A 45,618-nucleotide genomic window follows, 5' to 3' on the forward strand; every position below is an offset into this window, starting at 1 on the left:
CGTCCACGACCAGGATCTCGTCGGCCCCCGCGTCCGCCACGTACAGGCGCCCGCCGTCCGGCGACACGCACACGTCGGAGGCCGATGTGGCGACCGCGGCCGGAGAACCGGCGGCCGCCGTCCCGGTGGCGGTGTCGATCATCGACAGGGTGCCGTCCGAGGAGTCGGCCACGTACACGCGGCTACCGTCGGGCGCCACGGCGAGCGCTGTCGGCGTGCCGCTCACCTGCACGGGCGGACGATCGGCCGGCGTGAAACCGACCGTGTCGACGGCGCGTACGGTCCCGGAGGCGGCATCGGCGACGTACAGCCGGCTCTCGTCGGGTGTCAGCGCCAGGGCGCGCGGTCGCTCGCCGATCGCCAGGGGCTCGCCCACGGGCGTGCGGGTGGTGACGTCGACGGCCGAGACCGTGCCGGCGCCGGACGCCGCCACGTAGAGCCGCCCGAGCGCCGGGGAGAAGGCCAGCGCCGTCGGCCGGTCACCCACCGGGATTCTCGTGGTGTGCGTGTCGACCACCGACACGCCGCCGTCGACATTGGCCAGGTGGGACGGAGACGGCACGTAGGCGTACCGCCCGTCCGGGGTGAGGGCGACCGCTGTGGCGTCCCCGCCCACGGGGAACCTCTCCACCACGGCGCCGGTCCGCGCGTCGAGGGTGACGAGGGTGCCCGATCCGTGGCAGACCACGTACAGACGTTCCGCCTTCTCGTCCAGGGCCGCGCCGAAGGGCACCGGGCCGACCGGGAACGCCTCCCCGACGGTGGTCAGCGCGTTGGCGTCGATGACCGTCACGGCTTCCGCCTCGCGGCGCGTGACGTAGACCAGCCGGCCGTCCCGGGGCGCGACGACGCCGCTGGGGGTCCCGTCGACCGGCAGCGTCGTCTCCACCTCGAAGGTCGAGGTGTCGAGCACCGCCACCGTGTCGTCACCGGTACTCGACACGAACACGCGACGCCCGTCGGCGGCGACGGCCAGGCCGACGGCGTCCTGTCCCACGGGAACGGGGGGATGCACCTCCTCGAGGGAATGAGCGTCCAGGGTGGTGACCGCGGACGGCTCCGAGGTCAGGACGTACAGACGCGTGCCGTCGGGGGAGACCGCGCCCTGCGTGCCGAATCCGCCGAGGGCGGCGGTGCCCATGACTTTCCGCGTGACGGTGTCGATCATGGTGACGGCCTGTGTGCCGACGACGTACAAACGGCCCTGCGAGGACACGGCCGGGGGCCCCACTCCCTCGTCCGGCGACAGTTCCTCGATCACCTGGTCCGTCGCCGTGTCGACACACGACAGCGTGCCGGCCACGCTGTTGCTCACAAAGGCGACCCGGCCGTCGGGCTCGACGGCCACCTCGTCCGCGCCCCGGCCGGTGGGAACGCGCCGGTCCCTGGTGTCGACGACGGAGACCGTGTCCCCCTCGGAGTCGGCGACATACACGCACGCGCCGTCAGGCGTCACCGCCACCCCCTCGGGCGACGGGCCGACCGGCACGGCCTGGGTCCGGGTGAGGAACGGCAGCACCGCCGACGCGTCGGGATCGAGTGCGTAGCCGCGGTGCCCGTTGCCCAGGACGGCGACCTGGAACGGTGATCCCCCGACGCCCAGGGTGCGGATCATCGCCCGCCGCGCCGTGTCGACCACGCCCACCGATCCGCGTGGGCCGAACGGGAGGTAGACGCGTGCCCCGTCGGCGGACATCGTCAACCCGGAGGCGACGCCCGGCGTGCCGAGCGTGGCCACCGTGTCGTGGGACACGGTGTCGACGACGAGGACACCCTCCTGGCCGGAGGTGGCGAACAGACTCCTGCCGTCCGGCGTGACGGCCACGTTCTCGACGGTGAAGTCGAGAGGAACGGGCGCGCGCAGGGTGTCGGTCGCGGTGTCGATCACCTGGAGAACGGCCGATTCCATGTCGGAGACGTACACGGACTTCCCGTCGGGGGAGACGGCGAGTCCGGCGGGCATGCCGCCCACGGTGACGGTGCGGATGACCTTGGCGAGGCCGGTGTCGACCACCGCCACCGTCCCGTTGTCGAAGAGCGTGAGGTAGATGCGCTGACCTTGCAGGGCGAGGACGAGCCCGAGGGGCTGGCCGTCGAGCGCCACGGCCCGCGTCACCGTCCGGGTAACGACGTCCGCCTCGGCCAGCACCTGCTCGCCCTGGTCGTCGGCACCGGCGAGATAGAGGCGGCCGTCGCCGCGGCTGGCGGCGAGGTGCAGTGCCGAGAGCGCGGGGAAGGTGCTCACCACCTGATGGCTTGTCGTGTCGACGACAAAGACCAGGCCCTCCGACCCGCCGACGTAGAGGTGGCGCTCGTCGGGGGCCAGGGCCAGGCAGGAGGGGCTCTGGCCGAGGGAGACGGGAGGGGCGCCGACAATGGCCACCTTTTCAGGATGAAACCGTACCGCCGTCCCCGCAATCCCAGCGGTCGCAGGAGCCCGCGGGAGTCACAGGAGGTCGGCCAGTTCGGCCCTGGCGGTGGCCCAGTCCCCGGCGCTCGCCGCCGCGTGGAGCCGTACGTACCTGCGGGCGTCGACGTTGCCGAGGCCGGGCACCACACCGTGGGCGCCCGCCAGCAGGGCACCGTCCACGCGCCCTTCGCGGGCGCCACCCTCCTTGTCGTGCATGGGGGTGTCCTGCAGCGGGAGATTCGCATTCGTCAGCTCCCGGTAGAGGTCGTAGTCGTACTGGCGGCTCTCGGGGAGCATCGACCACTGCTGCGGCGAGATCGCTGGAGCGGGGACGAGTAGGCCGCAATGGGTGCGGTAGTGCTGCCAGCCGACGTAGGTGTTGGCGCAAGCCTGCGGGCACTTTCCGAACGAGACCGCAGCCCTCAAGCGCCTCTACCTGGCCACCCTCGCCCTGGACCCCACCGGCCGCGGCCGCCAGCGCTGGAACAACCGCTGGAAGTCCGCCCTTACGAGTTCGACGTCCTCTTCGACGGACGCCTTACCGCCGGACGAGTGTAGGCCGAACAGCCCACCAAAAAACCTGTACCAACCAGATGAATCACACCTGAATCCTGATAGACCGTTGGCGGGGGCGCTCCCCTCTGTGCAGCTCGTTTGCCGGTGGAGGGAGCTGGTTGGCGGATCTTGAGGGCGATAGTTGGCGGGCCGGGATCCGTGTTGATCACGGTGTGTGACTGACGGTCGCGATCAGCTGCCTGGCGTGGTCTTCGAGGGCCCTGCAAAGGCTGGCGGAGGGAATGGGTTGTTCTTGCGATTCCCAGCGTCGGAGAAGGGTCAAGTGCGGCAAATCGTCGGTCTGTGTTCGGTCGTGGGGCCGCATTGGTGGCTGGAAGACTGGTGCGAGGGCGAACTCGCTGCCGGTGACGTAGCTCCAGACGAAGGCGGATGCGCACTCTCGGGTGCGTTCCGTCGGCTTGGGACCTCTGCCTTGACGGTGGTGTCGGACGAGCTCGTCCCATGTCCTGTCGTCGATGGACCAGCGGGAGAACTGCATGCGGCGGGCCCGGTAATCGATGTTCTCCTGGCCGATGACGTGCTCGGCCAGGCGTTTCAGCGTGGCCGGTAGGTCTCGATCCTTGAGGTCTTGGTAGGGGGTCAGTGGTTTGATCCGCAGTCGGCCCTGGGTGGTCCAGGACGTGGGGATGCCGAGGAACGCTGCCGCTTCCAGGAAGTTCATGTTGCTGATCGCTTGGACCAGATGGACGGTGAGAACACGCCGGAGTCGCCGGCGGCTGGTGAGGGCCTGCTCGGAGTCCTCCAGGGTGGCGGCAAGCAACCAGGAGCTGGGAAGGGACTGCGGGATGCGCTCAGGAGCGATCCCGAAATCCGTGAGGGTGTGGGTAGGGGCGAAGAGTTTCTGGGTGGTGTTCGCCTTGGAGACCCGCTTCGCCTTGGAGACCCGCAGTGTCGGGGCTCCCTGCCGGATCCATTCGGCGGAGAGTCTGTGCCGGCAGACCTGATCGATCCGGCGCCGGAGCGAGGGAGAAGCCTCCTGAACGAGCATGGGCCAGGTCCTGCCCCAGCGGAGATCGTCGCGCGTGGGAAGAATCCGCAGCAGTTGAGGCAGGGCGCTACGCGGTCCGGATGAATCCTGCGCGAGCAGATGGTAGGCCGCGAAGAGGAGACCGGCGGTCGCGATCGTTTCACCGGGCGGTGTGCTCCAAGCGGCTGCGGGTGGAGAGCCAACGCTTTCGGCCGCTGGGCCAGGGCCGTGACCATTTTGCTGCTGCGGTGCGAGATGTGCTTCCAGAATGGCCCGGGTCTCGGCGGGGGCGAGATCGGCCGCGACGGGCCAGCCCGCCTGGATCAGGGAGATGGCGACCTGGAGATCGGCGAACTGCTGGGAGGCGAGCTCTGCGAGCTCGTCACCGTCCAGGAGGTCCAGTAAGACGGTCTGCAGGTCCGCGAGTTCCGGGGTGAGGGCCGCAGCGGCTGGTTCGGCGCCGTCCAGCCGGTGACCGCAGACTTCACGCTTGCCAGAACCGCCAAGCCAGTTGCGGCACTGCGCGGGGTGGAGCCTCGGCGCGTTGGCGGCGGGCAGCAAGGCCAAGGGGCTCCCTGACCTGCCGCTCAGCGCGGGCAGCCGGCAGCGCGGGCACTCACTGCGAAGGAAGGTCCAGTGATCAAGGTAGGCGAAGACGACAGCCAGCCGCCACGTCGAACTCCACCGACAAATCCAGCCATCCGTGAGATCGAGTTCATCCCGAAATGCGGCATCCCCGCTGTACACCGCGACAAGCTCGTCGAGACGACTCGAGTCCGACCGGATCCCTGCCCTGGCAATCTCGCTCACTCACCCAGAGCATCACCACCCGCACAACTACAGGGGCTCGTCTTCGGAACTGACCACAACACAGCGTTACGGATGCAAGATCCGCCAACTACTGCACTCATCCGCCAGGTAAAAATCTCGGTCGCAGCGCACCCGAGGGCCTCCCTCACGCAGGAAACAGCGGACTCCCCAGCACGACCGAATGACGTGCGTTCGATATAGCAGCCGTGTCGTTGAACCTCACGACTCTGCCGCGCTACCGCCCTGGGGGGAACGATGACCTCGGCCACTGGACAGGATCAGCCGCCGCAACCACCGAAGGGGACCGGGCCGGACGACGAACCGCAGGAGGCCGGTGTTCGAGAGGAGGAGTACCTCTACCGCGACGAGTCAAGGCTTCAGGCCGGCTCGCAGCTGACCTCCCGCACCATGGCGCGGCGCCTGCCCTCGCTCGTGCGGCGCTCGGTGCAGATGGCCTGGCGCGTGGACCGCGGCGCGACCATCGGCCTGCTGGTGTGCCAGATCGGGACCGGCGTCCTGGCGGCCCTGGGCCTCCTGGCCGTCACGGGCACGATCACCGCGCTGATCTCCTCGCGCGACATCACCGAGCGGCTGTGGGACGCCGCCCCGCAGCTGGCCGTCATCGCCGCCGCCACCGGACTGCGCGCGCTGCTGGGCATCACCGTCGTCTGGCTGACCGGCCGTCTGCGCCCGGTACTCGGCCGGGCGGCGGAGCTGACGATGATCGAGGCCGCGCTCGGCGCGGAACTGGCCGCCAACAACAAGCCCGGCTACAACGACGCCTACGACATCGCCGACCGTGGCGCCCAGGTCACCCCCGACCTCGTCGAGGAGGCGCAGGACGTCCTCGCGGCGACCGCCACGCTGGTGGCCGGCGCCACCGTCCTGACCGTCCTGCATCCCCTGCTCCTTCCCCTTCTCTTCCTCGCCTGCCTGCCGCAAGCCGCGGCCTATGTCCGTTCCGCCCGCGTGCTCTACCTCGCCGGGCTGGAGACCTCCGGGCGGCGCCGGATGCTCGGCAAGCTGCGCTGGCACATGGCCTACATGGAATCCAGTGAGGAGATGCGCGCCTGTCTGGCCGGCCCCTTCCTGATCGGCCGGTACCGGCGGCTGGCCGCCTCGGTCAACGCGGCCGAACGCAAGGCCGCGAACACCGGTGCCCGGATGGGGCTGGCCGGAGCAGTGTCCGGCGGTATCGCCTCCACCGCGGTGTGGGCGGCGCTGCTGTGGCTCCTGGCCTCCGGGCGCATGAGCCTGGCGGCCGGCGGCGGCGCCGTCTTCGCTCTCCAGACCGCCACCGGCTCGGTGCGCGGCATCATCAACGGCGGGGCACGCCTGGTGCGCACAGGCTGGTACGTGCAGGACTGGCAGAACTTCCTCGACAACGCACACGGCCAGGCGATGACCGACTCCCGCGGCACCGCGCCCGTGACCACGGCTCCGGAGCGATTCGAGGTCCGCGACGTCACCTACCGCTATGACGGCGCCCCGGACAACAGCCTGAGCAGCGTCTCCCTGCATGTGCGGCGCGGGGAGATCGTGGCACTGGTCGGGGAGAACGGCTCCGGCAAGACGACCCTCTCCCGCCTGCTGTGCGGGCTGCTGCTGCCCACCGAGGGTGAAGTGGCCTGGGACCACGCCTCCACCGCGGACCTGGACCCGTGGGGGTCGTGGGAGCATGTCGCGCTGGTGCCGCAGAAGTTCACCTACCTGCCCCTGACGATGCGCGACAACATCACCTTCGGGCAGGGCGACACCGGCGACGCGGCTCTGCTCGCCGCATGCGAGGCGTCCGGTGCAGCAGAGATGCTGCCGGGCCTGCGCTCAGGTCTGAACACCCTGCTGACGAGCGAATGGTTCGGCGGACAGCAACTCTCCGGCGGGCAATGGCAGCGCCTGGTCCTCACCCGTGCGTTCCACCGGCAAGCGGCGCTGTTGGTGATGGATGAACCCACGGCGGCCCTCGATGCCCGCGCAGAGCACCGGATCTTCGCCGGCCTGCGCGAACTCGCCAAGGACCGTGCCGTCTTGCTGATCACGCACCGGCTCACCAACGTGGCCGTCGCCGACCGCATCGTGGTCCTGGACCAAGGACGGATCGTCCAGGAGGGCACCTACGCCCAGCTCACCCGGGAGCCAGGTCTCTTCCGGACCCTGTGGGAGCTGCAGCGCCGCATGAGCGGCGACACCCTGATCGCCCCTGGCCGTTCCTCGTTTCCCACCCGCTCGTCCACCGTCTCGGAAGGCAGAGATGCGTGACCTCTCCCGTCTCCCCGGGACGCGGTGCGGTGCGGTGCGGCGCGGCTGGGACCCGTGGATGAGCAGATCGTGCTCGCCGGCCACCGCGCCCGGTGCAAACACCACTACCGCCCGCCTCGCCGACGACCGGCGCGTCCTCGATCCGCCGGCGCTGGACCGCCATGACGTGCACGTCCGCTACCGGCCCTTGTGGGTCAGCCCTCTTCACCGCGGCCCCGTCCCCGGGCAGCTGCCCGTGCAGCAAGCCTGGGCCTGTACGTCGTGCCACCGCATCGCGTCGAAGCACCCTGAACTACACGTTCCGGGCAGTACTCGTGTCGACCACCATCGGCGGTCCCCTGAACCGCCTTTCCACGAGCTGGCATGGTGGCTGCACGCATAGCCGACCCTCGAACTATGTTGCCCCGCCACATGTGCGCCTGACCTGCGGATTCCTACGGTGTGGCGACACGCAAACGTCCCCGTCACACCCCAGGAAGTGGTGCCGATGTCGTCGCCCGCAACCGCTCCACCAGCCCCGAACAACCTCAAGCGCATCGTCGCCGCCTCCCTCATCGGCACCACCATCGAGTGGTACGACTTCTTCCTCTACGGCTCCGCCGCCGCGCTCGTCTTCAACAAGCTGTTCTTCCCGGACTCGGACCCGCTGGTCGGCACGCTGCTGTCCTTCCTGACGTACGCCGTCGGGTTCGCCGCGCGGCCGCTGGGCGCGCTGGTCTTCGGGCACTACGGGGACCGGCTCGGGCGCAAGAAGCTGCTGGTGCTGAGTCTGCTGATGATGGGCGGGGCGACGTTCGCCATCGGGCTGCTGCCCACGCACGCCACCATCGGCAGCGCCGCGCCGGTGCTGCTCACCGTGCTGCGGCTGGTCCAGGGCTTCGCACTGGGCGGCGAGTGGGGCGGCGCCGTGCTGCTGGTGTCCGAGCACGGCGACGCGCGGAGGCGGGGATTCTGGGCCTCGTGGCCGCAGACCGGGGCGCCGGCCGGCCAGCTGCTGGCGACCGGTGTGCTGTCGCTGCTGACCGCCGTGCTGTCGGACTCGGCCTTCACCGCATGGGGCTGGCGTATCCCGTTCCTGTTGTCCGGTGTGCTGGTGATCGTCGGTTTGTGGATTCGTCTCTCCGTCGATGAGTCGCCGGTGTTCAAGCAGGCACTGCAGCGGGCCGAGGCCCGCAAGGCGGACGCCGGCGCCGATCGGATGCCGGTCGTGGCGGTCCTGCGGCACCACTGGCGTGATGTGCTGGTCGCGATGGGTGCGCGCATGGCGGAGAACATCAGCTACTACGTGATCACCGCGTTCATCCTCGTGCACGCCACCACCTCGGCCGGGGTGTCGAAGCAGACCGCGCTCAACGCGGTGCTCATCGCCTCGGCGATCCACTTCGCCGTCATCCCCGCCTGGGGTGCGCTGTCCGACCGGCTCGGACGGCGTCCGGTTTATCTGATCGGTGCGGCCGGGGTGGGCGCGTGGATGTTCCCGTTCTTCGCCCTCATCGACACCGGCGGATTCGCGAACCTGCTGCTCGCGGTGACCGTGGGCCTGGTGCTGCACGGAGCGATGTACGCGCCGCAGGCCGCGTTCTTCTCCGAGATGTTCGCGACCCGGATGCGCTACTCCGGTGCCTCGATCGGCGCCCAGTTCGCCTCGGTCGCTGCGGGCGCGCCCGCACCGCTGATCGCCACGGCGCTGCTGTCGGACTACGGCAGCTCCACCCCGATCGCGCTGTACGTCATCGCGGCGAGTCTGCTGACGATCGTCGCCGTGGCGGCCGCCAAGGAGACCCGCCACCGCGACCTGGCCGACGTCACCTCCTCCGGCGAGGAGGAGGGGGCGGCCGAGGCCCCGGCCAAGGAGGACGCGCGCACCGTCTGATCCCGGTCCGCCACCGACCTGACCCCCGCACGCCCCCGCGTACGGGGGTCGTCAGGTCCCTGTGGAGGGCCGTGCGATCCCCGACAGGCGGTGCAGGCGCAGGGCGAGCTGGATCTCCAGGGCGCGGGCCGGGCTCTGCCAGTCGTCGCCCAGGAGGCGGCCGACGCGCTCGAGCCGCTGGGCGACCGTGTTGACGTGAACATGGAGCTCGTCCTTGGTGCGGGCCGGGCTCATCCCGCAGGCGAAATAGGCGTCGAGGGTGCGCAGGAGCTCGGTGCCGCGCCGTTCGTCGTAGGCGACGACCTGGCCGACGGTGCGGTCGACGAAGCCGGCGATGTCCCGCTGCCCCGCCAGCAGCAGGCCCAGGAAGCCGAAGTCCTCGGCGGCGGAGCCGTCACCGGCGCGGCCGAGGAGACGGAGGGCGTCGAGACAGCGGCAGGCCTCGGCGTAGGCCTCCGCCACGGTGTCGGGGCGGGCCGTGAGCCGCTCGACGGGCGCGGACGCGCCGACGGTGACCGGCTCGTGGACGGCCGTTCCCAGCTGGCGGGCGGTGCGGCGGGCCAGGTCGGTGGCCGTGTCCCCGGGGGTGACGGGCAGCAGCAGGACGGTGCCGCCGTCGCGTGCGGCGGCGAGGCCCTGCCGGGTCGCCGCGAGATGGGAGGCCGCGGCCCACAGCCGTCTGCGGGCGTCGGCCTCCTGGTCGGCGTCGGCGGTGCCGCCCTCCAGCCGGGCGGCGAGGACCACATGGGTGAGGTCGAGGTCGGCGTGCAGCCGAACGGCGCGCTCGCGCAGCAGGCGCGGATCCCGGTCGCGGGCGTCGAGCAGGTCGTCGAGCAGTTCGCCGCGGACGCGCTGTTCGGCCTCGGCGGCGGAGCGGCGGGCGAGCAGCAGCAGCGAGGTGACCATGGCCGCGCGCTCCAGGGTGCGCTGGTCGACGGGGTCGAGGTCCGGCTGGCCGCGCAGGACGAGCGCGCCGAGGAGTTCGTCCCCGGCGGTCACGGCGGCGATCCAGTCCTCCCGGTGCCGTACCGCGTGGCCCTCCTCCCGCGAGGACTCCAGGGCGCGGGCCGGGGCCGCGGCGGCCTCGGCGAACTCGACCGTGCCGTCGAGGACCTGGGAGACGGCGGCGGCCACGTCGTGCACCCCGCCGCCGCGCAGGACCAGCTCGGCCAGCCGGTCGTGGACGTCCGAGGCGCGTTCGATGACCGCGCTGCGGTCCTGGATGATCTCGTTGGCGCGCTCCAGGCCGGCCAGGGCCGAACGGGTCTCCGCCAGCAGGTTGGCGGTGTCGATGGCGGCCGCGGCGAGGGCGGCGAAGGACCCGAGCAGGGCGATCTGCTCCCGTTCGAAGACCCTGGCCCGCCGGTCCGCGGCGAACAGGACGCCGATGACGTGGTGCCCGAGCGTCAGGGGCACTCCGAGGATGGCGACGAGACCCTCGTCCCGTACGCCGGTGTCGATGGTGTGGGTGTGCTGGAAGCGGTCGTCGCGGAAGTAGTCGTCCGTGACGTAGGGACGGGCGGTCTGGGCGACCAGGCCGCCGAGGCCTTCGCCCATGCCGAGGCGCAGTTGCTGGAAGCGGGCGGCGACCGAGCCCTCGGTGACCCGCATGTAGGTGTCGCCCCTGGCCGGGTCGTTCAGGCTGAGGTAGGCGACGTCGGTGCCGAGCAGGGAGCGGGCTCGCTGCACGATCGCCTGGAGCACGGCGTCCAGGTCGCGCAGTCCGGCGAGATCGTGGGCGGTCTCGAAGAGTGCGGACAGCTCCGCCTCCCGGCGCCGCCGTCCCTCCAGTTCGGAGCGTACGCGCAGGGCGAGCAGCTTGGCCTGTTCGAGGCCGGAGATGTGTCCGGCCGGGAGTCCCTCGGCCCGGGCGAGCAGGACGGGCTGCTCGTAGGCCTCGGCGGGGGCGCCGCGGGCCAGCAGCTCGAGGAACGGCGCCTCGGCGCTGCCGGAGGCGGGACGGGCCTCGGGGCGGGCCCGGCCCGGCGCTTCGGCGGCGGGGGCGGAACGCTCGGCGGACTGCGGGTGATCGCGGGACATGCTCACAGGATTCCCCATCCCGCGGCCGGCCCGTCAGGCCTGTGGAAAACTCTGCCGGCCGACGGTCGGCCGCTCGCGGCCGATGCCTCAGTGCGCGGTCCAGCCGCCGTCCAGGACCAGTGAGGTGCCGGTGACGAAGGCCGCCCGGGGGCCGCACAGGTAGGCCACCGCCTCGGCGACGTCCTCCGGTTCGATGAGCCGCTTGACCGCGCTGTCCTGCAGCAGCACCTCGGACAGGACCCGCTCCTCGGGGATGCCGTGCGCACGGGCCTGGTCGGCGATCTGCCGCTCGACGAGCGGGGTGCGTACGTAGGCGGGGTTCACACAGTTGGAGGTGACGCCGTGGGGCGCGCCCTCGAGGGCGGTGGTCTTGGACAGGCCCTCCAGACCGTGTTTGGCGGCGACATACGCGGACTTGTAGGCGGAGGCGCGCAGACCGTGCACCGAGGACACGTTGACGACGCGGCCCCAGCCCTGCCCGTACATGTGCGGCAGGGCGCCCCGGATGAGCCGGAAGGGTGCCTCCAGCATCACGGTGAGCACGGTGTGGAAGACGTCGGGCGGGAACTCCTCGATGGGGCGGACCAGCTGCAGACCGGCGTTGTTGACCAGCACGTCGGTGCCGGCGGCGGCGAGCTCCGCGGCGTCCAGGTCGGTCAGGTCCAGGACGTGCGGCTCGACGATGCCTCCGAGGTTTCGGGCCGTCTCGGCGAGCGCTTCCAGGCCGGTGGCGTCCCGGTCCACGGCTCTGACCTTGGCCCCGGCGGCCGCGAGCCGCAGTGCGCAGGCGCGGCCTATGCCGCCGGCGGCACCGGTGACGAGAGCGGTACGGCCGCCGAGGTCGAGGGCGGTGGCGTGGGGGGCCGGGAGGGCACGGGGCGCGGTCATGGATCGACCCTAGGCAGGACCCCCAAGGCGACCCATGTGGTCAGGCCCTACAGTTCAGCCGCTTCCAGTGGGGTCGAACCATGTGGGTGCGTCCGACAGCGCCTGCTTGATCCGGAAGCGCGCGAACTCGTTGAGCTCCGGCAGCGCGTCCACCGCGAACCAGCCGACGTCCAGCGACTCGTCGTCGTTGACCCGCGCCTCGCCCCCGACGGCGCGGCAGCGGAAGGTGATGTCCATGTACTGGCAGATGTCCCCGTTGCCGTACGTCACGGCCTCCAGGGCCTGCACCAGCACGACCCGTTCGACGGCACAGCGCACCGCGGTCTCCTCCTCGACCTCCCGCACCGCACAGGCCGCGGGCTGCTCCCCCGGGTCGGGGATGCCGCCGATCACCGACCACTTGCGGGTGTCCGACCGCCGGTTCAGCAGCACCCGGCCCTCGTCGTCGAAGACGAGCGCGGTGACCCCGGGGAGCCACAGCAGCTGATGACCGGCGGAGGCGCGCAGCGTGCGGATGAAGTCAGGAGTAGCCATGGAACGACCCTAACCGGCGCCGCGCGACGCTCCCCCGCACGTCGGAAGGGGGGTACGCCTAGTACGCCTACGCCTCACGGGCGCGTCGCGCGCGTACCCCCGCGACGGCGGCCCAGGCCGGACCGCCCGCGGCGACGAGGACCAGGGCGATCTCCGGGAGCACGCCGAGCCGGGTGGCGGGCGTCTGCGAGGAGCGCAGCGGCACCTCCTGCACCAGCGAGCCGGCGACGAACATGCCGGTCCGCTGAGTGATCTCCCCGTCGGGCATGATGATCGCGCTGACCCCGCTGGTCACCGGCACGGTGACGGCGCGGCTGTGCTCCACGGCGCGGACCCGGGACATGGCGAGCTGCTGATAGGTCATCTCGCTACGGCCGAAGGTGGCGTTGTTGCTGGGTACCGAGATCAGTTCGGCGCCCGCGGTGACCGTGTCGCGCACCGCCCAGTCGAAGGCGGCCTCGTAGCAGGTCACCAGGCCGACCCCGGCGCCGTTCATGCGGAACACGCCGGGCTCGCTGCCCCGGCTGAAGTCCTGGCGGACCATCGAGGTCCAGTCCTCGTTGATCGCGCCCACCAGGGAGCGCAGCGGAAGGTACTCGCCGAACGGCTGGATCTGCCGTTTGTCGTAGGTGTCGACGGGGCCCTTCACCGGATCCCAGAGGATCTGCTCGTTGAGCAGCTTCCCGTCCCTGGCGACCACGCCGCCGACCGAGATCGGCGCGCCGATGGCCTTGGCCGCCTTGTCGATGACGGCGCGCGCGTCGGGATTGACGAAGGGGTCGATGTCGGAGGAGTTCTCCGGCCAGAGCACGATGTCCGGCTGCTCGGCCTTCCCGGCGGCCACCCGGGCGGCCAGACGCTCCGTCTCGCGCGCGTGGTAGTCGAGGACGGCACGCCGCTGGGAGTTGAAGTCGAGACCCAGACGGGGCACGTTGCCCTGGATCGCGGCGACGGTCACGGTGCCGGTCTCGGCCTTGTCGCCGACCAGCGTCCGGGCCGCGAGTGCCGCGACCACCGGTACGGCGACGCTCAGGACGCCCACGACGGCCGCGGCGCGGCGCAGGTCGCCGCTGCGGCGGGCCCGCACGGCGAGCCGGACGATCTCGTACAGGCCGAAGCCGCACAGCACGACGGCGAAGCCGAGCACCGGGGTGCCGCCGAGTGCGGCGAGCGGCAGGAAGACCCCGTCCGCCTGACCGAACGCGATCTTGCCCCAGGGGAAGCCGCTGAACGGTACGCGCGCGCGTGCCGCCTCGCCGGCGATCCACAGGGCCGCCGCCCACACCGGCCACCCGGGCAGCTTGGACACCGCGGTGACACCCGCGCCGACCAGCGCGACGAAGACCGCCTCGATCACCACCAGGGCGATCCACGGGCCGGGACCGACCTCCACACCGGTCCACACCAGCAGCGGCAGCAGGAAGCCGAGACCGAAGAGGTAGCCGAGACCGAGTCCCGCCCTCCAGCTCCGGCCGCGCAGCACCCAGCCGAAGACGGCGAAGGCGGGCAGGGCCAGCCACCACAGGGTGCGCGGCGGGAAGCTGACGTAGAGGAGCAGGCCCGAGAGCGCGGCTGCGGCGGCCGGGAGGAGGCGCACGAACCGGCTGCCCCGCGCGGTGGGCGCGGTCTGCGGCGGCATCGGGTCCGACTCGCCGACGGAGGTTGCGGTGACGGTCACTCCGGGAGTCTACGGCGCGTGACCTGGCGGCCGACAGCACGGGCGTGCGGACGGGAGAGCGGCCGACAGGTCCCGCACCCCCTCTTTCGGGAGGATGACGAGCCATATCGTTTCCGCGCGACTCGTCCTACACGTCCCCAAACCGGCCACCAGCCGTTACGGTGTGCCGGTGCCCCGGTCGTGCGGCGCGTCGTGTGCCGGCGCCCGGGGTCGTCACAGGTCGGGGGCGACGCGGTGCGGGGTGCGGGGTGGGTTCCACAGGGATGGCTTCCGCCGGTCCGGATGCGGACGGCGAGAGACGGACGGGTCCGGACGCGACGGCTGTCGTGGTGCTGGGTGCCTGTGCGGCCTGGCCTCTGATCACGGCGGCGGCCCAGGGCGGCCGACCGGAGGGCATGCTGCTCGCGGTGCTCGCCGTGGCCGCGGGCTATGCGGCGGGCCGGATCGGCGGGGCGCTGTTGCCGGTGGCCGCGCCCTGCGCCGCCGCGCTGGCCGGCATCGGCCTGACGGTGGCGGTCCCGCATCTGACACCGGGCCCGCAGATCGCGGCGCCGCTGGGACACGTGGGTGCGACGACCGCCATGGTGACCTTGTCGGCGGGCGCCGCGTGCTGTGCGGCCTGGGCGGCCGCCGCGCCCGCTGCACGGTTCGCCCTGCGCCTGCTGGCCGTGGGCGTCGTGGTGACCGCGGCCGTGCTGGGTTCGGCCGCCGGATGCGTCGCGGGCTCGGTGGTGCTGCTGTGTTCCCTCGCCGTGGGCCGCGTGCGGAGGCGCGTTCCCGTACTCGCCGCACTGGGTACGGCCGCCGCCGGGGTCGCGGGGCTCGCCTGGGCGGTGGCCTGGAACGCCGTGCCGGAAGGGCTCGCCGCATCGTTGGAGGGCCGGCTGACCGCGCACCGCGTGGGGCTGTGGCGGGACGCGCTCGCCATGGTCCGGGAGCATGCGGCGCTGGGCGTGGGGCCGGGGCGCTTCGGGGAGCTCAGCGCGACGTCGGTGCAATCGCCGGTGTCCGACGGCAAGCCCCACTCCGCGCCGCTCCAGCTGGCGGCCGAGCAGGGTGTCGTCGGGGCGATACTGCTCGCTCTGGCCTTCGGCTGGCTGCTGTACGCCCTGTGGCGCAGCCCGCGTGCCACGCCGGTGGTCCTGACCGCGGGCACGGCTCTGACGGGCCTCGCCGCGATCGCCTCGGTGGGCAACGCCCTGAGCTTCACCGCGGTGTCCGTCGGCGGCGGACTACTGGCGGGCCTGGCGACATCCCGCCCCTACCCCGACCACCCGACCCGCGGCACACTCCCCCCACACCCGGCCGAAGACCGCCCCCCTCGTGACCCGCGTCGTCGCGCGGAAGCACGTCGGCCCTGCCTTCTCGCCCTCCCGCCGAACCGGCCCCGGCCACGGCCGACCGCCCCGGCGTCGGTGAGTCCGCAGAAGCCGCATCCGCGCGGTGATCGGTCCGGACGGCGGCTCGCCCTGCGAGGCTCGCGCGCACCACGGCGACCGCGTGGCCTGCGGGTCAGTGTTTCGTGCCCGGTTTGTGGGGGCGGAGGCGGTCGCGGATGACGGTGACCGCCGCTTCCGCGTCGTCCACGGTGACCGTGAAGGTGTGGCCGTCCCAGAGGCGCAGGACGACGCCCTCGCCGCGTCGCACGACGACCGCCGTGCCCTTTTCGGGCCGCCAGCGGTAGCCCCAGCCGCCCCAGTGACGCGGCGTGACATGCGGGGCGAAATCCGCGCCGGCGACGTGCGACAAGGGGATACGACGGCGCGGCACGCCGATGTGGCCGCAGCGCACCTCGAGATGGTCCTCGTCGACCCGCAGCGCGACATGGACGAAGGCGAGCGTGCCGAACAGGACGAGCAGGCCCGCGGCGATGCAGCCGACGACGGCCATGGCCAGCGGCGCGACGCCGGTCGTCCACGCGGAGTCGACGGCCAGGGCGATGCCGAGCGCCAGGCACGCGGCACCGATCAGCGCCAGCAGCCACTGGAAGCGATTGGTGGCGCGGCCGGTCCAGACCCCGGTGTGAGGGCGGTGCTCGCCCTGGCGGTGGTCCTTCATGGCTTTGAGGTTACTCAGGTTTCGCCCGGCCGGTACCGCGTGGCGCAGCGTTACTGGGCCGTCCGGGCGGGAGCGAGCGTCTGGAGGAGCCTGCCCTCGGCGTAGGTGAGGGCGGGCTCGGGAAGCGCGCCGCCCTCGCGTCCGCTCAGCAGTACCGTCAGCGTGCCGCTCGCCGGTGCCCCGGGGGCAGCCTGCGCACCGAGGCGGCGCAGGGCCTGGGCGGCCACCGCCCCGGCGGACCCGTGCAGCGCGAGCGGCGGGTGGCCGGGGCGCTGCACGGCGGCCCGGATGCGCTCGGCGACCAGTTCGTAGTGGGTGCAGCCCAGCACGACGGTCGTCACGTCGTCCGGGGTGAGTGCGGCGGCCGCCGCGACCGCGGCGTTGATCGCCGTCTCGTCCGCTCGCTCCACGGCCTCCGCGAGCCCCCAGCACGGCACCTCGGTGACCTTCACGCCGTCGGCGAAGTTCTCGATCAGGTCGCGCTGGTAGGGGCTGCCGGTCGTGGCAGGCGTGGCCCAGATCGCGAGCGGTCCGCCGCCGGCCGCGGCCGGTTTGATCGCCGGGACGGTGCCGATGACCGGCAGGGCGGGCTCGAGTCGGGCGCGCAGGGCGGTGAGGGCATGCACCGTGGCCGTGTTGCAGCCGACGATCAGCGCGTCGGGACGGTGCGCGGCCGCCGCCCCGGCGACGGCGAGGGCGCGCCCGGTGAGGTCCTCCGGGGTCCTCGGTCCCCAGGGCATGCCGTCGGGGTCGAGGGAGAGCACCAGATCGGCGTCGGGGCGGAGACGCCGTACCGCGGCGGAGGCCGCCAGCAGTCCGATTCCGGAGTCCATGAGCGCGATCTTCACCCGGTCACGATAGTCGATGGGCCGCCACGGGGCCGTGCCGTGGGGCACACTGCGCACGTGAGCGCCATTGTGTGGAGTGCCGCCGGATCACTCGCCGCCTGGCTGTGGCTGCTGCTCTGCCAGGGATGGTTCTGGCGTACGGATGTCCGGCTCCCGCCGCTGCGGGACCCGGAGGAGTGGCCGGACGTGTGCGTCGTCGTCCCCGCGCGTGACGAGGCCGCGGTGCTGCCCGCGAGCCTGCCGTCGGTGCTCGCCCAGGACTATCCGGGCCGGGCCGAGGTCTTCCTCGTCGACGACGGCAGCATGGACGGCACCGGAGCGCTCGCGCGGGAACTCGCGCGGCGGCACGGCGGCCTGCCGCTCACAGTGGGTTCCCCGGGGGAGCCGCCCGCCGGCTGGACCGGGAAGCTGTGGGCGGTGCGGCACGGCATCACCCTCGCGCGTGCGCGCGACCCGGAGTACCTGCTGCTGACGGACGCCGACATCGCGCACGCCCCGGACAGCCTGCGCCGGCTGGTGGCGGCCGCCGGTGCGGGCGGGTTCGACATGGTGTCGCAGATGGCCCGGCTGCGGGTGCGGAGCCGCTGGGAGCGGCTGGTCGTACCGGCGTTCGTCTACTTCTTCGCGCAGCTGTACCCGTTCCGCAGGATCGGCCGCGCGGGGACCCGGACGGCCGCCGCGGCCGGCGGCTGTGTGCTGCTGCGTACCGAGGCCGCCGCGCGGGCGCGGATCCCGGACGCCGTCCGGCACGCCGTCATCGACGACGTGGCGCTCGCCCGCGCGGTGAAGGGCAGCGGCGGACGGATCTGGCTGGGGCTCGCGGACGGGGTGGACAGCGTGCGTCCGTATCCGCGGCTGCACGACCTGTGGCGCATGGTGTCGCGCAGCGCCTACGCGCAACTGCGGCACAGCCCGGTGCTGCTGGCCGGTACGGTCGCCGGCCTGACGCTGGTGTACCTGGTGCCGCCGGTGGCGGTGCTGGCGGGCGCGGCGACGGGCAGCGCGGTCGCCGCGGTGCCCGGTGCGGCGGCCTGGCTCGTGATGGCGGGGACGTACATTCCCATGCTGCGGTACTACCGGCAGCCGCTGTGGCAGGCACCCCTGCTGCCGTTCACCGCGTCGCTGTATCTCCTCATGACGGTGGACTCGGCGGTGCAGCACCACCGGGGACGCGGTGCGGCCTGGAAGGGCCGCACCTACGCCCGGCCGGAGGCCGTTGCGGACGAGGGCTGACGAGAGCTGACGAGGGCTGACGAGCCCTCACTTCCGGCCCGGCGTCCAGTTCATGCCCCATCCGTAGGCGTAGTCCACGGTGCGCTGCGGACTCACTCCCCGCTCCGGGACCAGGTAGCGGGCCTCGCGCTGGACGACGAGTTCGCCGCCGCCGGTGTTGGTGATCAGGGCGAGCGCGCAGACCGTCGAGGGGACGGTGCACTCGTCGAGGGAGAAGTCGATGGCCGCGCCGTGCTGCGGCTGGAGGGTGACCGTGGCGTGCAGGTCGGCGAAGGAGCGGGCGCCCTCGTAGATGGTGACGAAGACGAGGATGCGCCGGAAGAGGTGCTTGTGGTCGAGACTGACGGTGAGGTTCTCACCGCTCGCCACGGCGCCGGTGCGGTCGTCGCCGTCCAGGTGGATGAACGGCGGCTGGTGCAGGGCCCCGAAGGCGTTGCCGAGCGCCTGGACGACGCCCTTCCTGCCATCGGTGAGTTCGTACAGGGCGCACAGGTCCAGGTCGAGGTCGGAGTGCATGGCGACCGGGCGGCCCAGTTTTCCGGCCCATCCCGAGAACTGTTTGCGCACCTGCCAGTTGAGGTTCACGTGCAGGGCTCCCGATGTGCCGCCCTGCTTGGTGAGGGAGACCGAGGGGGCCGACTTGGTGAGCGTCACCTTCGTCAGCCGGACGGACGCGGGGGGTGCGGCCGGCGGGGGCGGGGCGGCCGGCGGGGCCGCCGGGGACGGGGGCGCGGTCACCGGGGCCGCGACGGGCGGCGCCGCGGCGGCCGGGGGCGGCGGGGCCGCGTGCTGGGGTTCGTCCACGGTGATGCCGTAATCGGTGGCGAGGCCCTCGAGGCCGCTGCTGTAGCCCTGGCCGACGGCACGGAACTTCCAGGCGCCCTGGCGCCGGTAGAACTCGCCCAGTACGAACGCCGTCTCCGTGGTCGCGCCGTCGCTGTCGAAGCGCGCCGCCACGGTGCCGTCGGCGGAGTCCTTGACCTCGATGGACAGATCCGGCACCTGTCCGAAGGAGCCCCCGTCGCAGGAGGCGGCCAGGATCACGGTCTCGATGCCGGGCTCCACGCGCGTGAGGTCGACGAGCAGGGTGTCGGTGATCCGGCCGCCCGCGTCCCGCTTGCCCTCGTGCCGGACGGCGCCGGAGGAGTGGGCGGGCTGGTTGTAGAAGACGAAGTCGCTGTCGGAGCGGACCTTGCCGCCGGCCAGCAGGAGGGCCGAGGCGTCCGCGTCGGGCACACCGGGGCCGGAGCGCCAGCCCACGTCCACCCGCAGTGCCGTCGTCGGCACCGGTGTGTTCGATCCTTTCGGCATTGACATGTCCGCCCCCATCACGGGTCGCCCGCGCCGGCCAGGTCCCGGCATCCGTCGGTCTTCGTCCGCACAACCTATTCCCCCGCGCCGGGAACGCCCACGGGACGGGCACGGGAACCGGGGGCCAACCGCCGGTAACCGCCCCGGAACTCGGCCTTTACACGAAACACACTCAGCGGATTGCCCGTTTTCCCCAAGTTCGCTCATATTAGGGAGCCCCGGTCACGGGGGGCGCAGAAAACAACCCTCTTATCGGTCTCCCCAAAAGCACATCGTGGGCTTAACTTATGTGCCATGACCTCCCCCCGCTCCACTTATGGCGGCGGCTACTACTCCGCCTCCTTCCCGGACACTCCGATCTACGACTCGCTCGTGGCCGAGCGGGGCACCCCGCAGATCGCCCCGATCCGGGTCCCCGCCGCGTACGAGGCGCCGGTCAGTCATCTGCCCGCGCTTCCCTCGGCGTTGCCCGCCCTTCCGGCGGCTCCGTCCCAGCCCGCCTACGGCTACCCGCAGGCGCAGCAGCCCGCCCCGCTCCAGCAGGCGCACACCGCGTACATTCCGCAGCAGGCCACCGCGCCGCGCGGCTACCCCGGCCCCCAGCCGCAGCCGCCGCGTCCGGTTCCGCCCGCCGGCTACGAGGCGATGCGTCCCGCGGCTCCGCGGCCGGCCCCCGCGCCGTACCAGGACCCGTACAACAACCAGCAGTACCGCGGGTACTGAGCCTGCCCGGGGCCGTCGGTGCCGGATGGCACGATGGCCCCATGGGGAACGCGCGTCTGCACTCGATCCACATCCATCCGGTCAAGGCCTTCCGGTGCCTGCCGCTCCGGGAGGTCGTCGTGGAGCCCTGGGGACCGGCCGGGGACCGGCGCTGGATGCTGGTCGACGACGGGGGAAAGGTCGTCACCCAACGGCGTCATCCGCGCCTGGCCCTGGCCGCCGCCGAGCTGCTGCCCGGCGGCGGTGTCCGACTGTCCGCGCCCGGAAGGGAGCCGGTGACGGCCGGCGTGCCGACGCCCGGCCGGACGGTTCCGGTGGATCTCTTCGGCACCAAGGTGGAGGCGGTCCCGGCCGAGGACGACGCCGTGCACGCCTGGTGCAGTGCCCACCTCGGCGTCGCGGTACGCCTGATGCACCTGGACGACCCGGCCACGCGACGGCCGGTGAATCCCCGGTTCGCGCGGCCCGGCGAGACGGTGTCCTTCGCCGACGGCTATCCGCTGCTGCTGACCACGACCGCCTCCCTCGACGGCCTCAACTCCCTGATCGCCGGGGGACGTCACGCGGCCGAGGGTCCGCTGCCGATGAACCGCTTCCGGCCGAATGTGGTGGTGGAGGGCACCGAACCCTGGGAGGAGGAGAAGTGGACGCGCGTCACCATCGGTGAGGTCGCCTTCCGCGTCGCCAAACCCAGCGCCCGCTGCGTGGTGACCACCACCGACCAGGAGACGGGCCGGCGCGGGAAGGAGCCCCTGCGCTCGCTGGCCGCCCGTCGGCGCCCCGGCGGCCAACTCCTCTTCGGACAGAATCTGGTGCCCCTCTCCCCCGGCACCATCAGGGTCGGCGACCCCGTCGAGGCCGGATAGCCGATCCCGCCGCGGGAACGGGAACCGCGCCCCGGGTTCGCCCGTTGGCCTTTCATGAGAGCTCCATGAGAGACCGGCGAGGGGGTGCGGCGGTGCGGGCGATCAGCGGACTATGGCGCTGGCGGCACAACCCGCTGTGCCGGCGCACCGACCTGGCCGAGGCGTGGACGGCGCTCGCGGCGCTGCTGCTCGTGGCCCTCGCCGCCCCGCTGATCGGCTGCCTCGTGGGGGGCGCCGCGCAGGACGCCCTGCAGCAGTCCGTCCGCGCACAGCACAAGGCCCGGCACCTGGTGACGGCCACGGTGGTGCGCCCGCTCGCTCCGTCCCCGCCGGACGCCGACCCGGAGTCGGCCGGGGGCGGGGAGCCGCACAGCCGCGTCGTGGCGCACTGGACCGCACAGGACGGCACCGCGCGGAACGGAACCGTGACGGCCCGCCTCGACGACCCGCGCCCGGGCGACCGCTTCAGGATATGGACCGACGCCCGGGGACGGACCGTCGCCCGCCCTCTGGACACCGCGACCGCCACGACGCACGCCGTGCTCGCCGGCATCGGCGCCGCCCTGGTGGCCGCGGGCCTGGTGGAGGGTTGCAGACGGCTGATCGTGCGGGAGATGGTCCGTCGCCGCCACGCCCGCCTGGGCAGGGCGTGGGAGAGGGCGGGACCGGACTGGGGCAGGACCGGAGCCGACAGCTGACGGCGTTCCCGCTCTGGTCAACCCGGTGCCCGTGCGCACGCTACGGTGGTCCGGCCGAACCGATCGGCAGGACACGGGCGGGAACAAGCGATCAGTACGACGAGGTGGGGGCACAGCTACGCCATGGCACAGGGCACGGTTCAGGTGACGCACACCGGTACATCGAGGTGGCGCCGCCGCACGGGTGAGTACGCATCGCTCGCCGCCGCCCTGGAGGCCGCGGCCGAAGGCGACGTGCTCACCGTCGCCCCCGGCACCTACCGGGAGAACCTCGTCGTCCAGCGGGCGGTGACCCTGCGCGGCCCGGAGGGCTCACCCGGCTCGGTGCGGATCGCGCCCGTGGACGGCGTCCCGCTGACCGTGCGCGCCTCGGCGGTGGTGCAGGACCTGCATGTCGAGGGCCAGGACGCCACCGCCCCCGCCGTGCTGGTCGAGGAGGGCACGCCGGAGCTGCGCGACGTCCGGGTGGTCACCCGGTCAGCTGCGGGCATCGAGGTGCGCGGCGGTGCCCGGCCCACGGTGCGCCGGTGCACGGTCGACAACCCGGCGGGCGTCGGCATCGCCGTACTGGACGGCGGGGGCGGGGTGTTCGAGGAGTGCGAGGTGGTCGCCGCCGGCCAGGCGGGCGTCGCGGTGCGCGGCGCCGCCCACCCCCGGTTCGAACGCTGCCGGGTGCACCACGCCGCCGGCTCGGGCCTGACCGCGACCGGGGAGAACTCCGCCCTGGAGGCGGTGGGTTGCGAGGTCTACGAGGTGCGGGGCAGCGGTGTCCAGGTGACCGGCCGTGCCACCGCGCATCTGACCGACTGCGATGTGCACCGTACGACGGGGGACGGCGTCACGCTCGACACGGACGCGGTGCTGACACTGGCCGACTGCCGGATCCACGACATCCCGGAGAACGCGGTCGACCTGCGGTCCCGCTCGGTGCTCACCCTGACCCGCACCAGCGTGCGGCGCTTCGGCCGCAACGGGCTGTCGGTGTGGGACCCGGGCACGCGCGTCGACGCCAACCAGTGCGAGATCTTCGACAGCACGGGCGACTACCCGGCGGTGTGGGTGAGCGACGGCGCCACCGCCGTACTCGACTCCTGCCGGGTGCACGACGTGCCGGACGCGCTGTTCGTCCTCGACCGCGGCTCGCGCGCGGACGTCGTCGACAGTGATCTGTCGCAGGTGCGCAACACGGCCGTGTCGGTCAGCGACGGCGCCACCGCGCAGCTCGACGACTGCCGGATCCGCGAGGCGGCGACCGGCGCCTGGTTCCGCGACCACGGCAGCGGCGGCACCCTCGGCAACTGCACCCTGGACGGCACGCAGACCGGCGTGATCGTCACCAAGGGCGCCGATCCGACCGTCGAGCGCTGCACGATCGACTCCCCCGCCGAGGCCGGCGTCTACGTGTCGGCCGGTGGCCGCGGCACCTTCGTGAACTGCCGGGTCACGGGCAGCGGCGGATACGGCTTCCATGTGATCGACGGCAGCCGCACGACGCTGCGGAAGTGCCGTACGGAGCGCTGCGCGCGCGGCGGTTACGAGTTCGCCGAGGGCGCGGACCCCGCGTCCGGTTCGGGCGGTCCCGTCGTCGAGGACTGCACGAGCGACGAGAGCGGGAGCCTGCGGGCGCCCGCGGCACCGCAGCCGGCCGTGCAGACGACGAGCCACTCCACCGGGCTGCTGGGCACGGTGCCCGCCGCCCGGACGACCGAGTCGGCACCGCCCGAGCCGACACCCGCCACCGGGCCGGAGCGGGAGACCCGCACCTCCAAGGCCGTGCTCGGGGAGCTCGACGCGCTGGTGGGCCTGGAGAGCGTCAAGCGGGAGGTGCGCGCCCTCACCGACATGATCGAGGTGGGCCGGCGCCGGCAGCAGGCGGGGCTGAAGGCGGCGTCGGTCAAGCGGCACCTGGTGTTCACCGGCTCCCCCGGCACCGGCAAGACCACCGTGGCCCGTCTGTACGGCGAGATCCTCGCCTCGCTCGGGGTGCTGGAGCAGGGGCATCTGGTCGAGGTCTCCCGGGTCGATCTGGTCGGCGAGCACATCGGCTCCACGGCGATCCGCACCCAGGAGGCGTTCGAGAAGGCGCGCGGCGGCGTGCTGTTCATCGACGAGGCGTACGCGCTCTCCCCGGAGGACGCCGGGCGCGACTTCGGCAAGGAGGCCATCGACACGCTGGTGAAGCTGATGGAGGACCAGCGGGACGCGGTGGTGGTGATCGTGGCCGGCTACACGGCCGAGATGGAGCGGTTCCTGTCGGTCAACCCGGGCGTCGCGTCCCGCTTCTCGCGGACGATCACCTTCGGCGACTACGGCCCCGACGAGCTGCTGCGGATCGTGCAGCAGCAGGCCGAGGAGCACGAGTACCGGCTGGCGCGGGGCGCCGGTGAGGCCCTGCTGGCCTACTTCACCGCTATCCCCAAGGGGCCCGCGTTCGGCAACGGGCGCACCGCGCGGCAGACCTTCGAGGCGATGGTCGAACGGCATGCGAGCCGCGTCGCCCAGCTCGAGGAGCCGACCACCGACGACCTGACCCTGCTCTTCGCCGAGGACCTGCCCGCTCTCCCCTGAGCGCGGTCGCTCACCGCGAGGGACCGCCGGGCTCCCCGGTGTTCCGGGGGGCCGGTACCTCGGGCCGCAGCCGGGCGAGCAGCCGGCGCCGCTCCTCGGCGAAGGCCGGGTCGGCCTGGTAGTCGGAGTGTCCGAGGATCGGCGCGGGCAGCGGATGGGCCTCGGTGCGGCCGTAGGCCAGGGGGTCCCGGAGCGCGGGGCGGTCCACGTCGGGTCCCAGGTCGCCGGGCAGTCGCATCGGACCGCCGATGGGGTCGGTGCGCCGGTGGAGGTTGCGCCAGCAGTCGACCTCCTGGTGCAGGAAGCCCAGGGCGTCCGGCCCGAAGTGGGCGGGGAACCAGCGGCCGTAGAGCCGCTCCAGTGGGGAGCCGTAGGTCAGCAGCGCGACGCGCCTGCGGGTGGAGGGCGTGAGCTGCCAGGCGGCCGCGGCGGCGAGGACGCTGCCCTGGGAGTGGCCCGAGATGACCAGCCTGCCGCCGGTGGACCGGGTCCAGGTGGCGATCCGCCAGGTCAGATCGGGCACGGCGCGCTCGGCGTAGCACGGCGGCGCGAAGGGGTGCGCGGCGCGCGGCCAGAAGGTGCCGACGTCCCACAGGATGCCGATGGTGCGCCGGGCGGAGGCGTCCTTGTAGGCGCGGCGGCCCCAGGTGACGAAGAGTATGAAGCCGAGCCCGATCAGCCAGGATCCCAGCGCCTGCGCGGTCTCGGCAGCGCCGTGGACGACGGCGTACGAGCCCTGTGCCGCCTCTCCGGGCGTCTTGTCGGTGACGAGGGCGCCGGCCAGGGCGCCGGCTCCCAGCAGCAGGGTGGCGGCGGAGGTGACGGCGAGGATGCGCGGTCCGCGGTCGGTGAGGGCGGCCATGGCGCGCACGGAGGCGATCCGGCGGGTGCGGCCGGGATCACCCGTCTCGCCGGGGTACTCGCGTTCCACGGCGGCGCATTCCGCGCGGGCGAGCCGCCAGGCGCGCCGGGCGAGCCAGCCGCAGAGCACCAGCAGCAGGACGATCAGCGGCGGGATCACGGACGCCTGCCAGGTGAGCAGCACCGGCGGGCCGGGCATCGACGTCCCGGTGCCGTCCAGCCAGTCGGACACCCGCTGCGAGACACCGCCGGACATCACCCCGCCGAGCGCGCAGGCGAGCATGGCGACGGCCGGTCCGGCCAGGCCCCGCATCGCGGCGCGCCGGTCGGGGAGGGTGCGGTGCAGGGTGTGGGCGACCCCGGCCAGGACGATCACCAGCAGGCCCTGGGCCAGGGCGAGGGCGCCGAAGGTGGCGTCACCCGGCAGCCGGCCCGCGGACTCCCACCCGGGGCGCTCCCACCCGGCGTACACCACGGTGAGCGCGAGCACGAGGAGGCCGGTGAGGGGCAGCCACCGCACCAGGCGCCGGTCGAGGCCGCTGTCCAGCCGGCGTTCGCTGCGGCCCCGGCGGCAGACCACCCACACCACGACGCCGGCCCCGACGGCCAGGACCGCCTCCAGCAGCACGCCGAGGAGGTCCAGGACGGCCGGGCCGCCCGGCTCGCGGTCGTACCGGGCGGCCGCGGAGCCGACGGCGGCGGCGACGGTGAGCAGTCCGGCGGCGGTGTGCGCGGCGCGCAGCCGGGCGACCAGGCGCCGGCCGTACCAGAAGCCGGGCCGGCTCAGCGCGGTGGGGCCGCCGTCCTCCTCGGGCTCGGGGTCGTGAGTCATGGGCTGCTGGGACTCGTACGCGCTCCATGTGCGCAGGGACAGGAACCACAGCAGTCCGGTGAGGGCGGTGGGCACCAGCGCGGCGAGGGCGAGCCGGCGGCCCGGCGGGCTCCACCAGCCGCCGTCGGAGATCTCGGGCGAGAGGAAGCCCAGCCAGGAGTGCCCCTCGGCGCATGCGAGGGTGCCCGCGCACTGCCATGCCGCCAGGTCGAGGGCGACCTCGCAGGCGGCCGCCACGAGCAGCACCGTCAGGCTCAGTCCGGCCAGCCGCACCAGCAGCCCGTACAGCCGGACGGTGCGCCTGCGGCCCCGGGCCGTGGGGCGCATCCAGTGGGCGAGGTTGACCACCATGAAGGGGAGCAGCAGCAGCCACAGCGCGCGGGTGCCGTTGCCGGAGGTGAGGTTGCACCAGACGTAGGCCTCGGGGACGGGTCCCTCGCGACGGCCGGCGGGCCGGCGTTCCGCGTCGGCGTCGTCGGCGCGGCGGAACACGGCGGCGATGTCGTCACCGGTGATCCGGACCGTACGCGGATCGTCGAGCATCTTCTCGGGGGTGGTGCCGCCCACCCCGTGGACCAGGAGTTCCAGTGCGGTTCCGGGTTCCCCGGGCCGGGTGCCCGGGTCGTCGGGCCGCTCGGCCGGTCTGTGTCCCTGCGCGCTCTCCACCGATCAGCACTTCCCCCGTGACGCCCCGTCGGTTCCGTCCGTACGGTCGAAGGATCTCCCGCGCCGGAACGGCTCGCACCTCTCGTCACCCAATCTCCCCGAATCGGTGCGACGGGCAGGCACTCTTTGCGCATTAGTGACATGTGCGTGGCGAGCCACCGGTGGCGCCGTCCGGGACGCGGCATGCGAGGATGGGACGTCCGCGCACCGGTGCCGGGAGGGGATCCGCTCGTCGCGGCGGGTGCGCGAGGCGTGTCGGACGGCTGTGCGGCGAAAGGACCGGAGCGTACGTGAGCGAGAATCAGAACCTGCTCGCGGAGCAGCGACGCGCCCTGATCCTCGACGAGGTCCGGCGCCGGGGCGGCGTCCGGGTCAACGAGCTGACCCGCAAGCTGGGCGTGTCGGACATGACGGTCCGCCGCGATCTCGACGCGCTGGCCCGGCAGGGCGTGCTGGAGAAGGTGCACGGCGGAGCGGTGCCGGTGGTCGAGGCGAGCACGCACGAACCCGGGTTCGAAGCCAAGTCCGGCCTGGAGCTGAGCGCCAAGGAGGACATCGCGCGGGCGGCGGCCGAGCTGGTCTCCCCGGGTGCGGCGATCGCGCTGTCCGGTGGTACGACGACGTTCGCGCTGGCGCACCGGCTGGTCGACGTCTCCGACCTCACGGTGGTCACCAACTCGGTACGGGTGGCCGACGTCTTCCACGCGGCGCAGCGCACCGCCGGACCCCGGCAGGGCGCGGCCACGGTCGTCCTGACGGGGGGTGTGCGCACGCCGTCCGACTCGCTGGTGGGACCGGTGGCCGACCAGGCGATCGCGGCGCTCCACTTCGATCTGCTGTTCCTCGGGGTGCACGGGATATCGGTCGAGGCGGGCCTGTCGACGCCGAACCTGGCGGAGGCCGAGACCAACCGGCGGCTGGTGCAGTCGGCCCGTCGCGTGGTGGTGGTCGCCGACCACACCAAGTGGGGGACGGTGGGGCTGAGTTCGTTCGCCTCCCTGGACCAGGTCGACACCCTCGTCACGGACTCCGGGCTGCCCGCGGAGGCACGTGCGGAGGTCTCCGAGCGTCTGCGGCACCTGGTCGTGGCGGGCGAGCCGGAGGCCGCCGCGGAGGCCGCCGAGGTGTGAGCCACCGCCGGCGCAACCCGTCCCGAACGCCGCCCGCCCGTCCGGAAGTCGGCATCCGTCAAGGGGGATACGTCCATGGCCCACCGTCTGCGCCCCGTGGGGCACGAGTTCGCCGGGGCCGCGCCCGTGCGTCTGGTCTTCGGCCGGGACATCTCCGCCGCGCCGGAGGCGGCTTTCCGCGCGCTGGCCGAGGACGTGACCGGCTGGCCCCAGTGGTTCGGATCGGTCACGCTGGCCCGCCCCCTCGACGGGGGCGCGGGGCGGGAGATCCGCCTGAGGGGCGGAGCCCGGTTCCGCGAGACCGTCCTGGTGGCGAAGACGCCCGAGGTGTACGCCTATCGCGTCGACGTGACCAATGTGCCCGGTGTCCGTGCCATGGTCGAGGAGTGGCGGCTCGCGCCGGCCGGGGCGGGGACGCATGTGCGGTGGACGATGGCGGCCGACGGCACCACGCCGTTCCGGCTGGCGCTCAGGGCCGCCCGGCCGGGGCTGGGGCGGGCCTTCCGCTCCGCGGTGACCTCACTGGACGGCCGGCTCGCGGGATAGGTCCCCGCCGGGCCAGACGCCGGTCCGCAGCAGGGACTCGATCGCATCCGTGTAGGGCGCGACGTCCAGGCCCTGCGCGGCCAGCCAGGCGTCCGAGTAGTACTTGTCCAGGTACCGGTCCCCCGGGTCGCACAGCAGCGTCACGACGCTCCCGTGCCGTCCCTGCGCGACCATCTCCGCGACGAGCTTCAGGGCGCTCCACAGCCCGGTGCCGGTGGAGCCGCCCGCCTTGCGGCCGATGACCCCCTCCAGGGCCCGCACGGCGGCGACACTGGCCGCGTCGGGCACCTTCATCATCCGGTCGATCGCGCCGGGCACGAAGCTCGGCTCCATCCGGGGGCGTCCGATGCCCTCGATGCGGGAGGCGCTGTCACAGGCGACGTCCGGATCACCGGTGGTCCAGCCCTGGAAGAAGCACGAGTTCTCCGGGTCGGCGACACAGATGCGGGTGTCGTACTGCATGTAGTGGACGTAGCGTGCCAGGGTCGCCGAGGTGCCGCCGGTGCCGGCCGTGGCGACGATCCACGCCGGTTCCGGGAACCGTTCCGACCGCAGCTGGCGGAAGATCGATTCGGCGATGTTGTTGTTGCCCCGCCAGTCCGTGGCCCGTTCGGCGTAGGTGAACTGGTCCATGTAGTGGCCGCCGGTCTCCGCCGCGAGGGCGGCGGAGGCCTCGTACATCGTGCGGGGGTCGTCCACGAAGTGGCACCGGCCGCCGTGGAACTCGATCAGGCGGCACTTCTCGGCGCTCGTCGTGCGCGGCATGACCGCGATGAAGGGCACGCCGATCAGCTTCGCGAAGTACGCCTCGGACACGGCCGTCGAGCCGCTGGACGCCTCGATCACCGGGCGGCCCGGGCGGATCCAGCCATTGCACAGCCCGTACAGGAAGAGCGAACGCGCCAGCCGGTGCTTGAGGCTGCCGGTCGGGTGGGTGGACTCGTCCTTCAGATAGAGGTCGATGCCCCACCGCTCGGGCAGCGGGAAGAGCAGCAGATGGGTGTCGGCCGAGCGGTTGGCGTCGGCCTGGACCCTGCGGACGGCCTCTTTCAGCCAGCCTCGATAGGCCGGGTCGCTGTGGTCGACGTCGAGGGTGGCGCCGGTCAGGGTTTGCTGGGGAGTGCTCACGACAGGGCTCCTTACGCTGAGCGCCGACGGCGTCCCGCGCGGCCGGTACACCGATCATAAGCACCATCCGCACCACCCCTCACCTGCATAAACAGTCCTTTGGGAGGCCCAAAGGCACCCCTGGGGGCGGGGGGCGCGGGGGCGCAGGGGCGCATTGGCGCGAGTGCTCCACGCGCCCCGGGGAAGGGGGGCGCGTGTACTGGTGCTCGGCGGCGGGTGCGGGCAGACTGCACCGGCGGGAGCAAGGGCACACTGGATCTGGCAGGAGCCGGCCCGCGGAGCACGGTCCGGCACACCGACGCACACGAGGGGGCGGGTGGCATGGCGGAGCCGGAGTTCACGGCCACGGGCGTGCGGATCGGCAAACGGCTGCGGTCACTCACCCGGGCCGGCCAGGTCCGGATCAGCGAGGGTCGGCTGGAGTTGCTCACCAGCTACGGCAGCGAGATAGACAGCGCACCGGTGCAGGCGGTGCGCGCGACCAGGCCGTGGTTCGTGCCCGAGGACCGGGCGTTGGCGGACCTCAACGGCAACCGGTACCTGCTCACCCTCGGCGACCACGATCCCGCTCCGGGGGAATCCGGGCCGCCGGCCGCCCGCCGTTTCATCGAAGCCGTCCGCCGGGCTGCGGGGCGCGGCGCCTGAGATGTCCGCGAGTTGCGCCACCTTGTCCGCTGCGTCACGCTGGTCTCACGTCACTCTGGGTCTACCGGCGATAACGCTGCGAACCAGCCCGCCGGCCACGACAGCAGGCGGCCGCGTCACGCAGGCGACCTGCTGGATCCGAACTCCGTGTTCTTCCGGACCTCACGTCGGGGAGTCGCAGCCGTGATCAGTCACCCAAGCAGGCACTGCACGGTGGAGCTCCAAGCCCTGCCGTCGCGGATCGGCCAGGTCCGCAGAATCGTATCTGCGCAGTTGCGCTACTGGCATATGGATTCGCTGATAGACCGGGCCTCGCTCGGTGTGACAGAGCTGTTGTCCAACGTCCACCGGCATGCACAGCCCGACAAGACGTGCACCGTCGAGATGGAGCTGCTGATCGACCGGCTCAAGGTCTCGGTGTACGACCATGATCCGCGCCTTCCTGTCGTGGCGGACGCCGGGCCGCTCGCCACGTGTGGGCGGGGGCTGGCGATGGTGGCCGCGATGAGCGAGAGCTGGGGTGCGGTGCCGGACGGGGAGTCCGGCAAGGTCGTGTGGTTCACGCTGCCCGCACCGGGCGAGACGGCGCCGGCGGCGTGGGGGCGGCGGCCGCGGCTCACGGCCGTCGAGCCGGCCGATCCCCGGTTCACGGAGGTCGCACTCGTCGAGCACGGGTTGGGCAGCCGCGAACCCGAACGCGCGCCGGCGCGGTCGACCGTGCCGGGCTGAGCAACTCGGTTGCCCGTGCGGGGTGTCGGGCCGGGCCGGGGGTGGGTTGCGCCCCCGGCACCGGCGAGTTGCTCCGCGTCGGTGCCGGCCGGGAGGCTGCCCGGCAGCCCGGCGCTCGCGGGGTGCCGTCGCGCCCACCGGGCGAACGCCCGGGCCACCGCCACCCGTTGCTGCCGGCCGCCGGACAGCTCCGCGGGCGGGTACCGCAGCCGGCCGCGCAGGCCGACCACGTCGACGCGTGCGTCGACCCACTCCCGGTCTCCCCCGCCGCCCGCGAGGTCGAGCGGCAGGGTGATGCTCTCCGCGACGGTGAGCGTCGGCACCAGGTTGTGGGCCTGGAACACGGAACCCACCCGGTCGCGGCGCAGCAGGGTGAGGCGGCGGTCGTCGAGACAGCCCAGCTCGGTGTCACCGATCCAGGCGGCGCCGGAGGTGAGAGTGTCCAGTCCGGCCGCCCAGTGCATCAGGGTGGACGTGCCGCACCCCGAGGGCCCCATGATCGCGGTGAGACGGCCGGCCGGGAAGGTCACGCTCACCCGTCCAGGGCCCGTACGGCGGTGTCGCCGGTGCCGTACACCGTGACGGCGTCGACCACCCGGGCGGTGGTCCGGGTGCCGGTGGTCGTGGCGGTCATCGCGCACCGCCCTTGCCGGGCCGGCCGAACTGCTCGTCCAGGACGGACAGACGGCGCCAGTACTCCTCCTCGTCGATCTCACCGGAGGCGAAGCGGTGGCCGAGCACCGCGATGGGAGAGGTGTCCTCCACCGTCGGCCGGCCCGGGCCGGGGCCGCGGCGTCCGCGCCCCGCCGTGCGGCGCAGCAGCGCGATGCCGCCGCCGATGGCCAGGGCCCAGAACACGGGGAAGAACAGGATCCACGGGCCGGGCCCGCCGTCTGAGAAGTGCGCCAGGGTCTGCATGATCGTTCAGCTCCTCGGGGGCGATCTCTCGTCGTTCCTTGTGCGACATCTCGAGAGTCGTCCCGCGAGGGGGGCGCGGTCGTCGTACGGCCGGCGGCACCGTGCGTACCTCCCGGGGAGTACGCGGGCGGCGGGCCGCTGCTCCCGGCCCGCCGGAGCCACGGCCCGTCTGCGTGCTCCGGGGGCACCGTGGGGTCAGCCGGACTGGGCGCTGTCCTTCATCGCACCCCAGCCGTGCCAGCGTTCGACCTCGACCCACCCGCTGACCCTGGCCCGCTCGCGGTCCGGGTACGGCCTGCCCTCGTAGTGCCGGGACAGCCGGTCGATGTCCGCCAGGTCCTTGTCGTCGTACAGTTCCGCGATCCGCCCGATCAGGGTGACATGGGTGTACCAGTCGTCACCGGCCAGCACCGTGAGGGTCACCCGGGGATCGCGGCGGACGTGCTTGAGGCGCACTCGCCCCTCGTCGAAGTTGACCAGTGCGCGGCCGTCCTCCCAGAGATACCAGGTGGGCGTGGACACGGGCGCGCCGTCGGAGCGCAGCGTGGCCATGACGCAGGGGTTGGGCCTGCGCAGCAGGGCGTCGGCCTCGGGCGGGAGTGGGGGCTTGGACACCAGGGGCTCCTCGGTGTGCTGGACGGTGGGGTCGGCGTGCTCAGGCGGCGGGCCCGTCGTCGAAACTGGCGTAGTAGGCCGCGGCCATGTCCTCCTGGCCGTGGCCTTTGCCGGCGGCCCGCTCCAGTCGTTCGGCGCTCGCGGCGGCGACGTCCAGGCGGACGCCGTGCTGCCGGCCGGCCTGCACGATCAGTCTGGCGTCCTTGGCCGCGGTCGTCACGGCGAACTGGGCCGGGGTGAGCCGCCCCTCGAGGATCAGTGCGGCCTTGGCGCGCAGATAGCCCATGTCGAGCGGGCCGCCGGCGATGAGGTCGAAGAAGCCGTCCGGCGCGACGTCCAGGGCCTCGGCCAGGGCGAGGGTCTCTCCGACGGCGGCGGTGGCAGCGACGACCCAGCTGTTGGCGACCAGTTTCAGGCGGGTCGCGCCGGCCGCCGCTCCGTCCTCGCCGGTCCACACCGTGCGGGCGCCCACGGCGTCGAAGACGGGGGTCACCCTGTCCCGGCCCTCGACGGGGCCGGCGGCGAGCACGGTCAGCCGGCCGGCCTCGGCGGGCTCGCGGGTGCCCAGGACCGGGGCGTCGTAGAAGAGCAGACCCTGCTCACGGGCGAAAGCGGCCAGTTCGGCGACGCCCTCGATGCCCGCGGTGGTGGACTGCGCCCAGACGGTTCCGGGGCGCAGGGCGGGGGCGGCCAGGCCCATCGTCTCCAGGGTGGCCGCTCCGTCGTACAGCATGGTCAGCACGACGTCGGCGGACTCGACCGCCTCGGCGGGAGTGCCGGCGATGTGGGCGCCTTCGGCGGCGAGCGGTTCGGCCTTGGCTCGCGTGCGGTTCCAGGCCCGGACGGTGTGACCGGCGCGGGCGAGGTTGCGGGCCATCGCCGCGCCCATGATGCCGGTGCCCAGGACGCTGACGGTGAGCTGGTCGGTCATGAAGTCGGCTTTCTGTGCGTCGGAGGGTTGGCGTTGTTACGTCAGTGCCCCCAGAGGATCGTCCAGTACCGGCTGCCAGGCGAGTTCCGCCGCGCCGACCAGGCTGTTGTGGTCGAGGGTGCAGGGGAGGATGGGCACGCCGCCGCTGCGGCCCCACAGGCTGCGGTCGGCGACGACGGCGCGGAGCCGGTCCGGGTCCGCCTCCAGCAGGGTGCGGTGCAGTCCGCCGAGGATGATCCGGTCGGGGTTGAGGATGTTGACCAGCCCGGCCAGGCCCAGTCCCAGCCGGTCGATGAGGGACTCGGTGGCGGTGCGCACGTCCGGGTCGTCGTACTGCCCGCGGATCAGGTCGTCGGCCTGCCTGAGCAGGGACATCTCGGGGCCCGGTGCCCGCCCTGCCGCGGTCAGGAGCGCCAGCGGGTCCGCCTCGACGTCGAGACAGCCGCGGCTGCCGCAGTGACAGGGCCGGCCCTCGGGGTTGACGGCGAGATGGCCGACCTCCAGCGCGAGTCCCGAACTGCCGGAGTGCAGACGGCCGTCGAGGACCAGCGCCCCGCCCACACCGCGGTGGCCGGTGGCCACGCACAGCAGGTCGCGGGAGCCGCGCCCGGCGCCGTGACGGTGTTCGGCGAGGGCGGCGAGGTTGACGTCGTTGGCCGCGAAGGCGGGCCCGTCCAGCCCCGCCGCGCGCACCTGTTCGGCGAAGATCTCCCGCACCGGGGCGCCCGCGGGCCAGGCCAGGTGCAGAGGGTTGAGGGCGAGCCCTTCGGGTTCGGCCACCGCCGAGGGCACGGCGAGCCCGGCGCCCACGCACCGCCGCCCGGTCCCGCGCAGCAGGTCGGCGCCCGTCGCGACGACGGAACCGAGGACCTTCGCCGGGTCGGCGTCGACGACCTCGCAGCCCGGCGCGGTGGCGACGATGCGGCCGCCGAGCCCGACGAGGGCGGCCCGGAAACCGTCGGCGTGCACCTGCGCGGCGAGCGCCACGGGTCCGTCCTCGGCGACGGAGAGCCGGTGCGAGGGGCGCCCCTGCGAACCGGCCGCCGCACCGGGCCGGGCGTCGACCCTGATCAGCCCGAGCGCCTCCAGTTCGGCGGCGACCGCCCCGGCCGTCGCGCGGGTCACGCCCAGCTCGGCGGTGAGCACCGCGCGGGTCGGTGCGCGTCCGGTGTGCACGAGCTCCAGCGCGGGTCCGAGCGCGCCGCGCCCCCGGTCCAGCCGCGTCCTCGAGGTGGTCCCTTCCCCCGCCGGCCGGGGGTCCGCCTTCCCGCTCATGAAGGCGAGTCTCCCATGATCCGCAGTCGCCGCGGACTACAGGCCGCTCACCCGCAGCGTGATGTTCAGCCGCCCGGACAGCCCCAACTCCGGGGGTCCGGTGCCCGCGTGCACCCGGGGAACTCCGTGGTACGCGAGCCGGGAGGGCCCGCCGAAGACGAACAGGTCGCCGCTGCGCAGCTCCACATCCGTCCAGGGGCGGGTCCGGGTCGCGGGGTTGCCGAAGCGGAAGACGCAGGTGTCACCGAGGCTCAGCGACACCACGGGCGCCTCCGACCGCTCGTCGCTGTCGCGGTGCATGCCCATACGGGCGTCGGCGTCGTAGAAGTTGACCAGGGCGATGTCGTACGCGGCGTCCCGCGCGGTCTCCGCGCCCAGCGCGTCGGTCACCGCGCGGCGGCCCAGTTCGCCGAGCCGCGCGGGGAAGGGCTTCACCGGCGCCCCGTCACCGTCGACGACGGTGCGGGCATAGCCGTACGGATACCAGTGCCACCCCAGGCACACCTGCCGGGCGGTCATGGTGCCGCCTCCTGGAGTGCGCACGGTGCGCAGCCCGGCGGGCGGCCGGGCCCACTGCCTGCACGACTCCAGCAGCTCCCGCTGCTCCCGCGCGCCGAGCCAGTCCGGCAGGTGCACCGCACCCGGCGCGATCTCGGTCCGTGCCCTGGGGAACAGCTCGGCGTCCATGGCTCCCATCCTCCCTCCTCCCCGACGGGTGTCGCGCCGGTGCTCGGATAGCCTGGTCGGACGATGAACGACCGTATGACGACGCCGTGGGGCGACCGGGTGCTGGCCCGGTTCCCCGATGATCCGCGGGACAGGCTGCGCGCCTGGGACGCGTCCGACGCGTACCTCCTCAGACATCTCGCCGACCGGCGGATCCCGCTGTCCGGCACGGTCGTGGTCGTCGGCGACCGCTGGGGCGCGCTGGTCACCGCGCTGGCGGAGCACCGGCCGACGCAGATCACCGATTCCTGGCTCGGGCAGCAGGCGACCCGTGCCAACCTGGCCCGCAACGCGGCGGAGCCCGGCACGGTGCGGCTGCTCACCACTCAGGATCCCCCGCCGGAGCGGATCGACGTCCTGCTCGTCCGGGTGCCGAAGAGCCTGGCGCTGCTGGAGGACCAGCTGTTGCGGCTGGCACCCGCGGTGCACGAGGGCACGGTCGTCGTGGGCACCGGCATGGTGAAGGAGATCCACACCTCGACGCTGAACCTCTTCGAGCAGATCCTCGGCCCCACCAGGACCTCGCTCGCCGAGAAGAAGGCGCGGCTGATCCACTGCACACCTGATCCCGCAGCGGACCGCCCCGCCAACCCCTGGCCGTACCGCTACACGCTCCCCGACGGCATCGGACCGGTCTCGGGCCGGACCGTCGTCAACCACGCCGGGGTCTTCTGCGCGGACCGCCTCGACGTCGGCACCCGCTTCTTCCTGCAGCATCTGCCCACCGGCCGGAACGGCGGCCGGGTGGTGGACCTGGGCTGCGGAAACGGCGTCGTCGGCACGGCGATGGCGCTGGCCGATCCGCGGGCCGAGGTGCTGTTCGTGGACGAGTCCTTCCAGGCGGTGGCGTCGGCGCAGGCCACGTACACGGCGAACGAGGTCCCCGGGCACGCCGAGTTCCGGGTCGGCGACGGCCTGGCGGGCGTGCCGGCGGGCAGCGTCGACCTGGTGCTCAACAATCCGCCCTTCCACTCCCACCAGGCCACCACCGACGCCACCGCCTGGCGCATGTTCACGGGAGCCCGCCGCGCACTGCGCCCGGGCGGCGAGCTGTGGGTGATCGGCAACCGGCACCTGGGGTACCACGTGAAGCTGCGGCGGCTGTTCGGCAACAGCGACGTGGTGGCGAGCGACCCGAAGTTCGTGGTGCTGAGGGCCGTCAAGCGCTGACGCCCGGGACGGGGCGCTCAGGGCGTGGTGAGTGCCTCGATGACCGCCGCCACCGTCCGGGTCATCGCCTCCCGTCCGACCGTGAGGTAGCCGCGGGAGTCGACCACCTCGGGGTGGGCGGTGAGGAACTCCCTGATCGCGCCGGTCATGGCGATGTTCAGGGCCGTTCCGACGTTGACCTTGGCGATGCCGCCCGTGACCGCCGCGGCCAGTTCGTCGTCGGGGAGGCCGGAGGAGCCGTGCAGGACGAGGGGGACGTCCAGGGCGGCGGACAGCCGTTTGAGGAGGGCGTGGTCGAGGGTGGCGGTGCGGGTGGTCATGGCGTGGGTGGTGCCGATGGCGACGGCCAGCGCGTCCACGCCGGAGTCGGCCACGAAGGCGCGGGCCTGCTCGGGGTCGGTGCGGGCGCCGGGGGCGTGGGCGTCCAGCGCGGGCCGGCCGGACTTGCCGCCGATCTCGCCCAGTTCGGCCTCGACCCACAGCCCTTGGGCATGAGCCCAGTCCGCGGCCGCCCGGGTCGCGGCGAGGTTGTCGGCGTAGGGCAGCCGCGACGCGTCGTACATCACGGAGCCGAAGCCGGCGTCCGCGGCCTGGCGCAGCAGGGCGTCGCTCCGGACGTGGTCGAGGTGCAGCGCGACGGGGACGGCGGCGCGCTCGGCGGCGGCGACCGCGGCCCGGGCGAGCGGCAGCAGCCGGCCCTGGCGGAACGTGACGGCGTTCTCGCTGACCTGGAGGACGACGGGGGCGTCCATCGACTCGGCACCGGCGATGACGGCCTCGACGTGTTCGAGGGTGATGATGTTGAACGCGGCGACCGCTGAGCGGTTCGCGGTCGCGCGGCCGACGAGTTCGCCGGTGGTGGAGAGGGGCACGGTCGTTCCTTTCCGACGGGTCAGGGGGCGAGGACGACCGAGCGGGTGAGGTGGCGGGGCCGGTCCGGGTCCAGGCCTCGGACCGCCGCGACGGCGACCGCGAGCCGCTGGGCGCGGACGAGTTCGGCGAGCGGATCGAGGGTGCCCTCGATCCACAGCCCGCCGGTGCCACCGACCTGCGCCGCCAGCCCTTCCGGTGCGTCGCCGAACATCCAGGTCGCGGTGCCGGAGGTGGTGATGCTGATGGGGCCGTGCCGGTACTCCATCGCCGGGTAGGCCTCCGTCCAGGCGAGTGCGGCCTCGCGCATCTTCAGCGCGGCCTCGTTGGCCAGGCCCACGGTCCAGCCGCGGCCCAGGAAGGTGAACTGGGCGCAGTCCGTGAGCCCTTCGGGCAGCGGCGCGCCGAGGGCCGTCCGCCCGTCCTCGACGACCCGTTCACCGTGCAGGCCCAGGTGGGCGCGGAGCAGGGTGAGGACCGTGGTGGCGAACCGGGTCTGGACGACGGAGCGTTCGTCCGCGTAGTCGAGGACGACCGTCTCGTCGGCGAGCGACTTCACGGGGGTGGCCGGGTCGGCGGTGAGCGCGGTGGTGTGCGTGCGCCCCTTCAACCGGCCGAGCAGGTCGAGGACTTCGGTCGTGGTGCCGGAGCGGGTGAGGGCGACGACACGGTCGTAGGCGCGGTGGTGCGGGAACTCCGAGGCCGCGAACGCGTCGGTCTCGCCCTGTCCCGCGCCCTCGCGCAGGGCCGCGACGGCCTGCGCCATGAAGTACGACGTGCCGCAGCCGACCACCGCGACCCGCTCGCCCCGCGCCGGAAGCACCGGGGCGTGCGCGACGGCCTGCCCGGCTGCGCGCTGCCAGCACTCGGGCTGGCTGTTCAGTTCGTCCTCGACATGTGTCATGCCGCTCCCCTGATGGCTTGGTGATTGTTCCTGCAAGATAGAGCCACCTTTCAAGCATAATCAAGCATCATGCGCTCAGCCGGGTGCGTTAGGGTCGCCGGAGAACGGGAGAACGGCCGGGAACGGGAGGGCGGATGTCACGGGACGCCCGCTGGAAGACGCTGTTGGAGCTGCTCGTCGAGCGCGGCCGGCTGGACGTCGAGGAGGCGGCCGGGGAGCTGGCGGTGTCGGCCGCGACGATCCGGCGCGACTTCGACCAGCTGGCCGAGCAGCAGATGCTGGTACGCACCCGGGGCGGCGCGGTGGTGCACGGGGTGTCGTACGAGCTGCCGCTGCGCTACAAGTCGGCGCGGCACGCGTCGGAGAAGCAGCGCATCGCCAAGGCGGTGGCGGAGCTCGTCGCGCCCGGCGAGGCGGTGGGCCTGACCGGCGGGACGACCACCACGGAGGTGGCGCGGGCGCTCGCCGTACGCGGCGACCTCGCCTCCGGGTCGCCCGCGCTGACGGTGGTGACGAACGCGCTGAACATCGCCAACGAACTGGCCGTGCGCCCCCAGTTCAAGATCGTGCTGACGGGCGGCGTGGCCCGGGCCCAGTCCTACGAGCTGGTCGGACCGCTCGCGGACGGGGTCCTGAGCCAGATCACCCTCGACGTGGCGGTGCTCGGTGTCGTCGGTTTCGACGCCGCGCACGGGGCCGCCGCCCATGACGAGGCGGAGGCCGCGATCAACCGGCTGCTGTGCGAGCGGGCAGAGCGGGTGATCGTGGCCGCCGACTCCAGCAAGCTGGGCCGACGCGCGTTCGCCCGGATCTGTGCGACCGAGTCGGTGAACACGCTGGTCACGGACTCGGCGGCGGATCCGGAGACGGTGCGCCGCTTCGAGGAGGCGGGGCTGCGGGTCGCGCTGGCCTGAACGCCTCCGCGGCCGGACCCGGCGAGGGTTCCCCGCTCGATCCGCCGGACGGACCTACGCTGGACGAAGTGGTGCACACGGGACGATGTGCGCCGCTTGGGAGGCTGCGATGGACGGGACGGCCAAGGAACAGGAGACGTCCGGCAGGCCGCGGTACACGCCGATCGCCGATCACGGGCTGATCGGTGATCTGCGCAGCGCGGCGCTGGTGGGGACCGACGGCACCATCGACTGGTACTGCTGCCCGTCCTTCGACTCGCCGAGCGTGTTCGCCGCGCTGCTGGACGCCGAGCGGGGCGGCTCCTTCCAGCTGGCGGCGGCCGTGCCCGCCCACACCAAACAGTTCTACTTCCCCGACACCAACGTGCTGATCACGCGGTTCTTCACCGAGGACGGGATCGGCGAGGTGCAGGACTTCATTCCCATCGACGGCGAGTCGGCCGAGCAGCGTCCGCACCGGCTGATCCGGCGGGTGCTCTGCGTACGCGGGTCCATGCCGTTCCGGACGCGGGTGGCCCCGCGCTTCGGCTACGGCGCCCTGCCGCACACCGTGCGGCTGACCGGCGACATCGCGCTCTTCACATCCCGTGGCCTGTGCCTCGCGCTGACCGCGACCGTCCCGCTGGAGACCGACGGCGGGGATGTACGGGCCGATTTCAAGCTGGCCGAGGGCGAGACCGCGGTGCTCACCCTGGACCCGTGCGCCGAAGGCGCGTCGCCGTACCGGTGCGAGTGCGGGGAGGCGGAGAGGGAGTTCAACGCGACGGTGGCGTACTGGAGGCGCTGGCTGTCGTCCTCGCGCTACAAGGGGCGGTGGCGGGAGATGGTGCACCGCTCGGCCCTCACCCTGAAGCTGCTCACCCACGCGCCGACGGGCGCGATCGTGGCCGCGCCGACGACCAGCCTGCCCGAGGAACTCGGCGGGGAACGCAACTGGGACTACCGGTACGTGTGGGTGCGCGACGCCGCGTTCTGCGTCTACGCGCTGCTGCGGCTGGGGTTCACGGAGGAGGCCAAGGGCTTCATGACGTTCGTCTCCCGGCACATCAGCCCGGGTGACTGCAAGGCCTCCGGCCCGTTGCAGATCATGTACGGCATCGACGGCCGCACCGATCTGTCCGAGACGGAACTGGGGCATCTCGAGGGACACCAGGGCTCCGCGCCGGTGCGGGTCGGCAACGCGGCGGCCGAGCAGTTGCAGCTCGACATCTACGGGGCGCTGGTCGACTCGATCTATCTGTACGACAAGTGGGCCGAGCCCGTCTCCAGCGAGCAGTGGGACCATGTGACGGCCCTGGTGGACTGGGTGTGTGCGCACTGGGACCAGCCGGACGAAGGCATCTGGGAGACGCGCGGAGGGCGGAAGAACTTCCTGTACTCGCGTCTGATGTGCTGGGTGGCGATCGAGCGGGCCATCCGGATGGCGCACCGGCGGGGCCTGCCCGCCGATCTCCCGCGCTGGCGGGCGACCCGGGACACCATCTACCGGCGGATCATGAGCCGCGGCTGGTCGGAGGCGCGGCAGGCGTTCGTGCAGCACGAGGACGGGGACGTGCTGGACGCGTCGGTCCTGATGATGCCGCTGGCGATGTTCATCGCGCCGACCGATCCCAAGTGGCTGTCCACGCTCGACTCCCTCACCGCCGACCTGGTGTCGGACTCCTTGGTGTACCGCTACGACCCGGACGCGAGTCCCGACGGACTGCGCGGCGACGAGGGCACGTTCTCCATCTGCTCCTTCTGGTACGTCGAGGCGCTGACCCGGGCCGGCCGGCTCGACGAGGCACGCCTTGCCTTCGAGAAGATGCTCACCTACGCCAACCATGTCGGCCTCTACGCCGAGGAGATCAGCCACACCGGGGAGCAACAGGGGAACTTCCCCCAGGCGTTCACACATCTCTCCCTGATCAGCGCCGCGTTCAACCTGGATCGCGCCCTGGGCTGAGTCTCAGTGTCCGTGGCCGTCGTCGGAGTGCTCCGGCGTGGCGCTCGGAGCCGCCTGCTCCCCCGCCTCGACCGTGAACGCCGCGGTGCGGACGACCCCGTCGTGCTTGAAGTCCAGGAACAGCCGGTACCTGCCGGTACTGGGCGCGGTGGCGGTGAAGGAGACCTCCGGGCCGGGCTCGGTGGTGCTGTCGCCGGGCTCGCCGTGGGGGTGGACGTGCAGGTAGGCGAGGTCTCCGGCGCGCAGGGCGACCAGATGGCCGTAGGCGCCGAGGTAGGGCTGGAGGTCGGTGACCGGCTTGCCGTCGCGCGAGACGCTCAGACGCAGTTCGCTCGCCCTGCCGGGCTGCAGGGACCCGCTCAACTCGACGTCGTAGCCGTCCACTCGGGCGGTGGCGGCGGGCCGGGGAAGCTCCTGCGGCCGGTAGGAGCCGGACGCGGCGAGGTCGGCGCCGAGGGTGAGGTTCTCCGCGCCCTTGCGTGCCGGGGTGAAGTCGGCGAAGACCCGGTAGCCGCCGGCCCGGGGGAGGTCGACGGGGGTGCTCCAGGTGCCGTCGGCCGCCCGGACGGGGTGCAGGTGGCGGTAGGTGAGCAGGTCACGCGAGGCGACGATCAGATGGAGTTCCTTGTCGTGCTCGCGACGGTATTCGGTCACGGCGCGGCCTCGGTCGTCCCGGACGGTGAAACGCAGGTCGGCACGGTTCCCCGCAGCAACACGAGGGGTTTCCAGCTCGAGGGTGTAACCCCCCTCGGAGATCGGCAGCCCGCCGGCCGCGTGCGCCCCCGCCGACGGCGGTTCGTGCCGCTTCTCATGCTTCGGCGCAGGCTCGGCGACGACCGGGTCGAGCGCCTCGCCGACGCCGTACGCCGTACCGAAGGTGGCGGCCAGGGCGGCGGCGAACGCGGTGATCTTCAGTCCGGTGTTCATGACCGTCTCTCCTCGAAAACGGGGTCGCCGACTCCCTTCGGAGCCGATCCATACAGGTCACCATACCCCTAGGGGGTACCAAGTCAAGCCATCCACCCCCTTGCCGAAAATACCCACCAGGGGTATACATGGAACCCGCCCTACATACCCCCACCCCGTATCTCTGACAGGAGCCCAGCATGACCGTCCCGACAGTCGGCACCGACGAGGTGGAGCTCGCGATCGGCGGGATGACGTGTGCGTCGTGCGCCGCCCGGATCGAGAAGAAGCTCAACCGGATGGAGGGGGTCACCGCCACCGTCAACTACGCCACCGAGAAGGCGCGGGTCAGCTACGGCGGTGAGGTGACCGTCCGCGACCTGATCAGCACGGTCGAGGCCACCGGGTACACGGCCCGAGAGCCGGCACCGGCCGAGCCGGCCCGGGAACCCGACGAGCTCCGCTCCCTCAGGCAGCGCCTGATCACGGCCGTGGCACTGGCGGTACCGGTCGTGGCGACGGCGATGGTCCCGGCGCTGCAGTTCGAGTACTGGCAGTGGCTGTCCCTGACACTGGCCGCACCCGTCGTGACCTACGCCGCCTGGCCGTTCCACAAGGCGGCGTTCACCAACGCGCGGCACGGCGCGGCCACCATGGACACGCTGATCTCGGTGGGCACGTCGGCCGCGTTCCTGTGGTCCCTGTGGGCCCTGTTCTTCGGTACCGCCGGCACTCCCGGTATGACGCACCCCTTCGAGCTGACCATCGCCCGCGCCGACGGATCCGGGAACATTTATCTGGAGGCCGCAGCGGGAGTGACCGCCTTCATCCTGGCCGGCCGCTACTTCGAGGCACGCGCGAAGCGGAAGGCGGGGGCGGCCCTCCGGGCACTGCTGGAGCTGGGTGCGAAGGACGTCACCGTGCTGCCCGCCGACGGACCCGAGAAGACGATCCCCGTCACCGAACTGAAGACGGGCGACCGCTTCCTGGTACGCCCCGGCGAGAAGATCGCCACCGACGGAACCGTCGTCGAGGGCTCCTCCGCGGTGGACGCCTCGATGCTGACCGGCGAGTCGGTGCCGGTGGAGGTGGCCGTCGGAGACCCGGTCACCGGAGCCACCGTCAATGTGGGCGGGCGTCTCGTCGTGACGGCCACACGGGTCGGCGCGGACACCCAACTGTCCCGTATGGCCAAGCTGGTCGAGGACGCACAGAACGGAAAGGCCGCCGCCCAGCGCCTCGCCGACCGCATCTCCGCCGTCTTCGTCCCCGTCGTCATCGCCCTGGCCCTGGGCACCCTGGGCTTCTGGCTCGGCAACGGCGCCGGCCTGACGGCCGCGTTCACCGCCGCCGTGGCGGTCCTGATCATCGCCTGCCCCTGCGCCCTCGGCCTGGCCACCCCCACCGCTCTCCTGGTCGGCACCGGACGCGGCGCCCAGCTCGGCATCCTCATCAAGGGCCCGGAGGTCCTGGAGTCCACCCGCCGCGTCGACACGGTGGTCCTCGACAAGACCGGCACGGTGACCACGGGCCGGATGACCCTGCTCGCCGTGCACACCACCGAGGACGAGGCCGAAGTGCTGCGGCTCGCGGGCGCGTTGGAACACGCCTCGGAGCACCCGATCGCCCGCGCGGTGGCCGACGGCGCACGGGAGAAGCTGGGCCGCCTGCTGACGCCGGAGGACTTCGCGAACGTCCCCGGCCTGGGTGTCCAGGGCGTCGTCGACGGCCACGCGGTCCTGGTCGGCCGGGCCGGACTGCTGCGGGAGTGGGCCCTGGAACTCCCCGAGGACCTGGCCCGTGCCAGGGACAGGGCCGAGGAGGCGGGACACACCGCCGTCCTGGTCGCCTGGGACGGCGAGGCGCGCGCGGTACTGGAGATCGCGGACGCCGTGAAGGAGACCAGCGCGGAGGCCATCAGCAGGCTGCGCGCGCTCGGACTGCGCCCGGTCCTGCTGACGGGGGACAACGAGGCGGTGGCCCGCTCGGTCGCCCGCGCGGTCGGTATCCCGCCGGAGGACGTCATCGCCGAGGTGCTGCCGCAGGACAAGGTGGACGTCGTCAAGCGGCTGCAGTCCGAGGGGCGTTCGGTCGCGATGGTCGGCGACGGGGTCAACGACGCGGCGGCGCTGGCGCAGGCCGACCTGGGCCTGGCCATGGGCACCGGCACGGACGCGGCGATCGAGGCCGGTGACCTGACCCTGGTCCGAGGGGACCTGCGGGCGGCGTCCGACGCCATCCGGCTCGCCCGCCGCACCCTCGGCACCATCCGGTCCAACCTGTTCTGGGCATTCGCCTACAACGTAGGGGCTCTGCCGCTCGCGGCGGCCGGACTGCTGAACCCCATGATCGCGGGGGCCGCCATGGCGTTCTCCTCGGTCTTCGTGGTCGGCAACTCCCTGCGTCTGCGCACGTTCCGGGCGGCCTGAACCCGGGGTGGGCGGGCCGGATGGATCATGCGTACCGTGGGCACTTGGTGGTTCCCGCCCCACGGTGCGGGTACGCCACTCCAGGATGCCACCGCGGGAGAGACAGATGAGCGAGCCGCCCACCACCGACCAGGACGTCACCCGTCCGCTCACCGGGCCCGTACCGCCCGCCGACGGAGTGCGCAGGGTAGCCTCCGCGGTGCTCGGCGACCTCAGGGCCGTGGACGGCGCCCTGTACGCGGCGGTCGCCGCCACTCCGACGCCGACCCTGGACCGGGCACTGCGCCGTCTCTCCCACGCGGCCGACCACTCCAAGATCTCCTTCACCATCGCCGGAGCGCTCGCCCTGGCCGGCTCACGGCCGCGCCGGGCGGCGCTCGCCGGGGTCGGCGCGATCGCCGTGGCGTCGGCATCGGCGAACCTGCTGGGCAAGCGCCTGGTGCGCAGGAACCGGCCGGACCGGGAGGCGGCGCGGGTGACCGTGGACCGGCACGTACCGATGCCGACGTCGGCTTCGTTCCCGTCCGGGCACACGGCGTCGGCGGTCGCGTTCGCCACGGCGGTGGGGACGGTGCTGCCTGCGGCGTCGGTGCCGTTGGGGGCGCTGGCGGGGGCGGTCGGGTACTCGCGAATCCATACGGGGGTGCACTATCCGGGTGATGTGGCCGCCGGTGCGGTACTGGGCATCGCCAGCGCGGCGACCGCGCTGGCCGTGGCGTCGGCCCGCCTGCCCGCGTCGTACGCGCGGGGGCCGCGGCGGGGGTGAGCCTGCTGGTCGGCGCGGTCCGGGGGTGGGTTGCGCAGCCTACGGGGTGCCTCCCCCCACTCTCGACCGCGCTCGAGCGGGAGGTACCTCCAAGGCCCTTAAAGGCACTGGGGGAGGCACGACTGCCCGCGGATCGCGGCAGGAGCGGCGGCGGGCCGCAGCCGCGAACGGCGCGAGGTGCGGATCGCGGCGGGCGCGGGGTAGCCGCCGACGGCGGGGAGGGGACGGGGCGGGGGTGTCCGCCCGCAGTGGCTGGCGCGTCCGCACCCCGCACCCCACCAACAAGCCCCATCGCGCCAGTCCGAGGACGGACACCCCCTCCCCGGCCCCGCACCCCCCACCCACCGTAGGCGCTACGCGCACCCCCACCGG

General features: G+C 72.9%; 34 protein-coding genes and 5 pseudogenes (1 of these 39 only partly in view). 18 read left to right on the forward strand and 21 right to left on the reverse strand.

What is annotated here, in order from left to right:
• Both ACZ44S_RS18380 and ACZ44S_RS18385 read right to left on the reverse strand, forming a co-directional pair.
• Positions 1 to 2,383, reverse strand: partial view of a YVTN family beta-propeller repeat protein gene (locus ACZ44S_RS18380; protein WP_466930153.1) — the 5' portion only. 260 nt of this gene lie to the left of the window's left edge; the window shows 2,383 of its 2,643 coding nt (coding positions 1-2,383); its start codon is at positions 2,381 to 2,383; its stop codon lies beyond the left edge, outside the window.
• Between the two features lie 81 nt (positions 2,384 to 2,464).
• Positions 2,465 to 2,590, reverse strand: a pseudogene (locus tag ACZ44S_RS18385) (dihydrodipicolinate synthase family protein); the annotation flags it as partial.
• A 205-nt stretch (positions 2,591 to 2,795) separates the two neighbouring features.
• On the opposite strand from ACZ44S_RS18385, the pseudogene ACZ44S_RS18390 reads away from it, so the two are divergent.
• Positions 2,796 to 2,968, forward strand: a pseudogene (locus tag ACZ44S_RS18390) (IS256 family transposase); the annotation flags it as partial.
• A 163-nt stretch (positions 2,969 to 3,131) separates the two neighbouring features.
• Here ACZ44S_RS18390 and ACZ44S_RS18395 read toward each other — a convergent pair.
• On the reverse strand, positions 3,132 to 4,763 hold the full coding sequence (locus tag ACZ44S_RS18395; RefSeq protein ID WP_466930155.1) for a hypothetical protein: 1,632 nt from the start codon (positions 4,761 to 4,763) through the stop codon (positions 3,132 to 3,134).
• A 255-nt stretch (positions 4,764 to 5,018) separates the two neighbouring features.
• On the opposite strand from ACZ44S_RS18395, the gene ACZ44S_RS18400 reads away from it, so the two are divergent.
• Both ACZ44S_RS18400 and ACZ44S_RS18405 read left to right on the forward strand, forming a co-directional pair.
• Positions 5,019 to 7,022, forward strand: a complete 2,004-nt coding sequence (locus ACZ44S_RS18400) for an ATP-binding cassette domain-containing protein (RefSeq protein WP_466930157.1) — start codon at positions 5,019 to 5,021, stop codon at positions 7,020 to 7,022.
• 487 nt (positions 7,023 to 7,509) lie between these two features.
• The gene (locus ACZ44S_RS18405) at positions 7,510 to 8,895 is read left to right on the forward strand and encodes an MFS transporter (protein ID WP_466930160.1); all 1,386 of its coding nucleotides are present in this window, start codon (positions 7,510 to 7,512) and stop codon (positions 8,893 to 8,895) included.
• A 51-nt stretch (positions 8,896 to 8,946) separates the two neighbouring features.
• Here the strand turns inward: ACZ44S_RS18405 and ACZ44S_RS18410 are convergent, their stop codons facing one another.
• The 4 genes from ACZ44S_RS18410 to lnt all read right to left on the reverse strand — a co-directional run bounded on the left by ACZ44S_RS18410 (position 8,947) and on the right by lnt (position 14,035).
• Positions 8,947 to 10,935 carry a helix-turn-helix domain-containing protein gene (locus tag ACZ44S_RS18410; protein WP_466930162.1) on the reverse strand — a complete coding sequence of 663 codons (1,989 nt, stop codon included), beginning with the start codon at positions 10,933 to 10,935 and terminating at the stop codon, positions 8,947 to 8,949.
• An 87-nt stretch (positions 10,936 to 11,022) separates the two neighbouring features.
• A complete protein-coding gene (locus ACZ44S_RS18415) occupies positions 11,023 to 11,823 on the reverse strand; it encodes a 3-hydroxybutyrate dehydrogenase (protein ID WP_466930165.1) in 801 nt (266 codons plus the stop codon).
• A gap of 54 nt (positions 11,824 to 11,877) precedes the next feature.
• Positions 11,878 to 12,357 (reverse strand): NUDIX hydrolase, encoded by a 480-nt coding sequence (locus tag ACZ44S_RS18420; protein ID WP_190163451.1) that lies wholly within the window; start codon positions 12,355 to 12,357, stop codon positions 11,878 to 11,880.
• Positions 12,358 to 12,424: 67 nt separating this feature from the next.
• Positions 12,425 to 14,035 carry an apolipoprotein N-acyltransferase gene (gene lnt / locus ACZ44S_RS18425; RefSeq protein ID WP_466930168.1) on the reverse strand — a complete coding sequence of 537 codons (1,611 nt, stop codon included), beginning with the start codon at positions 14,033 to 14,035 and terminating at the stop codon, positions 12,425 to 12,427.
• A gap of 263 nt (positions 14,036 to 14,298) precedes the next feature.
• Between lnt and ACZ44S_RS18430 the strand changes: the two are divergent.
• A pseudogene (locus ACZ44S_RS18430) lies at positions 14,299 to 15,300 on the forward strand (O-antigen ligase family protein); the annotation flags it as partial.
• Between the two features lie 247 nt (positions 15,301 to 15,547).
• On the opposite strand, the gene ACZ44S_RS18435 reads toward ACZ44S_RS18430, so the two are convergent.
• Entirely contained in the window at positions 15,548 to 16,093 is a 546-nt protein-coding gene (locus tag ACZ44S_RS18435; RefSeq protein ID WP_466930170.1) for a hypothetical protein, read from the reverse strand.
• A gap of 50 nt (positions 16,094 to 16,143) precedes the next feature.
• Positions 16,144 to 16,941 (reverse strand): glutamate racemase, encoded by a 798-nt coding sequence (locus ACZ44S_RS18440; RefSeq protein ID WP_466930172.1) that lies wholly within the window; start codon positions 16,939 to 16,941, stop codon positions 16,144 to 16,146.
• Between the two features lie 39 nt (positions 16,942 to 16,980).
• On the opposite strand from ACZ44S_RS18440, the gene ACZ44S_RS18445 reads away from it, so the two are divergent.
• Positions 16,981 to 18,174 carry a glycosyltransferase gene (locus ACZ44S_RS18445; RefSeq protein WP_466930174.1) on the forward strand — a complete coding sequence of 398 codons (1,194 nt, stop codon included), beginning with the start codon at positions 16,981 to 16,983 and terminating at the stop codon, positions 18,172 to 18,174.
• Between the two features lie 27 nt (positions 18,175 to 18,201).
• Here the strand turns inward: ACZ44S_RS18445 and ACZ44S_RS18450 are convergent, their stop codons facing one another.
• Complete coding sequence (locus tag ACZ44S_RS18450) at positions 18,202 to 19,485, reverse strand: TerD family protein (RefSeq protein ID WP_466930251.1); 1,284 nt, start codon at positions 19,483 to 19,485, stop codon at positions 18,202 to 18,204.
• Between the two features lie 294 nt (positions 19,486 to 19,779).
• Here ACZ44S_RS18450 and ACZ44S_RS18455 point away from each other — a divergent pair, with 294 nt between their 5' ends.
• The 4 genes from ACZ44S_RS18455 (at position 19,780) to ACZ44S_RS18470 (ending at position 24,340) form a co-directional block, all read left to right on the forward strand.
• Complete coding sequence (locus ACZ44S_RS18455) at positions 19,780 to 20,208, forward strand: DUF6643 family protein (protein WP_190163458.1); 429 nt, start codon at positions 19,780 to 19,782, stop codon at positions 20,206 to 20,208.
• 41 nt (positions 20,209 to 20,249) lie between these two features.
• Positions 20,250 to 21,074, forward strand: a complete 825-nt coding sequence (locus ACZ44S_RS18460; RefSeq protein ID WP_466930178.1) for an MOSC domain-containing protein — start codon at positions 20,250 to 20,252, stop codon at positions 21,072 to 21,074.
• A gap of 65 nt (positions 21,075 to 21,139) precedes the next feature.
• Positions 21,140 to 21,772: an Rv1733c family protein gene (locus ACZ44S_RS18465; protein ID WP_466930181.1), complete on the forward strand. Its 633-nt coding sequence runs from the start codon at positions 21,140 to 21,142 to the stop codon at positions 21,770 to 21,772.
• Between the two features lie 123 nt (positions 21,773 to 21,895).
• Positions 21,896 to 24,340: a right-handed parallel beta-helix repeat-containing protein gene (locus tag ACZ44S_RS18470; protein WP_466930183.1), complete on the forward strand. Its 2,445-nt coding sequence runs from the start codon at positions 21,896 to 21,898 to the stop codon at positions 24,338 to 24,340.
• 10 nt (positions 24,341 to 24,350) lie between these two features.
• Here ACZ44S_RS18470 and ACZ44S_RS18475 read toward each other — a convergent pair whose 3' ends face one another.
• Positions 24,351 to 26,699 carry a hypothetical protein gene (locus tag ACZ44S_RS18475; protein ID WP_466930185.1) on the reverse strand — a complete coding sequence of 783 codons (2,349 nt, stop codon included), beginning with the start codon at positions 26,697 to 26,699 and terminating at the stop codon, positions 24,351 to 24,353.
• Between the two features lie 290 nt (positions 26,700 to 26,989).
• Here ACZ44S_RS18475 and ACZ44S_RS18480 point away from each other — a divergent pair, with 290 nt between their 5' ends.
• Positions 26,990 to 27,829 carry a DeoR/GlpR family DNA-binding transcription regulator gene (locus ACZ44S_RS18480; protein ID WP_466930188.1) on the forward strand — a complete coding sequence of 280 codons (840 nt, stop codon included), beginning with the start codon at positions 26,990 to 26,992 and terminating at the stop codon, positions 27,827 to 27,829.
• Between the two features lie 75 nt (positions 27,830 to 27,904).
• Positions 27,905 to 28,375, forward strand: coding sequence for an SRPBCC family protein (locus tag ACZ44S_RS18485; RefSeq protein ID WP_466930190.1), 471 nt, complete (start codon positions 27,905 to 27,907; stop codon positions 28,373 to 28,375).
• Here ACZ44S_RS18485 and cds1 read toward each other — a convergent pair.
• Positions 28,349 to 29,503: an L-cysteine desulfhydrase Cds1 gene (gene cds1 / locus ACZ44S_RS18490; RefSeq protein WP_466930192.1), complete on the reverse strand. Its 1,155-nt coding sequence runs from the start codon at positions 29,501 to 29,503 to the stop codon at positions 28,349 to 28,351. The genes ACZ44S_RS18485 and cds1 overlap by 27 nt on opposite strands.
• Before the next feature lie 321 nt (positions 29,504 to 29,824).
• On the opposite strand from cds1, the gene ACZ44S_RS18495 reads away from it, so the two are divergent.
• Together ACZ44S_RS18495 and ACZ44S_RS18500 are read left to right on the forward strand one after the other, a co-directional pair.
• Positions 29,825 to 30,148 carry a hypothetical protein gene (locus tag ACZ44S_RS18495; RefSeq protein WP_466930195.1) on the forward strand — a complete coding sequence of 108 codons (324 nt, stop codon included), beginning with the start codon at positions 29,825 to 29,827 and terminating at the stop codon, positions 30,146 to 30,148.
• Between the two features lie 183 nt (positions 30,149 to 30,331).
• Complete coding sequence (locus ACZ44S_RS18500) at positions 30,332 to 30,877, forward strand: ATP-binding protein (RefSeq protein ID WP_466930254.1); 546 nt, start codon at positions 30,332 to 30,334, stop codon at positions 30,875 to 30,877.
• A gap of 140 nt (positions 30,878 to 31,017) precedes the next feature.
• Here the strand turns inward: ACZ44S_RS18500 and ACZ44S_RS18505 are convergent.
• The 6 genes and pseudogenes from ACZ44S_RS18505 to ACZ44S_RS18530 form a co-directional block, all read right to left on the reverse strand.
• A pseudogene (locus ACZ44S_RS18505) lies at positions 31,018 to 31,511 on the reverse strand (ATP-binding cassette domain-containing protein); the annotation flags it as partial.
• Complete coding sequence (locus tag ACZ44S_RS18510) at positions 31,508 to 31,795, reverse strand: SHOCT domain-containing protein (protein WP_466930198.1); 288 nt, start codon at positions 31,793 to 31,795, stop codon at positions 31,508 to 31,510. The pseudogene ACZ44S_RS18505 and the gene ACZ44S_RS18510, both read right to left, overlap by 4 nt.
• Positions 31,796 to 31,990: 195 nt before the next feature.
• Positions 31,991 to 32,410 (reverse strand): PPOX class F420-dependent oxidoreductase, encoded by a 420-nt coding sequence (locus ACZ44S_RS18515; RefSeq protein WP_466930200.1) that lies wholly within the window; start codon positions 32,408 to 32,410, stop codon positions 31,991 to 31,993.
• A gap of 40 nt (positions 32,411 to 32,450) precedes the next feature.
• Positions 32,451 to 33,356: pseudogene (locus tag ACZ44S_RS18520) on the reverse strand (NAD(P)-dependent oxidoreductase); the annotation flags it as partial.
• A gap of 21 nt (positions 33,357 to 33,377) precedes the next feature.
• On the reverse strand, positions 33,378 to 34,616 hold the full coding sequence (locus ACZ44S_RS18525; protein WP_466930202.1) for an ROK family protein: 1,239 nt from the start codon (positions 34,614 to 34,616) through the stop codon (positions 33,378 to 33,380).
• A 36-nt stretch (positions 34,617 to 34,652) separates the two neighbouring features.
• Positions 34,653 to 35,303 carry an alpha-ketoglutarate-dependent dioxygenase AlkB family protein gene (locus tag ACZ44S_RS18530; protein WP_466930257.1) on the reverse strand — a complete coding sequence of 217 codons (651 nt, stop codon included), beginning with the start codon at positions 35,301 to 35,303 and terminating at the stop codon, positions 34,653 to 34,655.
• A 75-nt stretch (positions 35,304 to 35,378) separates the two neighbouring features.
• Here ACZ44S_RS18530 and ACZ44S_RS18535 point away from each other — a divergent pair, with 75 nt between their 5' ends.
• Positions 35,379 to 36,512 (forward strand): methyltransferase, encoded by a 1,134-nt coding sequence (locus ACZ44S_RS18535; protein WP_466930260.1) that lies wholly within the window; start codon positions 35,379 to 35,381, stop codon positions 36,510 to 36,512.
• Positions 36,513 to 36,529: 17 nt separating this feature from the next.
• On the opposite strand, the gene ACZ44S_RS18540 is transcribed toward ACZ44S_RS18535, so the two are convergent.
• Positions 36,530 to 37,384 (reverse strand): class II fructose-bisphosphate aldolase, encoded by an 855-nt coding sequence (locus tag ACZ44S_RS18540; protein ID WP_466930205.1) that lies wholly within the window; start codon positions 37,382 to 37,384, stop codon positions 36,530 to 36,532.
• 20 nt (positions 37,385 to 37,404) lie between these two features.
• Positions 37,405 to 38,286: an SIS domain-containing protein gene (locus ACZ44S_RS18545; RefSeq protein WP_466930207.1), complete on the reverse strand. Its 882-nt coding sequence runs from the start codon at positions 38,284 to 38,286 to the stop codon at positions 37,405 to 37,407.
• Positions 38,287 to 38,420: 134 nt separating this feature from the next.
• Between ACZ44S_RS18545 and ACZ44S_RS18550 the strand changes: the two genes are divergently transcribed.
• Positions 38,421 to 39,200, forward strand: a complete 780-nt coding sequence (locus ACZ44S_RS18550) for a DeoR/GlpR family DNA-binding transcription regulator (RefSeq protein WP_466930210.1) — start codon at positions 38,421 to 38,423, stop codon at positions 39,198 to 39,200.
• 109 nt (positions 39,201 to 39,309) lie between these two features.
• Complete coding sequence (locus ACZ44S_RS18555; protein ID WP_466930213.1) at positions 39,310 to 41,145, forward strand: glycoside hydrolase family 15 protein; 1,836 nt, start codon at positions 39,310 to 39,312, stop codon at positions 41,143 to 41,145.
• A 3-nt stretch (positions 41,146 to 41,148) separates the two neighbouring features.
• Here the strand turns inward: ACZ44S_RS18555 and ACZ44S_RS18560 are convergent, their stop codons facing one another.
• On the reverse strand, positions 41,149 to 42,072 hold the full coding sequence (locus ACZ44S_RS18560; protein ID WP_466930215.1) for a hypothetical protein: 924 nt from the start codon (positions 42,070 to 42,072) through the stop codon (positions 41,149 to 41,151).
• Positions 42,073 to 42,251: 179 nt separating this feature from the next.
• On the opposite strand from ACZ44S_RS18560, the gene ACZ44S_RS18565 reads away from it, so the two are divergent.
• Positions 42,252 to 44,480 carry a heavy metal translocating P-type ATPase gene (locus ACZ44S_RS18565; RefSeq protein WP_466930217.1) on the forward strand — a complete coding sequence of 743 codons (2,229 nt, stop codon included), beginning with the start codon at positions 42,252 to 42,254 and terminating at the stop codon, positions 44,478 to 44,480.
• Between the two features lie 106 nt (positions 44,481 to 44,586).
• The gene (locus ACZ44S_RS18570) at positions 44,587 to 45,246 is read left to right on the forward strand and encodes a phosphatase PAP2 family protein (RefSeq protein ID WP_466930219.1); all 660 of its coding nucleotides are present in this window, start codon (positions 44,587 to 44,589) and stop codon (positions 45,244 to 45,246) included.
• The last annotated feature ends 372 nt before the right edge of the window (positions 45,247 to 45,618 follow it).

It is taken from the genome of Streptomyces malachitofuscus, from assembly GCF_055571035.1.

Coding starts and splice junctions, on each gene's coding strand:
- ACZ44S_RS18450 (WP_466930251.1), bottom strand. CDS start 19,485: ATGCCGAAAGGATCGAACACACCGGTGCCGACGACGGCACTGCGGGTG.
- ACZ44S_RS18455 (WP_190163458.1), top strand. CDS start 19,780: ATGACCTCCCCCCGCTCCACTTATGGCGGCGGCTACTACTCCGCCTCC.
- ACZ44S_RS18560 (WP_466930215.1), bottom strand. CDS start 42,072: ATGAACACCGGACTGAAGATCACCGCGTTCGCCGCCGCCCTGGCCGCC.
- ACZ44S_RS18400 (WP_466930157.1), top strand. CDS start 5,019: ATGACCTCGGCCACTGGACAGGATCAGCCGCCGCAACCACCGAAGGGG.
- ACZ44S_RS18460 (WP_466930178.1), top strand. CDS start 20,250: ATGGGGAACGCGCGTCTGCACTCGATCCACATCCATCCGGTCAAGGCC.
- ACZ44S_RS18435 (WP_466930170.1), bottom strand. CDS start 16,093: ATGAAGGACCACCGCCAGGGCGAGCACCGCCCTCACACCGGGGTCTGG.
- ACZ44S_RS18405 (WP_466930160.1), top strand. CDS start 7,510: ATGTCGTCGCCCGCAACCGCTCCACCAGCCCCGAACAACCTCAAGCGC.
- ACZ44S_RS18530 (WP_466930257.1), bottom strand. CDS start 35,303: ATGGACGCCGAGCTGTTCCCCAGGGCACGGACCGAGATCGCGCCGGGT.
- ACZ44S_RS18410 (WP_466930162.1), bottom strand. CDS start 10,935: ATGTCCCGCGATCACCCGCAGTCCGCCGAGCGTTCCGCCCCCGCCGCC.
- ACZ44S_RS18415 (WP_466930165.1), bottom strand. CDS start 11,823: ATGACCGCGCCCCGTGCCCTCCCGGCCCCCCACGCCACCGCCCTCGAC.
- ACZ44S_RS18550 (WP_466930210.1), top strand. CDS start 38,421: ATGTCACGGGACGCCCGCTGGAAGACGCTGTTGGAGCTGCTCGTCGAG.
- ACZ44S_RS18465 (WP_466930181.1), top strand. CDS start 21,140: ATGAGAGACCGGCGAGGGGGTGCGGCGGTGCGGGCGATCAGCGGACTA.
- ACZ44S_RS18545 (WP_466930207.1), bottom strand. CDS start 38,286: ATGACACATGTCGAGGACGAACTGAACAGCCAGCCCGAGTGCTGGCAG.
- ACZ44S_RS18555 (WP_466930213.1), top strand. CDS start 39,310: ATGGACGGGACGGCCAAGGAACAGGAGACGTCCGGCAGGCCGCGGTAC.
- ACZ44S_RS18510 (WP_466930198.1), bottom strand. CDS start 31,795: ATGCAGACCCTGGCGCACTTCTCAGACGGCGGGCCCGGCCCGTGGATC.
- ACZ44S_RS18525 (WP_466930202.1), bottom strand. CDS start 34,616: ATGAGCGGGAAGGCGGACCCCCGGCCGGCGGGGGAAGGGACCACCTCG.
- ACZ44S_RS18485 (WP_466930190.1), top strand. CDS start 27,905: ATGGCCCACCGTCTGCGCCCCGTGGGGCACGAGTTCGCCGGGGCCGCG.
- ACZ44S_RS18470 (WP_466930183.1), top strand. CDS start 21,896: ATGGCACAGGGCACGGTTCAGGTGACGCACACCGGTACATCGAGGTGG.
- ACZ44S_RS18565 (WP_466930217.1), top strand. CDS start 42,252: ATGACCGTCCCGACAGTCGGCACCGACGAGGTGGAGCTCGCGATCGGC.
- ACZ44S_RS18420 (WP_190163451.1), bottom strand. CDS start 12,357: ATGGCTACTCCTGACTTCATCCGCACGCTGCGCGCCTCCGCCGGTCAT.
- ACZ44S_RS18570 (WP_466930219.1), top strand. CDS start 44,587: ATGAGCGAGCCGCCCACCACCGACCAGGACGTCACCCGTCCGCTCACC.
- ACZ44S_RS18495 (WP_466930195.1), top strand. CDS start 29,825: ATGGCGGAGCCGGAGTTCACGGCCACGGGCGTGCGGATCGGCAAACGG.
- ACZ44S_RS18535 (WP_466930260.1), top strand. CDS start 35,379: ATGACGACGCCGTGGGGCGACCGGGTGCTGGCCCGGTTCCCCGATGAT.